General features: G+C 51.7%; 48 protein-coding genes and 2 pseudogenes. 40 read left to right on the top strand and 10 right to left on the bottom strand.

Features of this window, described 5'->3' with window-relative positions:
• The 5 genes and pseudogenes from F457_RS14010 to F457_RS0110905 form a co-directional block, all read left to right on the top strand.
• A pseudogene (locus F457_RS14010) lies at positions 1-207 on the top strand (hypothetical protein); the annotation flags it as partial.
• Between the two features lie 41 nt (positions 208-248).
• Entirely contained in the window at positions 249-488 is a 240-nt protein-coding gene (locus F457_RS12980; RefSeq protein ID WP_018981182.1) for a hypothetical protein, read from the top strand.
• An 84-nt stretch (positions 489-572) separates the two neighbouring features.
• Positions 573-875, top strand: coding sequence for a hypothetical protein (locus tag F457_RS0110915; RefSeq protein WP_018981181.1), 303 nt, complete (start codon positions 573-575; stop codon positions 873-875).
• A gap of 307 nt (positions 876-1,182) precedes the next feature.
• Positions 1,183-1,416, top strand: coding sequence for a hypothetical protein (locus F457_RS0110910; RefSeq protein WP_156809447.1), 234 nt, complete (start codon positions 1,183-1,185; stop codon positions 1,414-1,416).
• Positions 1,416-1,625: a hypothetical protein gene (locus tag F457_RS0110905; protein ID WP_018981179.1), complete on the top strand. Its 210-nt coding sequence runs from the start codon at positions 1,416-1,418 to the stop codon at positions 1,623-1,625. Before F457_RS0110910 ends, F457_RS0110905 begins: the two co-directional genes overlap by 1 nt.
• Before the next feature lies 1 nt (position 1,626).
• Here the strand turns inward: F457_RS0110905 and F457_RS0110900 are convergent, their stop codons facing one another.
• The 3 genes from F457_RS0110900 to F457_RS0110890 are packed head-to-tail and all read right to left on the bottom strand — an operon-like array spanning position 1,627 to position 3,254.
• Entirely contained in the window at positions 1,627-2,307 is a 681-nt protein-coding gene (locus tag F457_RS0110900; RefSeq protein ID WP_018981178.1) for a hypothetical protein, read from the bottom strand.
• A gap of 45 nt (positions 2,308-2,352) precedes the next feature.
• Positions 2,353-2,994, bottom strand: coding sequence for a ParA family protein (locus F457_RS0110895; RefSeq protein ID WP_018981177.1), 642 nt, complete (start codon positions 2,992-2,994; stop codon positions 2,353-2,355).
• Between the two features lie 5 nt (positions 2,995-2,999).
• Positions 3,000-3,254 carry a helix-turn-helix domain-containing protein gene (locus F457_RS0110890; protein ID WP_211209051.1) on the bottom strand — a complete coding sequence of 85 codons (255 nt, stop codon included), beginning with the start codon at positions 3,252-3,254 and terminating at the stop codon, positions 3,000-3,002.
• Between the two features lie 819 nt (positions 3,255-4,073).
• Here F457_RS0110890 and F457_RS0110865 point away from each other — a divergent pair.
• On the top strand, positions 4,074-4,526 hold the full coding sequence (locus tag F457_RS0110865) for a hypothetical protein (RefSeq protein WP_040921098.1): 453 nt from the start codon (positions 4,074-4,076) through the stop codon (positions 4,524-4,526).
• Between the two features lie 364 nt (positions 4,527-4,890).
• Positions 4,891-5,448: a recombinase family protein gene (locus tag F457_RS0110855; RefSeq protein ID WP_018981169.1), complete on the top strand. Its 558-nt coding sequence runs from the start codon at positions 4,891-4,893 to the stop codon at positions 5,446-5,448.
• A gap of 17 nt (positions 5,449-5,465) precedes the next feature.
• On the opposite strand, the gene F457_RS0110850 is transcribed toward F457_RS0110855, so the two are convergent.
• The 4 genes from F457_RS0110850 to F457_RS0110830 all read right to left on the bottom strand — a co-directional run bounded on the left by F457_RS0110850 (position 5,466) and on the right by F457_RS0110830 (position 9,875).
• Positions 5,466-5,738 (bottom strand): phage major tail tube protein, encoded by a 273-nt coding sequence (locus tag F457_RS0110850; RefSeq protein ID WP_156809446.1) that lies wholly within the window; start codon positions 5,736-5,738, stop codon positions 5,466-5,468.
• Positions 5,739-5,973: 235 nt separating this feature from the next.
• Positions 5,974-7,182, bottom strand: a complete 1,209-nt coding sequence (repC, locus tag F457_RS0110845) for a plasmid replication protein RepC (RefSeq protein WP_018981167.1) — start codon at positions 7,180-7,182, stop codon at positions 5,974-5,976.
• Between the two features lie 479 nt (positions 7,183-7,661).
• Positions 7,662-8,009, bottom strand: coding sequence for a helix-turn-helix domain-containing protein (locus F457_RS0110835; RefSeq protein ID WP_169584132.1), 348 nt, complete (start codon positions 8,007-8,009; stop codon positions 7,662-7,664).
• A 348-nt stretch (positions 8,010-8,357) separates the two neighbouring features.
• Positions 8,358-9,875, bottom strand: a complete 1,518-nt coding sequence (locus F457_RS0110830) for a hypothetical protein (RefSeq protein WP_018981164.1) — start codon at positions 9,873-9,875, stop codon at positions 8,358-8,360.
• Between the two features lie 41 nt (positions 9,876-9,916).
• Between F457_RS0110830 and F457_RS0110825 the strand changes: the two genes are divergently transcribed.
• The 8 genes from F457_RS0110825 to F457_RS12970 all read left to right on the top strand — a co-directional run bounded on the left by F457_RS0110825 (position 9,917) and on the right by F457_RS12970 (position 18,238).
• On the top strand, positions 9,917-10,117 hold the full coding sequence (locus tag F457_RS0110825; RefSeq protein WP_018981163.1) for a hypothetical protein: 201 nt from the start codon (positions 9,917-9,919) through the stop codon (positions 10,115-10,117).
• The gene (locus F457_RS0110820; RefSeq protein WP_018981162.1) at positions 10,114-10,689 is read left to right on the top strand and encodes a hypothetical protein; all 576 of its coding nucleotides are present in this window, start codon (positions 10,114-10,116) and stop codon (positions 10,687-10,689) included. Before F457_RS0110825 ends, F457_RS0110820 begins: the two co-directional genes overlap by 4 nt.
• A 166-nt stretch (positions 10,690-10,855) precedes the next feature.
• Entirely contained in the window at positions 10,856-11,887 is a 1,032-nt protein-coding gene (locus F457_RS0110810; protein WP_018981160.1) for a DUF7146 domain-containing protein, read from the top strand.
• On the top strand, positions 11,877-13,682 hold the full coding sequence (locus F457_RS0110805; protein ID WP_018981159.1) for a hypothetical protein: 1,806 nt from the start codon (positions 11,877-11,879) through the stop codon (positions 13,680-13,682). The genes F457_RS0110810 and F457_RS0110805 overlap by 11 nt, the downstream gene beginning before the upstream one ends.
• Before the next feature lie 303 nt (positions 13,683-13,985).
• Positions 13,986-14,600, top strand: coding sequence for a hypothetical protein (locus F457_RS12975; RefSeq protein WP_018981157.1), 615 nt, complete (start codon positions 13,986-13,988; stop codon positions 14,598-14,600).
• 104 nt (positions 14,601-14,704) lie between these two features.
• The gene (locus F457_RS0110790; RefSeq protein ID WP_018981156.1) at positions 14,705-15,310 is read left to right on the top strand and encodes a hypothetical protein; all 606 of its coding nucleotides are present in this window, start codon (positions 14,705-14,707) and stop codon (positions 15,308-15,310) included.
• Positions 15,297-17,447, top strand: a complete 2,151-nt coding sequence (locus F457_RS0110785; RefSeq protein WP_018981155.1) for a terminase gpA endonuclease subunit — start codon at positions 15,297-15,299, stop codon at positions 17,445-17,447. The genes F457_RS0110790 and F457_RS0110785 overlap by 14 nt, the downstream gene beginning before the upstream one ends.
• On the top strand, positions 17,447-18,238 hold the full coding sequence (locus F457_RS12970) for a hypothetical protein (protein WP_018981154.1): 792 nt from the start codon (positions 17,447-17,449) through the stop codon (positions 18,236-18,238). The genes F457_RS0110785 and F457_RS12970 overlap by 1 nt, the downstream gene beginning before the upstream one ends.
• A 170-nt stretch (positions 18,239-18,408) precedes the next feature.
• Here F457_RS12970 and F457_RS12965 read toward each other — a convergent pair whose 3' ends face one another.
• On the bottom strand, positions 18,409-18,936 hold the full coding sequence (locus F457_RS12965) for a tetratricopeptide repeat protein (protein ID WP_018981153.1): 528 nt from the start codon (positions 18,934-18,936) through the stop codon (positions 18,409-18,411).
• A 252-nt stretch (positions 18,937-19,188) separates the two neighbouring features.
• On the opposite strand from F457_RS12965, the gene gpW reads away from it, so the two are divergent.
• The 17 genes from gpW (at position 19,189) to F457_RS0110680 (ending at position 33,819) form a co-directional block, all read left to right on the top strand.
• A complete protein-coding gene (gene gpW / locus F457_RS0110760; RefSeq protein WP_018981151.1) occupies positions 19,189-19,479 on the top strand; it encodes a gpW family head-tail joining protein in 291 nt (96 codons plus the stop codon).
• Between the two features lie 17 nt (positions 19,480-19,496).
• Entirely contained in the window at positions 19,497-21,194 is a 1,698-nt protein-coding gene (locus tag F457_RS0110755; RefSeq protein ID WP_018981150.1) for a phage portal protein, read from the top strand.
• Positions 21,187-22,044, top strand: a complete 858-nt coding sequence (locus tag F457_RS12960) for a S49 family peptidase (protein ID WP_018981149.1) — start codon at positions 21,187-21,189, stop codon at positions 22,042-22,044. The genes F457_RS0110755 and F457_RS12960 overlap by 8 nt, the downstream gene beginning before the upstream one ends.
• A gap of 90 nt (positions 22,045-22,134) precedes the next feature.
• Entirely contained in the window at positions 22,135-22,779 is a 645-nt protein-coding gene (locus F457_RS0110745; protein ID WP_018981148.1) for a hypothetical protein, read from the top strand.
• Positions 22,780-22,781: 2 nt separating this feature from the next.
• Positions 22,782-23,186 (top strand): head decoration protein, encoded by a 405-nt coding sequence (locus F457_RS0110740; protein WP_018981147.1) that lies wholly within the window; start codon positions 22,782-22,784, stop codon positions 23,184-23,186.
• Between the two features lie 14 nt (positions 23,187-23,200).
• Entirely contained in the window at positions 23,201-24,364 is a 1,164-nt protein-coding gene (locus F457_RS0110735) for a major capsid protein (protein ID WP_018981146.1), read from the top strand.
• Positions 24,364-24,708, top strand: coding sequence for a hypothetical protein (locus F457_RS0110730; protein WP_018981145.1), 345 nt, complete (start codon positions 24,364-24,366; stop codon positions 24,706-24,708). Before F457_RS0110735 ends, F457_RS0110730 begins: the two co-directional genes overlap by 1 nt.
• A complete protein-coding gene (locus tag F457_RS13415) occupies positions 24,705-25,067 on the top strand; it encodes a head-tail joining protein (RefSeq protein ID WP_018981144.1) in 363 nt (120 codons plus the stop codon). Before F457_RS0110730 ends, F457_RS13415 begins: the two co-directional genes overlap by 4 nt.
• Positions 25,064-25,570, top strand: a complete 507-nt coding sequence (locus F457_RS0110720) for a hypothetical protein (protein WP_018981143.1) — start codon at positions 25,064-25,066, stop codon at positions 25,568-25,570. The genes F457_RS13415 and F457_RS0110720 overlap by 4 nt, the downstream gene beginning before the upstream one ends.
• 30 nt (positions 25,571-25,600) lie before the next feature.
• A complete protein-coding gene (locus F457_RS0110715) occupies positions 25,601-25,822 on the top strand; it encodes a DUF2635 domain-containing protein (protein ID WP_018981142.1) in 222 nt (73 codons plus the stop codon).
• Positions 25,819-27,315 (top strand): phage tail sheath subtilisin-like domain-containing protein, encoded by a 1,497-nt coding sequence (locus F457_RS0110710; protein WP_018981141.1) that lies wholly within the window; start codon positions 25,819-25,821, stop codon positions 27,313-27,315. Before F457_RS0110715 ends, F457_RS0110710 begins: the two co-directional genes overlap by 4 nt.
• Positions 27,316-27,326: 11 nt before the next feature.
• A complete protein-coding gene (locus F457_RS0110705; protein ID WP_018981140.1) occupies positions 27,327-27,716 on the top strand; it encodes a phage tail tube protein in 390 nt (129 codons plus the stop codon).
• Positions 27,713-28,357 carry a phage tail assembly protein gene (locus tag F457_RS0110700; protein ID WP_018981139.1) on the top strand — a complete coding sequence of 215 codons (645 nt, stop codon included), beginning with the start codon at positions 27,713-27,715 and terminating at the stop codon, positions 28,355-28,357. Before F457_RS0110705 ends, F457_RS0110700 begins: the two co-directional genes overlap by 4 nt.
• Positions 28,358-28,556: 199 nt before the next feature.
• Positions 28,557-30,809, top strand: coding sequence for a phage tail tip lysozyme (locus F457_RS13410; RefSeq protein ID WP_018981138.1), 2,253 nt, complete (start codon positions 28,557-28,559; stop codon positions 30,807-30,809).
• A 47-nt stretch (positions 30,810-30,856) separates the two neighbouring features.
• Positions 30,857-32,164 carry a DNA circularization protein gene (locus F457_RS0110690; RefSeq protein WP_018981137.1) on the top strand — a complete coding sequence of 436 codons (1,308 nt, stop codon included), beginning with the start codon at positions 30,857-30,859 and terminating at the stop codon, positions 32,162-32,164.
• Positions 32,161-33,294: a phage baseplate assembly protein gene (locus F457_RS0110685; RefSeq protein WP_018981136.1), complete on the top strand. Its 1,134-nt coding sequence runs from the start codon at positions 32,161-32,163 to the stop codon at positions 33,292-33,294. Before F457_RS0110690 ends, F457_RS0110685 begins: the two co-directional genes overlap by 4 nt.
• Positions 33,295-33,819: a phage baseplate assembly protein domain-containing protein gene (locus F457_RS0110680; protein WP_018981135.1), complete on the top strand. Its 525-nt coding sequence runs from the start codon at positions 33,295-33,297 to the stop codon at positions 33,817-33,819. It abuts the gene before it with no gap.
• Positions 33,820-33,860: 41 nt separating this feature from the next.
• On the opposite strand, the gene F457_RS0110675 is transcribed toward F457_RS0110680, so the two are convergent.
• Both F457_RS0110675 and F457_RS13660 read right to left on the bottom strand, forming a co-directional pair.
• Positions 33,861-34,256: a type II toxin-antitoxin system HicB family antitoxin gene (locus F457_RS0110675; protein WP_018981134.1), complete on the bottom strand. Its 396-nt coding sequence runs from the start codon at positions 34,254-34,256 to the stop codon at positions 33,861-33,863.
• An 18-nt stretch (positions 34,257-34,274) separates the two neighbouring features.
• Positions 34,275-34,457 carry a type II toxin-antitoxin system HicA family toxin gene (locus F457_RS13660; RefSeq protein WP_083912769.1) on the bottom strand — a complete coding sequence of 61 codons (183 nt, stop codon included), beginning with the start codon at positions 34,455-34,457 and terminating at the stop codon, positions 34,275-34,277.
• 144 nt (positions 34,458-34,601) lie between these two features.
• Between F457_RS13660 and F457_RS0110670 the strand changes: the two genes are divergently transcribed.
• The 8 genes and pseudogenes from F457_RS0110670 to F457_RS0110635 form a co-directional block, all read left to right on the top strand.
• Complete coding sequence (locus tag F457_RS0110670) at positions 34,602-35,105, top strand: phage GP46 family protein (RefSeq protein WP_018981132.1); 504 nt, start codon at positions 34,602-34,604, stop codon at positions 35,103-35,105.
• A 42-nt stretch (positions 35,106-35,147) separates the two neighbouring features.
• Positions 35,148-36,266: a baseplate J/gp47 family protein gene (locus F457_RS0110665; protein WP_026294355.1), complete on the top strand. Its 1,119-nt coding sequence runs from the start codon at positions 35,148-35,150 to the stop codon at positions 36,264-36,266.
• Between the two features lie 2 nt (positions 36,267-36,268).
• Positions 36,269-36,880 carry a YmfQ family protein gene (locus tag F457_RS0110660; RefSeq protein WP_018981130.1) on the top strand — a complete coding sequence of 204 codons (612 nt, stop codon included), beginning with the start codon at positions 36,269-36,271 and terminating at the stop codon, positions 36,878-36,880.
• A gap of 3 nt (positions 36,881-36,883) precedes the next feature.
• Positions 36,884-38,122, top strand: a complete 1,239-nt coding sequence (locus F457_RS12945) for a hypothetical protein (protein WP_018981129.1) — start codon at positions 36,884-36,886, stop codon at positions 38,120-38,122.
• Positions 38,119-38,595, top strand: a complete 477-nt coding sequence (locus tag F457_RS0110650; RefSeq protein ID WP_018981128.1) for a hypothetical protein — start codon at positions 38,119-38,121, stop codon at positions 38,593-38,595. Before F457_RS12945 ends, F457_RS0110650 begins: the two co-directional genes overlap by 4 nt.
• 237 nt (positions 38,596-38,832) lie before the next feature.
• Positions 38,833-40,638, top strand: a complete 1,806-nt coding sequence (locus F457_RS0110645) for a hypothetical protein (RefSeq protein ID WP_018981127.1) — start codon at positions 38,833-38,835, stop codon at positions 40,636-40,638.
• Positions 40,639-40,702: 64 nt separating this feature from the next.
• Positions 40,703-40,984: a hypothetical protein gene (locus tag F457_RS0110640; protein ID WP_156809444.1), complete on the top strand. Its 282-nt coding sequence runs from the start codon at positions 40,703-40,705 to the stop codon at positions 40,982-40,984.
• 2 nt (positions 40,985-40,986) lie between these two features.
• Positions 40,987-41,198: pseudogene (locus F457_RS0110635) on the top strand (structural protein P5); the annotation flags it as partial.

Genomic DNA, 41,198 nt, shown 5'->3' with positions numbered 1-41,198 from the left:
GACGGCAATGATACCAGCGCTTACGCCGCCACGGTTGCCGCCCGCGTTGGTATCGGCGTACAGCAGCGCTTTAACGCCCTCACACCCGACCAGCTCACCGCCCTTATGCACGCCATTATCCGTGTCGAAAACGGCCAAGACCCTTATGGAACGCTCGTGGATCGTGTGGCTCATGAAGCCGTGCGACCGTCCCCCACGATGACCTAACCTCATCCCCACTAAACACCGCCCTCTGAGGCGGTTTTTTTATGTCTGGAGACTTTATGGACATCACCGCCTTTCTCGACCTCTTACCCAGCAATATCGGTCTGATCGTCGCGTGTGTGATCATCGTCTGCAAGCTCATCACCGTCACGGTACGCCCGCCTGCCAACGGATCACGCTGGGGGCTGCTCTATCGTGCCATCAGCACCGTCGCGCTCAATATCGGCTGGGCGACCAATCGCTTCCAAGCCGGACGCCCCACCGACACACGCCCCCGGCCATGACCACGCCAGAGCGTCATTGCCGCGATGGGCCAGCCATCATGCATCACTCAACGCACTCACAATAAACATTAAGGAATAATCACCATGACGACCGCTTCTGACGTCATCACCTCTCTAGAACATCTCATCACGGGCGCTCTGGGCTCCAGCGAAAGTGCGGCCACTAAAACCCGCATTCATGCCGTTGCCTCTGTCCTAGGTTCTCTTGGAGACGACCTTGCCCCGATGCTGGAAAGCAAGTTCAATATTACCGAGCTTTTTGATGCCATCCAGCGCGTCGAAAACGGCGCAACAGAGCTGGAAGAAGGCTCTCGCACTCTCTTAGCCGTGCTGGAGCACAAAAACAGCCCTGCACCACAGACAGGCGACGTAAACAGCGCCATCTGATGCAAATAAGGGAGGGCACCGGCTCTCCCTTACAATCCACAAAAAAAGAAATGGGAACTTCTTTAACATCTTCTCCACCCTAAAGGACGGAGATTTCCACTGAAGGAAGTTTGCGCTTCATCACCGTCCCAATGGAAGGCTCCACGCCCGGAGTGTTCCCCCGGTTTAGAGAAAAAATTCTAGACCAAAGGCGCTTGGTTATCGCGCCCCTTTAAGGTCGAATCCGATTACAATAGGAATGCTAAAAAATGTCAATACGCGCTTTCCTCCCTACCCTCAAGGACAGGGTTTCCAGCGAGGTCATACGATGATCCCTTACCTTATTGCAGGCGTTTGCGTTCTTATCACCGCCGCTCTTACCACATGGCTTATTTTTGCCTACCGAGCAGGCCGCAACAGCGCCCGTGTTTGCTCCGAACGCCAAGACGCAAGCGACGCCACACAATCAGCAGAAGCCGCGCAACGGATGCTGGAGGCTCGCACGAACGGCATACGCTCCGGCAATGAGCTTACAGACGAGCTGGATAAGGGAACGTTTTGATGAAACGTATCTTTTGTGCGATGGCTTTATGCACGTTAGTAAGCTGCGCCCCTGCCCGCTACAAATCGCTCTGCCCCCCGTTGGTGCATTACACAGCGCAGGAAGAGAAGCAGGCAGCGGACGAACTACGCGCTCATCCCGACCTGCACGAACTGCCCGCTATGATGCGCGATTATGGGAATGAGCGGAGGGAGATGCGATTAAACTAATTTAGTGCTCTTCTTTTTCCCGAGCAATTTGCTCTTCAATCTTTTCAAGCTTCTTGTAAAGACGCTCACGTTCTTTCGTTAAAGCTTTCAGGCGATCTTTCCCTTTCTTTGCTGATGAATAATTACGTTTTTTAGGACGTAAATGTTTTTGTTTAAAGGCAACAAGCGTGCGGCGGCTAACGTCTGGGGTAATGATGCCTTCTTCTTTGGCTAGCTCTAATTGCTTATCGGTATAGGTTGAAAGCTGGTACGCCGTGGAAAAAGAGGTTGGGCAAATCTCGCGAGGAATACGGCCGCTATCGATGTCTCTAGCAACGTTACGATACATACACGCTGTATGACGACTCATGCCGAACAATTCTTGTGTATATTTCAGAAGATGTTTCCACTCTTCTTGAGAGAATTCATCTTCCGTATTGCAGAAAGCGCGGCCAATCTGAAGAACGATATGAAGCTGCTTTTTTTGCTCACTTTTAAGAACATTTACAAGCGTGCTGATCGCTTGAACTTTTTCCTGATTGTCTAAGAGCTCCATCCCTTCAAATTTTTCTTTGAATGTCTCAAAAAACCTCTCATCAATAACCGTACTTTGTGCCAGGCTTGTTGATTGACGATCTGAAAGTGTGGCGGCCTGGCCAATCTTCTGAGACCGAGACAGGGAGGGAGAAGCAAATTTCGACATGGAGAACCTTCTTGTGAGAGACTTTGTTAAACCGGTTTAACAACGCTATTTTTTGTGAGATTTTAGCCACTTGCAGACAAAATCATAGACCTGCTGAAAGTCAGATGCTGACGAGCATTTTGGTTTATCAGAAGCGGTTAAGCCGTCTATGGTATGTTGATGGGCATCAGCAAGGCTACGGATTTCAATTGGGCATAATGTCCCTATCTTATTCATCTCCGCACGGGCTTCTTTAAAAAACTTTTCCCGTGGATTAGCATGGTTCATGACCAGCGCGTTAGGAATGTTCTGGCTATCAAGTTCAGCGACCCAGGGCCCTACTGAATCAATATCAGCGATTTTCATGGCGGATGGAACAAGCACAAGATCAGACTTTTGGCACAGCGAGGACACGCTCATGATTTCTGAATCCATGCCAGGCGGCACATCAAAAATGGCCACGTCATAATGAGCAGCATGTGCCAGAACATTTCGCCAGTCCGTTAGGGATGCTTCAGCACAATCAAACTGAGATGCAGACGCATTTTCTTGCCGCCGTGCGTGCCATTTCAACAAGGTTTGTTGAGGGTCAAAGTCCACCCCCAGCACATTCTTGCCAGCACGTTCAAACAAAACCAGAAGATTTTCCACCAGCGTTGTCTTTCCTGTTCCGCCCTTTGGAGAGCAGACGGTGATATGAAGTGTCATATGTCCTAGCCTTTACGTTGAGGGGGTGGGTTTTTCTGAAAAAAATAATGATATTCTCTTAGCCATTCAGCAACGTCGTCTGGTATTTTTGAGACCCCTTTCCGCCATTGTCTGACATTGCCTTCTGAACGATTAACATGGCGTGCAAGAGCACTATTACTCAGCCCTATTTCGGTAAGGATCGTTTCAAGCTCATGTGGCGTCATCGTGATGTTGTATTTCCTTGCTATAATCGTGAGGGGGTGGGGTTTGTTCTGCATGGCTAGCAAGCGCTTCAAGCCATGTTGCAACAGGGTCTGGGATCGTATTTTTCCCGCTGGCCCAACTACTTGGGCGTCTCGATGAAATATGCAGAATATAGGCGAGTTTTCTCTGGCTCCAGCAAAGAAGACTTAGGCACTCTTTAAAGCGTTCTGGAGTCATTGCCCCTCCCATCTTTGGAAGGCAAAAAAACCGCCCAGAAAGCTTAAAATAGCTACGACAGTATAAAGAATATAAAGATATTTTTTATGCTGATAAAGCCATACAAAACCGTTTAATAATACATCCATGATGGTGCTCCCTTGTCTTAAAAAGATGACTCATTGCTTGGGAAAGGAACAGTGCGAGCATAAGATGCTCTTTCATTAAGCCAGTGGCTTATCTCAGGGGGAATATCTTCAGAGCCATCCCCCCAAGATAAAACAATGTTTTGGTCGATATTAAGAATGCGCGCTAAGTGCCTCTGGCTCCAATGAAGGGTGCTCAAACATTCTAAAAAATAGTCTACAGTCATAGAAGGGCTAGCGGGGTTTTCCCCCGCTCTCCTTTAAGAAAGATGTTTGTGAAGCCACGCGATAAAAGCACCAAGTGTCGATAATATACTCATCAGTGCTGCGATGGTCTGAATAATCTCAAAAGCAATTCTTACTTTTTTCATAAGATTTCACGTCCTTTTCTGTGTCGAGCCGAAGTGCGTCGACATCTTCTTTATACGATAATTTCGTATATTAGGCAAGGGTAAATGTGCTAAAATGTTTTTATCTTGCGTATTTTTCTAAGATAAAAAGAATGTGGAACGGTTTAAGAAAGGAAAAAGCGTGAAAAAATCTCTTATGGGTCTTGCATGTGTTTTGCTAAGCGGTATCGGAAGCGCAGAAGCAACCAATATTGGCTCTTGGTCATGCACAGATAACGGCATGCCAATTTGTTCTTACACTCAAGGTGACACTCTATTCCAACTGATCCCCACAATCGAGGGAGAAGAGATTCAAGTCGGAGTAATCGCCATGGGTCAATGCCATAAAGACGCTACTCTGAACTTTTCTAACGGCTTGCAGCTTCACGCTGGTGACGTCACTGATTTTGGGCCCGCAAAATGTGATTATACATTTAACGTCAAAGACCACTCAATGGATGTGATGAGCAAAGCCTTTTTAACAAGCACAAAAATGACGTTTCACGCTGGAGCTAAAACGTTCATAGCCCCTATTTCAGAAAATGACGATCTCGTGCATGTGTTGCAATATTGGAAACGACAGAAAGAACAGTGAATGAATAAGAGTATGTTTTTATCGTCCGAAGTCCGTGAGGTCTTGCTTTATACGATCGCAGGGGGCGGGGTTGGTGCGCTTTTTTTCTTTCTGCTGATCCATTTTTCTCACTAAAAATAGACAGCGGCCATGAAGGAAATATGCTAACCTTATCAGTGGAAACCTGAGAAGGTTTCTTTTGTGGTGGAGGCCCCTACGATTGTAGGGGCCTCTTTTTTGTTCTGCGCGTTTTTAGGGTATCCCCTAACCGAACAGTTCTCACGGTCTGATTTTTCGCAATTTTCCGACCTGTTCTGGATTGTGCGGAAAAAGAAATCATGCTGTTCTGTTTTCCTCTAAAGGGTAAACAGAACAGGTGGTGGGCATGTTATTCGGTTATGCGCGGGTATCGACAGAAGAACAGAACATCGCCTTACAGGTTGAACGATTACGAGAGTTTGGGTGCGAAATTGTAAGAGAAGAGAAAATATCGGGCACGAGCAGACAAAAACGCGTTCAGCTTGATTTACTGCTGGAATTCATTCGAACCGATGATGCTCTGGTCGTTACAAGAATTGACCGTTTAGCCCGCAGTATTTCTGATCTTACTGACATCATCAAAATCCTAAACGATAAGGGGGCTTTTCTACGCGTAACAGAGCAGCCCCTTGATACCGCAACGCCTCAAGGGCGGCTGATGCTTAATATGCTGGGTATCATGGCTGAGTTTGAAAATGATCTCCGTAAAGAACGTCAGCTAGAAGGCATAGAAGCCGCTAAAAAGGCTGGAAAGTTTAAAGGTCGTAAAGCCAATAAAGAGCGTGAAGCCCGTGTTCTTGCACTCAAGATAGACGGGCTCTCTCTTGGACAGATTGCCAAAGAAGTTGGCATGTCACGCTCTGGGGTTAATTATATTCTCCAGAAGCAGGGGCGATTATTGTAAAGAAATAGCCTTTTCTTTTACATTCCTAAAGCATCTCTTTCTTCTTTTTTGTGATCTATTCCATTTTCAAAATGAATATTTTTAGCAACATCTATTTCTTTTATCATTTCACCGCAATATATTTCCTTAAGATATGATACGGATATTTCGACAATGAAGTTATAAATATCATTTAGAAAAATAGCTTCTATTTCTAAATAACTACTATATTTTCCTATACGTGATATTCTATCTCTTGAGATTATTATTCTTTCTCTTCCTATTACAGAGGCGTGTGGTATGTTTTCCATATTTACTTCTATAAAAAACATTTCTGTACGAAACGGTCTGGGGAACCTTGAAAGGTCGTTTAGAATGTCACTGCTAATTTTTCCGATATAAGAGTTGTCTTTAGACGAAAAAACACATAACGAGTGCATATTGTCTCCTGTTTTTAATAGTCTTCACAATTGAAGAACACGTAGGAAAGATACCTCCCCTAAAAACGAGTCTCTACTGCGTTATCTGACAACTCACATGCAGAGCTTAACCTTTGGAAAGCCCGTAAAGCGTGCGATCCATTGCGAGATCACCTTCAAGGTGTCGGTTGACCATAGCGCGTAAATAGCCGCCGGATGATTTGATTTTTCCGGTTGTTTGACGTGCTGCGATGATCGCAATGGCTACGGCATTTTCATACGACCCTAGAACATTGTTTCCCTGGTTCCAGGCATGGCGCGAAATCCCTAATTTATCCGATGCCATAAGAGCTGCTGCGATTATTTCTTGCTGGCTTGGTCGTGATGATGAGCAGAACTCTCGAAATTGTGGAGCGATATGGAGGAGGAAGTTGGGTGTCGCCTTAAATCCTCTGAGTGGGGATTGGGGATGAGGAGGCACATCAACGCTGCTACTTCTTATTTCAATGGGTTCGGCAGCTTTGCTGACGTCCTTTTCTACATTTATGTGAGTCTTTAGGTTTGTAGTAGTATAATGGGGTCTCTCAGGTGACCCCATGGGGTCACTTTCCACAACCATAAGAGACGATAGGCGATTTTCTAGGGCCTCCACGAGAGCGGATAGCTTTTCCACAAGAGCGTTCAGTAAGGCCTGATCGCTTCGTAAGCCACGCTCTTGGGTCAATGCATATGCTTGCGTGCCGTATTGAGCAGCCTCGTCGTCCCCTAAGCCCATGTCGCGACCTGCATCGATAAGCGCGTAGATACGGCGTGCTTGGGTCATGATGGCATGATGGAGGCGCTTGGTCTCGCGCTTGCGCTCAATAGCCGCTTGTGCCGCTTGTCTAAGCTCATCATAGCGCCGTGAGAGTGGTGATAGATCAAAACCATAGGCGTACACCGTTTGACCAGTTTTCGGATTACGCCGCCGGTAGCGTTTGCCGTTGGGGCTGTCTCTATAAATGATCCATCCCTCTTCAGCTAGGACACGGAGTAATGTTTTCACACGCGTGCGCCCAATGTCGAATTCTAGCTGAATGTCATCATTATGAGCGGTGCAAATGGGGATTCCCTCTTCGCTCCAATCCTTATGATCTGTCCAGCTAGACAGGTAGCAGAGGAGCTCCACTTGCTGGCGTGTCAGGCCAAGCTCATGACGACCGCGTCGTAAGCACGTCAGGATGTCCGACCGACTCACATCTTGCATCGGATACATCTCGACCCGAATTTGGGCCTCGAACATCGCTTTAGTAACGCGTCTTTGCGCCCGATTATATAAATCTATCTCAGGTTTCATGGGTCTTCTTGCACTAAAAATGGCGGGGAACCGCCACTCTTCAAACCTAGGCCTTAGGGTGCAAAAATCCTGTGGCAAGAAAGACTTGCATTTTTCATCAGGATGTCCGAGAAAGAAACCAACCACAGTTTTTTGTTTCTCGGACGGGTTTGGCGACCTTTCCTGATGATCCTAGAATTTTTGCACTAGCCTCGCTTGAAAAAGCGGGGTTTTTGCATATCTGGGGGATTGTTCTCTAACTCATAACTCTCCAGACTCGGTAATGCGTGACATAATCCTGCTAGTTGTAGGGGGGTACAGTCTCTTTTGGCAACAGGGAGAGCTTTCTCCATCTTGGAGATTGTCTTTCCCATCCTTTCCGCCCTCCCTTCGCCTTTATGAAGAAACGATTGTTTGGAACTTCTTATCTCATAAGAGATAGAAGATTATGTAATTAAATTACACTTATGTGGCAACACATAAGTTTCAAAAGTTTAATTTCATCCCTTCTTTTTATCAAGAGACTGCGAAAGAGCGTGCATGGCATCTAGCAAAACCTTCTGGTTTTGTGGTGTTGTTTTCCTCATAATCTCTAGTAATTCTTTTTCATATTTTGTCTGAGCTTTAATCTTTTCCTTGGGATCATCTCCCGTTAGCAAGTAAGAGGACGTCACTTCCAGCTCCTTTATCAATAAGCCGAAAGGTTTTTGCCGGGGGTATGCCCTTCCGGCTTCATATTGTGAAATAGAATTGCCCGACAATCCTATTCTCTTTCCTAATTCATCTTGGGTTAACCCCTTCGCTATTCTGGAAGTTCTCAATCTCTTTCCAAAAGAGAGATTGCTCATAGCGTTGTTTTTCCGGGCATCAGTTATGTCTTTCATGAGGTAATTAAAGGGAAAACTTTCAAACGTTTAAAATGTTTATTTTGCACATTTTTCGTTGCTTAGAAATTGTAATTAAATTACAGATCATTTTATGAAAAATGTTTCTCTTGTTGATATTTTTTCAAAGCGCGGATCAATGATGGAGATTGCACGACTGTGTGGTGTAACGCCTCAAGCGGTCGGGCGGTGGAAGCGAGTCCCGCGTTGGCATGTCAAAAAGATAGGGGATGCATTGAACATCCCCTACGAAGCTATTCGTCCTGACCTTTTTGGGACTTCCTCACCTCCCAAAAGGGGGAAGGAATGTCCCTAAGCCTTTGCCTTCCGCTTGCGCCGTGTTTCCAAGAACGCCAGCAAATCCTCAATAATCTCGCCTGTTTCGGGGTCATGGGCGCTCGTAATCCGTTCTGTGCGGATCGTGCGTTCATTGTTGGTTTTAATATTCGTTCCCGAAACCGAATCAAGCGTCATATTTTCCGGGCCGTAGGGGTAAGCGATGATGCACTCCATAGCCTTCAAGATCAGGGTAATTTCTTTCCCGGCACTTCCTTTCTGCGTGAAAGAAATGGCGAGTGGCGTATCTTTCAGTGCAATCCTTTTGTGTTTTGGGTCAGGGTTATTCGCTCGTGCGTATGGGTCATAATGTCGAAAATTATCGCCCAGAAGATACAGTCCAAGATTGTCTATTGTCTTCCCCGTTCCCAAATCGGTTGCCGTCAGAATGTCGGTATAGTCAACACTCTTCCATTCTTTCGTCTCCTCAATAAACGCTTCAATCATCATGATACAGAGCGTTTTTCCCTCCATAAAATACGTCAAATTTATGGGGTTAATGATGCTTTCTTTCGCGTTTTTACGGTCTCTTTTCCATGCAGACGTAATGCGAAGACGGCAGTGCTTTGTTTCTGGGTGAAACAATTTGCTTGTCACATTATCTGGAGTTTCGCTCGGTGGGGGAATGCGCAATCCGTCCTGAAAGTCCAAACTGATGTACGTATTTTGATGTGTGCCGTCAGTCGTCTCTTCGGGCGGGGCTTCCGCGAGCTTTTGCGTGTGCGTCTGGGGCTCTGGGCCTGTTGGGGCTGGCCCCTCTTGCCGGGGCAAGTCCGTATGGGCGACCAGAAAGGCCGTAATGTCGAACACAGGCGTGCCGTCTGGCAGGGTCGCGCGGGCGATGCGTCGGGGGCTAAAGCTTCTGTCTTCCCTTCTCAGCTCGCAATAAGCCTCAATCAAGAATGGGGTGATCGTGCGGCCGTCCTGAGCGTAGTTCAGCTCTTGGCACCGAATGGTGCGCTTGGTGGCCTGCCCTTCAGCATCAGTATAAAAAATCGTCAGACGACTACCATCCATAGGCGTTCGCGCGTCTTCTCTGTGGCGGGGCAGAAGTGGGCGTGTGTCGCCTTCTGGTGCGGGGCCTGTGCGTTCCCCTCCGTAGAGGCGCCATTGCGTCAGCGCATAATGCCCAAGGCCATAGACGCCGCATATGCCTGCCATGATGGCTGCTGCGGCGATCGCGCTGGGGATAACCGGTGCATCGTTATCATAGGACAGACACGCGGTCATGAAGGCTGTCCCAACAGCAAAAACAAGACACAAAAAAACAGATGGTATCAGGCTTGGTTTCTTGTGTGGAAGAAACGGTGTGCGCTCTTTCTCTTGATCATCCCCCGCGCTGGACGACCGGCCAAGCAGCTTCACGGCGCCCATACCAAGGGCAACTCCTATGCCAGAAATGATGACCGTATGGATGAACGAATGATGGAAAACTTTCCCGAAAATATAGACGGAAAAAGCGACATAACCCAGCCACGTCACAAAAGAGCGCATGTCTTCTCCTCACCCTCAAAGTTTTCTCAGGAACTTATGACATGAGCCAGATAAAGCGCCAATTACGCTCTCAGAAGAAGCCTGTGATCTTCGCTCATCCTCAACAGCATAAAAACCGGTGCCTTTTGGCCCATCAATGCCGCATGTCCGCAAGTGGCTGCACCTTTGTGCGCGGTGGGGTGATGAAAATGCCGGGGTATGACGACGGCCCGCGTCGCTCACGGAAAGGAGCATCATCATGACAGATTTTTCGTTCCAGAGGGAAACTCTGCCTGACCTCACGCCCTGGCAGGGGATGCTGTCTCGTAAAGAAGTCCTTGAGTTTTCCCGCGCTCTGTATCCTGGAGATGTCGGGCCTGAAGATGTTCTTGAGGCTGCCTGCCTTATTGACGCGTGGCAACGGGGGAACGTGGCTTTTAGCATTGAAAAGGCCCGTGATGAAAACGTGCCAGAAGGGGAAGAAACGCCGGGTTATTGTAGCTTAAGCGACCTGCGTGTCTTGGTGTCGATCAAAGACGACGCCCCTCTACCTGAGTGCCCAGGAGGGCATGAGGGGAAGCAGGAACTTCTGGACAATTCTGTTGCAGAAAAAGACGGTGAGATTGCGATCCTCAAGGGAACGGTTTCTGACCTTAAGTGGCGGCTTTACGTAAAACATGACAAGGCACTTTCGCTTGAAGGGCAGCTCCATCAAGAAAAAACCGCGTTGGCCGAGGCTCAACAGGCCCTCAAAAAACGGACAATCCTCGCGGTCTGTTTCGCTGGGGTAGCGGCCATAGAAGCGGCGTCTTGCCTCGTTTGGGCGTACCTATGAGTGAGCCTTCACAAAACGACATCTTAGAATGCGTATGTAAAGCAGAGCCGCGATGGAATGACGTCGAATGTCATCAGTATGACCGTATTCTTGTCCTTTTTTCGGTCATCAGCAGTCTTATTCTTTTCGCGCTTATGATGTGTCTTCTTCTGGCTGGAGGGGATTCATGCCCAGCACTCTAAGCGCATCAGAAGTCGCGTCTGGCCTTGGCGCGCGGGCTTTTGAGCTTGTGCGCGAAATTCTGCCCGCTGGGAAGAAAAATGGGTCTGAATGGTGCTGTGGTTCCGTCGCGGGGGAGCCGGGGAAGAGCCTCTCTATCCATCTAACAGGTGCTAAAGCTGGGGTTTGGGCGGATTTTGCTGCAGGCGAAAGCGGAGATGCGCTTGATCTTGTGGCCGCCGTTCTTTTTTCAGGCGATCGTAAGCAAGCCTATCGTTGGGGGCTGTCCTGGCTGGGGCACGGTCGCTCTGCACCAACAGGACAGCATCAGGCCCCGCCGCCCGCTCAACCGAGTGAGGACGAAAAACGCCTTTTGGCCAAGCGTATAGAGCAGGCGCGTGTTCGGTTTCGGTCTGCCCTTCCTTTGCAGAGCCATGATCCTGTTCTGTCTTATTTGGCCGGTCGGAAGATTGTCCTACCTGCTGGGATTATGCCGGCTTCATTGCGCTTTCATCCAGAGCTTTATTGCCATGAAAAAGGGCGTGGCCTGCCTGCTATGGTGGCCGCTTTTACCACAAAAGAGGGGCGGGTGGCTGCTATCCATCAGACATGGCTTGAGCAGACCACTCAAGGATGGGTGAAGGCCTCTCTGGATCGGCCAAAGAAGATGCTGGGCCCCATGGCTGGCCATATGATCCCGCTTTGGAAAGGTAATAGTGGGAAGAGACTGGCAGAATGCCGTCCAGAGGAAGAAGTTATCATTGGGGAAGGCATTGAGACCTGTCTTTCCATCGTCTGCTCATGCCCTCAATGGCGCGTTATCTGCGCGGGGTCGCTTGGGAATATGGCAAAGATCGCCCTTCCTGACAGTGTAAAGCGCGTTCTGCTCTTGCGTGACAATGACAATAACTATGCCTCCATCGCGGCGTTTAAGCGGGCGGAAAAAGCGTGGCTGGAACGGGGGGTTCGTGTGCGCATTGCCTGTGCGCCGCAAGGAAAAGACTTCAACGATACATTGAGAGGGGCCGATGGGGCGTGAGGCAATCCGGCAAAGCTTGGCCAATGCTCAGGAAGTCCAAGGACAGCACACATCAGAAGCGGGGCCGTGCCCCGTTGTGCCGCTTGGTCACTTGGACGGGAAATTCTACATTCTCGATGCGGTTGGTCAGCTCCGCGCTTTGTCAGCCCGGCAAATGGGCACCCGTGATGAGCTTATGGCGTTGTTCCTTGACGAAGGGATGTGGCTCACTGCTGCTTTCCCCTGCAAGCGACAGCAGAAGACAACGGAAGCGGATGGTTCCGAAAGCACGCGCTGGGAGGTTGTCGATTTCGTCAAGAACAAGGCGTCTGCTTGGCTGATGGCAGAGTGCCGCGCCGCTGGACTGTTTGGCGATCATATTCTGATCCGAAAGCCGGGGGTTTGGCCAAGCCAAGAAGGGGCCCCGGTCGTTCATTGTGGTGATCGTGTCTTAGGGTTAGCAAAGCGCCCCAAACCCGCAGGAACACGCCACGGCAACCAGATTTGGGCAGCCGCACCGCCCGCGCCACGGCCGGGTGACCCATGCAGCGCAGCAGTGGGGGAAGAGTTAGAGGCCAAAATTGGCCGCTTATGGAACTTCAGACGTGCTGGCGGGCAGGTCGTGCTGGTCGGACTTTTGGGCTGCGCCTATTTTGGCGCATCCATCCCGTGGCGGCCAGCCGGGTTTATCATCGGGGCGGCTGGCTCTGGAAAGTCCAGCATTATGGCGGTGTTAAGCGCGGCCTGCCCAATGCATTTCTACACAAACGACACGACAAAAGCCGGCCTTGAGCAGTCGCTGGATGGCCGCGCTATGCCCACCTATGTCGATGAAGCCGCCGATCGGGAAGATCAACGTGGGGCCCGTGCCCTGCTTGATCTGGTGTTATCGGCAGCTGGTGGCGAGGGGACAAAGGGAAGTCGTGGCGGGAAGGAAGGGAAAGCGCGTCAGATTGAGGTGGCGGGCAGTATCCTGATGGCATCCATCAGCCCACCGGACATGCAGGCGCAACATCTCGGCCGCTTTACGATCGTCGACCTTGATAAGGCCCATGAGGGCGTCGATTATCACAATGAGCATAAAGAATTGCAGGATTGGGCGCGTCAACATGGCGCGGGATTATGGGCGCGTGCCCTTTCTGGATGGAAGGAATGGCGAGGCGCCTTTGCTGCATTCCGTGACGCTCTGAAGGTATGTGGATGTGCGCCACGAGAAATGGATCAGCTCGGGGCTCTCCTCGCAGGATGGTGGGTCTTAACGCATGAGGGTGTCCCTGAAGCTTTGGAAGCCGATAGAGGGATCGAGCTTATCTCGGATTATATCCGTGATTCTGATGATGTGCTGACCCAAGATAGTTCGTCGCGCATGATGAACCATCTCTTCTCACAGCTTGTTCAAGTTCAGCGTTCAACAGATCGCCGTTCTCTCGCTGAACTCGTGAGAACAGTCCTGAAAAAACCGGTTTATAATGAGGAGAACATTGATGGCCTCACACGTGTTATTGCATCAGAGGTACTGGCGAACTATGGTATCCGTGTCATTCAAGCCGACGACCTATCAAAAGATAGGCGGGGCCGTTCCGCGCCTCGAGCAGCAGATGGATTGGGCCTATGGTTTTGGCCTGGCTCTAGCCCGTTACGGTCTCTCTTTCGTGATACGCCATATAGCGGGCAGAAGTTTGAGTATGAGTTGCGGCGGCTTGAAAGTGCACGGCCGTTCAAGGGTCAAATCCGCATTGGGGCCGTAAAAGCGCGGGGATGTATCTGGGTTTCTGGTGAAGAACTCGGATTTGGTGATGAGGCCGATGATGGCTAATCACCGTAAAAAGGGGCGTGGGATGGTGAGTGTGTCTCACCCCCGGGACAAACGTGAGACAGAAATTGAGACAGAAAAAAACGCAGTCCCTCTAGGGGCGTGCGCCGTTTTGCGTATCTGTCTCATCTGTCTCGGCCTTTTTGCCGTCTATAGCGCCCATAGAGCTCCTTTACATTACTATTTTAGTGAGACAAGTGAGACAGTAAGTATAATAGGGCTACAAGCGTTGAAAAACTGCGCTTTTCTTTGTCCCATTTTCTGTCTCACCTTTGTCTCACCCCTGAGACAAGAGAGAACCGCATAATGGCACGTCGTAAGCACAGCGCTGCCCGCAACCGGCTGGCAAGCAATTTACACGCTCCCCAGACGCCAACGCCTGAACGTTGCGCCAAGCCTGATTACGAGGCACGTGATGGAGGCAGGAAACGCCGCGTCGATAATCTTCGTACGCTTCGTAAAGCTAAGCGGATTGATAGCGAAGCGGAAAGCATCGCTGAACGGTGGCATAGGGACTACCTTTTCGCCGGCTTTGGAGTGCGTGACGTGCCCACCAATGCGGCGCCGTCTCCCGATGGCCCGGGCGATGCTCATACGCATGGCCTAGAACGCGCCCTTGTTGCAGAGCGATTGTCCTATGTGCATGACATTCTTGGCGATGACGCACATGAGCAGCTGATACTTCTGTTGGTGGAAGGCATATCTTTTAGCGCTATGGCTCAGGAGCTCTTATCAGAACGGTCGGGGGAAGCGGCGCGTAAAGAGGTGGCCATTAGCTGCGCGACGCTCCTCAAAATCCTTCCAACCGCATACCGAACAGCCTGCCACCTTCAAAGAATAAGACGCGATACGGATCGAAAGCGAGCAAGGAAGGAAAAACCGTCACGTATCCGCTCAGCAGAGTTCACGGGTCCTTCCTAGGGAGGGCCCGCACGAGGATAATTCGAACCCCGGTCTGTCAGAGTCTTTGATAATCAAAAAGTGACTTTCTGTTTTTGTTGTTTTTATCTGGGAAGTAATGAAAAGTGTCTGGGAAAATTCTTATAAACAAAAGGCAACTGGCCAAAGAACTAAATGTTTCTCTTCCCACGCTAACTTCTTGGATTGAGAAATATGAAGACTTTCCCATTGTCTCTCGTGGCCGCAACGGTTCTTCTTACAAGTTTGATGCTGAAGAAGTTTTCCCATTCCTTGACCAGAAGAAGGAAGAAGAACTTGAGAAGAATGCTGGGCGTGATGAAGCGCTTGCAAGCCTTCAGTTAAGCTTCTCAAACCTATTCCCCGATGACGACGCTCTTCCCATTCAAAGCCGTGAAGACATCAAGAAGCAGCTCGACATAGCGAAGCTACACCAGCTCAAACGCAAAGAAGCGCAAGAGTGCGGCCTTCTTGTTCCTGCCAATGAGATGCGCGATGCTCTTATGTCCACCTTCGCGCGGCTAGGCTCAGAGAGCCGGAACTTCATTAAGCGCTTCGGAACAGAAAACGGCATCCCAGCAGCGATCATACAGCACAAGATTGCGATGTATGAAGACCTTCAAAAAGCGACGGTCAACGACATCCTAGGGCTCCTCACCCCACCAGAGGAACAAGAACACGCAACACAGGAGGACACGCATGGCCTCCTCTAATATCCCTCCAGCAGAACTCTCAGAGTTCCCGTTTGTTCAAGCCCGCGCCATTGTCCGTGAAGCACTGAGCTTCTACCTCCCTGCTGAACGTGTTTCTGTGGCAGAGCACGCGGCCATGCACCGTTACCTCAACAATCGTGGCGGTGGCTTTGTTGGGCGCTGGAGCCATGAGGAAGCCCCCTATCTTGTCGGGCCTATGGAAGCCCTAACAGGCCCGCAACTCACCACGGCCATTGTCGGGCCAGCCCGGTCAGGGAAAACGACCGTCGGACAGAATTGGCTCCTTCAAGCCGTGGAGACAGACCCCGCAGACTTTCTCGTTTACGCCCAAACAGACGAGGTACTTAGGAATTATGTAAAGTCCGAAATTGATACCATGATTAACCTCCACAAAGGCATGGCATCTCGTCTTGGCTTAAAACCAAAAGACCGAGCACTCGATTTTAAGCGATTTGCAGGAATGTGGGTGCAGTTTCTATCCGCTACCTACAATAACCTCCTCAATAAAAATGCCGCTCGCATCATCATCACAGAGCTCGACGCGTGCGACCCTAGCGGTGAAGACACCTATGCCCTTGCTGACATCCGCCGCCAAACCTTTGGCCGTGACAGCATGGTGCTGTGTGAATCCCACCCTGACGCCGCCACCGGCCTCTCTCCCAAAAATTGGGACGCGGGAATCATGAAGCTCTACCGCGACAGCGACCGCCGCACTTGGTGGTGGCCCTGCCCAGAGTGCAATGCGTTCTCCAGCCCGACCCCCGGCACATCGCGTGAAATGGCGCTGCATTACGACGTCGATGCCCCGCTCGACGAGATTGAGCAACAAGCGCGCCTTTTATGCCCCTCTTGCGGCTGTCTGATTGAAGACAAGTGGCGGCGCACGATGAACAAAGACGCGTTCTGGGCCTGCGCTGGCACAACGGTCGCTGAGGACGGAACACGAACGGGAACCCCCATCAGCTCTGATATTGCAGGCTTCTGGATCACGGGCCTAATGAGTCCCTTTATGATCGGCGGTATCGGCACTCTTGCGCGCGAAATTGTGCGCACTAAGCGCGATTTTGACGCCTCTGGAGATGATGCCGAACACCGCGCTGTTATCGTGAAGCGGTTGGGTGTTCCCTACACACCACCACGCACCGTGCGCTCGGTCGATGCGGAGGCGCTCGCGCTTCGTGAAGACCCCACCTTATCGCTTAATCGCGTTCCTAAAGGCGTGCGCTTCCTGACCGCTTCTGTGGACGTACAAGCCAACCGCTTCGAACTGCTCATACGCGGCTGGGGAATTGATGGAGAAAGCTGGATTATCACCTACCGACAGATCAAAGCGGAACCAGCCACCAATGCAGCGGACTGGGACAACCTGATTGCTCAGGTTATGGAAACCCCCATCCCGCTCGCTGATGGATCAGGCCGTGGCATGGTTCCCCTGGCTCTAGGCTATGACTCAGGTGGGGAAGAGGGCGTCACAGCGCAAGCCTACGCGGCATGGCGCCGCGCACGAACACGGCGGCTTGCTAAACGCGCCGGCATGATTGAAGGCCGCGTGGCCTATAGCGTCCTTCCCCTAAAGGGCATGAGCACGGTGAACGCCCCGCTTCTGGCCGTCCGCTATCCCGACAGCCAGCGGGCCAGCACCATGAGCGCCCGGGCTGATGATGTGCCGCTTGGGCAATTCAATCCCAACCAATTCAAAGACCGACTCTCTTCTGATCTTCTCATCACAGAAGCAGGTCCGCGCTCTGTTCATTTCCCCTCAGGTCTTGGCCAGCTGCATGAATTTTATGATCAGCTTTCAGCAGAAGAGCGCTCATCTTCAGGGCGCTGGCACAAAAAGCGCGGCGGCCGCCGCAATGAGGCATGGGACCTCATGGTGATGGCCGATGTCATGGCGCATCTCTTTGGCCTCCAACGCTATCATTGGGACGCACCCCCTGTCTGGGCCCGCGAGTGGGACGACAACCCCATGATCACGCCGTTATCGCTCTCACAAGAAGAAAGCAACGCAGCCTTACCAGCACAAACGCCCTCGCAGACCAGACCTAAAACCCCCAACAGCCACGCTGCACGGTTAGAGCGGATCAGACAACAAGCAGCCCGTCTCGGTTCTTTCTCCCGCAAAGGAACACTTTAATGGCCAGCAATAACCGCCTCATCACCATCTCAATGGATAACAAAAAGCTCCGTAAAGACCTTGAGAAGCTACGCGGTCGCGGCCATCAACGCGGCATGACAAACGTTGTGAATAGCCTCGCCTTTGATAGCCGTCGGGCTGTTGTAGACGGTATGAAACGCGTTTTTCATAACCCCACGAACTGGACCCTAGGCATGTTCAGGGTCATCAAAGCCCCACCAGGGCGAACAGAGGCAGCTTTGGCAACGAAAGACCTTGTCGCCGGTCAAAATGTTGGAGCCGCCGCTGCACGCTATCTGTCACCTGATGTTTTTGGTGGCGAACGTGGAATGAAGCCGTCAGAGCACGCTTTAAGCAAGGTCTCTGGAGGGCAATATTGGGTTCCTGGGAATGATGCACCGTTAAATGCAAGCGGAAACATTAAATCCAGCGAGATCAAAGCCATCCTGTCTCATCTCAGTCTCTATGAAGACCCCTCTAAGAACATTTCAGAAGAGACAATGCGCGCCTTGCGCAAAGGGAAGAAAAATAAGAACGCCAATGGTCAACGCGGTAAGTATTTTATAGGAAAATCAAAAAAAAGCGGACGTCCTATAGGCGTTTATAAATATTCAGGCACGCCCGGAAAAGTGCTTCAAATCATCCGTTTTGTCGCAAAGCCGCCGCATTACCGAAAAATCCTACCCGCGCAGCAAATCGTTGATGATGTGGTAGAGCGTAATGCTCCAAGCTATGTTGAGCGCGAAATTTATCATCATCTACGACGTGCCCTTAAAGATAAGAAACGATGACGGAACGCCATAATATCGCTGATGAATTGGTGCATTCTCTCAAACAGGGTGTCGCTATTGTGCAAAAAATATGAGTGCTGGGCGTCATTGGACGCCGCCCTGAAAAAGCTGCCCGGACGCTGCTTCTTGTGCTTGACCGTGAGCCGAAAGCTGTAGGGTAGATAATGTATTTAATATAAACTTTTTAATACATATTTTGCTTTAGCATTTCCTTGGTCCGCTGATTTCTGAAGCCATTCAGCTGCTTTCTTAAAATCTTTCGTAACTCCTCCTAGCCCCTCATAATAGGCAACGCCTAAGTTATACTGAGCTTGGTCATTTCCTCCGTTCGCTGACTTCTGAAACCATTCAACTGCTTTCTCATAATCTTTCGTCACTCCTTTGCCTTTATTATAACAAAAACCTAGGCTATATTGAGCTTTAGAATTTCCTTGGTCCGCTGATTTCTGAAACCATTCAACTGCTTTCTTATAATTTTGCGCAACTCCTCGGCCATCATAATAAGCAACTCCTAAGGCAAGCTGAGCTTTGGCATTTCCTTGGTTCGCTGATTTCTGAAGAGACTCAACGGCTTTCTTATAATGTTGCGTAACTCCTAAGTTTAACTGCTCGTTAGAATCTTCATTTTTAGAAGCCGCATATGCGCCTAATGACAAAAAACTAGAAATAAAAATTAACCCAAAGATACTTTTTTTCACGCTAACCTCTATAGAAGAATTCTATTTAATATCCGTATCAATCTAGCAATACAGACTTTAACATCTTCTCCGGCCTAAAGGACAGGGTTTCCAGCGAGGCAATACGATAAAAAAGAACATGATTAAAAAACATCTTGCTTATTGGGCCCGCTAAGCCCTATAAAAACATTATTCTTTTCGAAAATCGTTTAGGCGGCTCCATCGGGGCCGCTTTTTTTATGCGCTTTTCTCCCCAAAAAATCTGAGGGCAGTATGGCTATTCCCCTTACCCCGTCACGCCCGCTCTTCAATCCCCGCAGTTCAATTCTCGCGGGAATGGATGAAGAAGAGCTTAGACAGCAGCTCAAAGCGCTCCAAAGGGCTTACCTGTCGCTCCAATCAGGGCAGAAAATCGTCTCAGTCTCCTACACCCAAGGGGACGGCTCACGCTCTGTCAGCTATCGCCCTGCTGATGCCCCACAGCTTCTCCAAACAATTAAGCTGATCCAATCGCAGCTCGGCATACCAGGAACGCGGCGCTCTGCTTTGCGTCCCGTTTTTTAAGACACTGATGAGGATTTATGGCCATCCTATCTCCCCGCCGCGCAGCCCTGCAACGCGGCAGGAGAGCTGCGCCTAAAGCCCCCGCACGCCCTCGCCCTATGGGTCTGCATAATCCGTCCAATATGCCCTATGATGGGGCGGATTATTACGGTCAGCATAACCAGCAATGGATGCCCGGCCTGCGCAGTGGGGATTCAACCATTGGCGCATCCCAGCGTGACACGCTGGTGGCACGCATGCGCGATCTGGTGCGCAACGATGGGTGGGCCTCTGGTGCCGTCACACGCATTCTTGACAGCGTGGTGGGCGTCTCACTTCGCCCTGTCTCAAAGCCTGACCATCGCTGGCTTCGCCATGTTTCAGGAAACTCACGATTTGACGCTTCATGGGCGGCTGAATTCAGCAGCTTTATCGACGCCCATTGGCGCAATTGGGCAGACGACCCCTCCCATTACAACGACACGGAACGGCAGCTCACCTTCAGCCAACAAATGCACTTAGCCATGCGCCATCTTCTCATTGATGGCGATGCTTTGGCCGTTTTGCCGTGGCTGGAAGAGCGTGTCTGCTTAGGTGGTGCGCGCTACGCCACAAGCGTGCAAATTGTTGATACGGATCGCCTCTCAAACCCCGATAATCAGTATGACCTCAGCACCATTCGCAACGGTGTTGAAGTTGACCCAATAACGGGCGAACCGATTGCCTACCATATCCGTGAAGCCCACCCGGATGATTATTTTGCAGTCGCTCAATCCACCCGTTGGGCACGCTACCCCAAAGAGACCGCCTTTGGCCGTCCCATCACGGTTCATCATTTTGAACGCCATCAGGCCGGGCAGCATCGCGGCGGGGCGGGCATCTTTGCTCCCGTCATCACACGCATGAAGATGCTGGCACGCTACGATACCGCAGAGCTTGATGCCGCCATCGTCAATGCTGTGTTTGCCGCCTTTATTGAAACGCCCTACGACCCACAATCAACAGCAGAGGCACTGGGCGCCACAAGCGCGTCGGAAGCCTTAGGAAACCCCGCCGGTTGGGCTGGGTGGGATGAGCGCGTGGCCTATCATGATGGGCGCAATCTCTCGCTCCAAGGCTCACGCATCCCCATGCTCTCGCCGGGGGAGAAGATCACATCTGTGACCGCCGCACGGCCTGCAAGCGGCTTTGCTGACTTTGAAAAAACAGTTCTCAGAAACGTAGCATCAGCGGCGGGCCTAAGCCCCATGCAGGTCAGCAATGATTGGTCAGATGTAAACTACTCTTCAGCCCGCGCCGCCTTGCTTGAAGCCTACAAAACAACAGACCGCCGCCGCCTTGATTTCTGCGCCGGTTTTGCAGTTCCCATTCGTTTGGCCTGGTTGGAAGAAGCGATGGAAAGCGACCGTCCGCCGATGCCCACCGGCGGCGCCATCCCACACTTCTTGGAAGCACGTCATGCTTATGGGCGGGTAAAATGGCTTGGCCCTGGCCGTGGCTGGATTGACCCCACAAAAGAACGTGAAGGAGCCCTTATTGGCGTTCAGTCGGGCTTGTCAACGCTGGAAGATGAGGCCGCGATGAATGAAGGACGCAACTGGGAAGACATTCTCGATCAAAGAAAAATTGAACAAGAAGCCTTTCAAAAAGCAGGCCTCCGACAACCGGGCGATAGTCGGCCAGATGAAGCCGTCTCACATGATGACAGTGAAAATTCAGGAGATAGCAATGAGTAACCCTAGCCTGAGGCTCTCAACCATCCTGAATAAGCCGCTCGCTCTTGACCATAGCCGCGCGTCTGAATTGCGCTCAGAACTTGTTTCGCATGGGCCGCACGCCACGATAGTCGCGCAGTCTCCTCAGGCGATGAGTGGTTTTGAGGATTCTGAAAGCAACTTTCATTACTGGGGCGTCCCTCTCCGCATAGAAAGGAATGTGGGGATCATCCCCATTACAGGGCTCCTCTTATCCGGCCCCGGTGGATTTCTTTACCCCTATTGCTCGTTCTATGAGGACATCAGGGCACGGCTTGACGACGCCCTGGATGATAGCCGGATTAAAGCGATTGCCTTATGGATTGATAGCCCCGGTGGCGATGTCAGCCAATGCTTAGAATTGTCGGACACGATCGCCCAAGCGCGCCGTCGAAAGCCCATTGTCGCCATCGTCTATAATTCAGCAAACTCTGCCGCTTACGCCCTGGCCTGTGCGACCGATATCATCACCGTTCCTGAAACGGGCATGGTGGGGTCGATTGGCGTGATTATGATCCATGCCGACTGCTCAGAGATGCTGCAAAATAAGGGCGTCAAAACCACCGTTTTCCGCTTTGGACGCCATAAAGCGGAACTGCAAGAAGTAGAGCCACTGACCCCTGAGATTATCAATCGCGAACAAGCGATTGTGAATGCGCTTGGTGAAAAGTTTGTCGCTCTCGTTGCACGCAATCGCTCGCTTGATGAAGGCACGATACGCGCAATGGAAGGGGAAGCGTATTTAGGAGAGCGTGGCGTTGCCCTTGGCCTTGCCGACGCCACCATGCCCCCACATCAGGCGTTAGACGACCTCATTGAGCAGTTTTCCTAACCGCTCAAACCCGTTTGTTAAACCGGTTTAACACCCTGCCAAATAGGCCGCCATCACCGCGATGAGCGGCTTTTTTTATGGAGCTAAAAAATGGCACAACGTCCCGCCTCTCGCCGTAATACTCGTAGCCCTTATGCTCATTTAAACGGAGCCCGTATGGGCGATGATAATCAAGACACGCTTCCACCGAAAGCGGACGAGAACACCCCAGACGACCTCCCCCCAGAAGAAACCACTGGAGAGGATGACGACACCCAACACGCACGTCACCATCGTGGCGAAACTCCCGACCCTGATGACGACACCGCACAATCTGACGACGATCTTGACGCGGAAGATGAGCGTGATGATGAAGACGACAGAAAAGCAGAAGAGGGCGACGATGACGACGACAGAACCGTTCGGGAAGACGCAAAAGCCCGCGCCTCATCCCGTGCGCACGCCATTTTAAGGCGCCCTGAAGCCGCCCATAATTTAGCCCTTGCCTGTCACATTGCCTTCAACACCACCATGACGCGCATGCAGGCCGTAGCCGCCCTCCGTGCGGCATCGTGTGGTTCAAGACGGTCACGTCGTGCCAGCACACGCCACACATCTCAGAACACAACAGCCAGCCTGCGCAGCCGCATGGCCTCTCATGCTGTGCGCCCCCTCAAGGCCGATGCTGGTCAGCCCAAAAGCTCTCTTCAATCGCGCGTTGCGGCTTTTAACAAACGCCTGAACACAGGAGCGTAATCATGCCCTTGCCTCAAAGCTATCAATTCCGCCCTGGTGCACGAACCGTCACCTTCGTCCCCGATCAGCTCATTGCCGGCAACCTCAAGCTCGTCACGCGTGACGTTTCCTTTGACAAGTCAGAAAACCCCCTTATCCGAGGCACTCTTGTCGGCCGTGTTGATGCCACAGGCCTTTTTGTTCCATCCCTCCCAAGCGCAACAGATGGAAGCCAGAACCCCCTTGGCATTGTTGTGGACGTCGTGGACACAACAGCCGGGCAGGCCTGGGGGGCTATTTATGAGATGGGCGAATTTAATAGCCGCTACCTCACTTATGATTCCTCATGGGCCTATGACGCGCTGGTAACAGCATGCCGTAAAAATCAGCTCTTTATCAAAGAATCCCTCTCAAATGATATTTTATAAAAGGAATAATCTCCATGGCCTATAATCCTAGTGCAGAGCTCGGTTCAGAAGCCTCTTTGCAGGCTATGATCAGCGTCTATGGCCTCACCGAGCTCATTGATACGGTTGAGAACCTCAAAAAGTCCTCTGGCTTTCTGCTTGACCTCGCTTTCACCAACATCGTGACCTCTCAATTCCCTGAAGTGGCCATTGATGTGGACGTTGGTAAACGCCGCATGTCCCCTTTTGTGAGTCCGCTGGTGGAAGGGAAAACTGTTGAATCACGCCGCACAGCAACCAACTTATACACCCCGCCAACCCTAAAAGACTTACGTAATCCTGACTTTCTCAAACCTATTCGCCGTCAAATTGGGGAGCGCATCGGGGGCGATACCTCTATTCGTGCGCGGCTTGAAGAAAATCTCATTTTTGAGCTCTCTGATCAAAAAGACATGATCAACCGCCGCACGGAGTGGATGGCCGCCCAAGCCCTCAGCACCGGCAAGATCGGCATGAATGTGGAGGGGGAAGGGGAATCTGTCATTGATTTCAACCGTGATCCTTCTCTGACCATCGCGCTAACAGGGAATGCCCAATGGGGACAGCCCAACGTCTCACCAGCCGATAGCGTGACGAACTGGGCCATCTACGTCATGCAAAAATCTGGGGCGATGCCTCGAAATATCGTTTTCACACCGTCTGCATGGCAAAAGTTTATTTCTGATCCGAAAGTGGTCAACGCCATTTTCCAAAACGCTCTTATTGACCCTAAAAATGACCCGATCGTCACAGGGGCACGCCTTCCCAATCAAGGCGGCGTCTCTATGGGCCGTTGGGGGCAGTTTAATCTTTGGCTCTATGCCGACTGGTATGTTGACTATCAGCGCGACGCAGCAGGACGGATTGTGCGTGACGCGCAAGGGAACGCTCAAGAATTTGAACGCCCCATGCTCCCAGATGGCTCCGTTATCCTCACCGGCCCCGACCTTCAGGGCACGCGGGCTTACGGCCTTATTCAAGACCCTTACTTCAATTACGAGCCTTTACCGTATGCTCCAAAGCTTTGGTACAACGAAAATCCCGGCCAGATTAATCTGCTGATGCAGTCAGCCCCGCTGCCTATCCCCTCACGGGTCAACGCCGCGTTCTGTGCGACCGTATGTGCCCCCGGCAATGGCGTCTCAGGAGGCAATAGCTAATGGCGGACGAGACGAAGCCCTCTAAGTCAGAAGAGGCAACGCAACCTCGCACTGACCAAGATACCCTCCAAACACCCTCAAGGACGCCCCCTGTGCCCAATCCGGATACTCTCCAAACCGTTCGTGCTGTTGCTTTACGCCCGATCTACGATGAGCCGGGGCAGCCCCCTATTCCACCTGGCACCAGCATGACCATCTGTCCCATCACGGCGCGCGAATGGGTGGAAGTGGGCATTATTCGCCTCGCAGATGGTGAAGTTTTACCGGCTGAAGAGCGCGTCACAAAAGGGGCTTTCCCCATCTTTGCCAAATCAGCGCCCCCGCCCCCAACCTCGCAAGGATGAGCGGGCCGCTTGATTGGGACGGCCTCGTTCTTGGCCCTGTGATGGAGACGTTCGGTGAGCCCCTCACACTCTTTCCCGCTTCAGGAGGGCCAAAAGTGCCTTTTGTGGGAATCTATGATGAGGGCTTTAAAAAGGTCGAAGACCTCCCAACAGAGATGGGGATGGCGCCCGCTCACATCAGCTCATCCCTCCCCGTCATCGGGTGCCGCTCCTCCAGCTTTCCAACCCTCCCTCGGCAAGGCGACCATGTTCTTGTCAGGGGAGAACGGCTTGTGATTGAGGAAGTCCAACCAGACTCTCACGGCGCTCTTCACCTGACCTTAAATGCAGGCAATGCCTCACCGGAAATTTTCACATGAGACCTTCCCCTCTCCACGATGACGGCCGGCTTTTCCGCGTGCAGCTTCGTGACCTCTGTGTTGATCTTTTAAAGCACGCATCAACCGTTGCGGAACGCCGTGTTTTCAAGGGCAACCCATGGCCTGTAAGTGCGGATAAACTCCCCGCCTTATGGGTCTCTGCTCCCTCTGATGTTGGCAGCTCTTTAGGGGCAGGCCCCCCGTCTTTCTCTCGCACAACCACCATCCAGATCATTGGGATTGTGCGGGGTGATAACCCTGCTGACGCTTTGGAACAGATCGACCATTTCAATGAAACGATTGAAACCCTCCTCATGACCGACACGCAGCTTATGAGCAACGTTGAGGAAGTGGAGGGACTTCACACACATGTCGAACTCAATAGTGAAACCAAAAATCATCTCGCTCAGTTCACGCTCGCCCTGGAGCTCAAATATTCCGAAACCTACTCGCTGCCAGGAAAACCTTTGTCTGCTCTGTCTGGCACTTTCCCCGCCCTCTAACCGCTTGCACCATCCTTTTAGGATTCCCCCATGTTTATCAAACCAGCTCAAAGCCGGGTGGTGCGCCATCCCGGCACGTTACGCGTTCTTTCTCCCTCTGGCGAGACCGTGACGCCCTCCCCTTTTTGGCACCGCCTTCTCGCTGTTGGGGACGTCGTAGAATGTGCCCCGCCCTCGTCAGACCCCCAACCTTCTCAAAAGGTTTCTCCACCTTTGACTGAGCGCCGCACAGAAGAGGGGAAAGCCCCATGAGTTCCGCTATTTCAATCCCCGGCTACGACACGTCCAATCGTGTTCCGGGGTTTTATTTTGCCCTCGATAACTCCAAAGCCAATACAGCTGCCGGTGTGCGTCGCGTTTTACTCATTGGCCAAAAACTCAAAAACGCTCCCGGTGCGGCTAATGTTGCGGTCAAAGATACGGGACTTTCTAATGCCATCGCCTCATATGGCGACGGCTCCCACGTCGCCTTGATGTTGGCCGCCTACCGTCAGACTGACCCATCAGGAGAGGTCTGGCTCTTACCGCTGGATGACGATGCAGGCGCAAGCCACGCCAGCGCAACGCTCACGCTTAACGGCCAAGCCACCGAAGCGGGAACACTCCCCCTTTATGTCAACGATACGCTCATCAGCGTTCCCGTTGCCAATGGAGACACAGCGCAGGCTGTCGCGCAGTCTATTGTGGCGCGTCTCAATCAAACCGCAGGCTTGCCTGTGACGATTAGCGCCCCTGCCAAGGGAAACGATGGCACGATCTCCCTCGTCTTCACGGCCAAGAATGCCGGTCTTACCGACAATCAGCACAGCCTAGCCGTTGCGCTTTTAGGGTCATCAGGCGGCCAATCTGTTCCCAATGGCCTAACCGTCACCACAACTTCCTTCACCAACGGCGCACAAAACCCTCAGCTTCCATCTGTGTTCGCAACACAAGGAAGCCGCGTCTATGATCTTCTCATTCACCCCTATAGTGATGAGGCATCCCTCACAGCGTTTCGTGATTGGACCAACAACCTCAGCGGTCGGTGGTCTCCCATGCAGCAGCTCTATGGCCAAGCCATCACAGCGGCTCGCCTGACATATGGCCAAGCAACGGCTTTGGTGAGCAAGAACGACCCGCACCAGTCCATCATGCCGACGTCAGATAGCCCATCCCATCCTGCTAAATGGGCGGCATGGTTGGGCGGCTCTATTGCTCTGTCTATGCGTGATAACCCCGCTCTGCCCGTTGCGGGGATTACACTCCCAGCTCTCCCTCCCAGTGGCGTGGGTGAGTTCGACCGTGATCAACGTAATTCATTGCTCCATGACGGACTGAGCACGTTCCGCGTTAGCGATGATGGCAGCGTCGTCATTGAACGGATCATCACAACCTATACTGAGAACGCCAACGGCCTGCCTGACAATTCCTATTTGGATATTGAGCGTCTTTTAACCGCTCAAGTCTGCCTCCAAGACATGGGCGCCTTTGTTTACGAACAATGCGGGAACGCCATCTTATTGCAAAATGGGGCACGCATCCCAGCAGGCGTCCGGGCCGTCACGCCTGACATTGTCGCCAACACCATTAAGGCACGCTACCGGACGCAATGTGACAATCTCTGGTGTCAAAACCCTGCACAATTCAATGCCGGTCTTTCTGTTGAATCCGCAGGGGAAGGGGTTCTCAAAACGCTTATGCCCTACATTTTTGCCGATCAGCTCTGGACGATTGCTGGCAATGCACAATTCCTCGCCTCATCCTAAGGAGAAACCCTATGGCTGCCATTCGCAGAGGCCCCCTTGCTGGTTGGGCCAGCTTTACCATCAACGGCGAGGTCTGGAATGTCGTCGGAGACCTCGAATACCGCCCAAGCGGCATGACCAACGAAACCCTCAAGGGCCAGAGTGCCGTTGAGGGTTTTGGACAAATGCCCGTGGAAGGTGAAATAAGCGCTAATATCCGAGACCGCGACGATAAACGCATTGCCGATCTCCAGGGTGCTTCTGGTTTCACCATCATTGCAGAGCTTGCTAACGGAAAAGTCGTGACAGGAAGCGACATGTGGCAAGTCGAAAACCTCACCGTTTCGACACAAGAAAGCACCTTTAAACTGACATTTCACGGCACCAGCGTGATTGAAGAAACCGTCGGAGGCACCCCGTGACACTCTCAGATAATGATATGCTTGAAAGCCTGTCTCAAGATCAGGAAGCAGAACCAAACACAGAAAACGAAACGCTCACATTGCCCCTTTCAAAGCCCATAAGCGTTGGGGAAAAAACAGTCACAGAGATCAAACTCCGCGAACCTACGCTCTATGAAACCATCATAGCATCGCAAAAGATTGTAAGCTTCCCCGACATCGTAGGCGTTGAGGTCATGGAATCTGAAATAGAACTTGTTCGTCAGGTCGCTGGTCTCTCTGATGCCTTTTTTTCTCAAATTCCTGCCGACATTATTAAAAAGGCACGTGATTTTGTTGTGGGTTTTGAAGAACGAGCACGCGAAAACTTTACCCAGCAAGAGCATGATCTCCCTTGCGAAAAAACATTAACATTTTCTCCGCCCATTCATGGCGGCGGAAAAGAATGGGATGTCATGACATTGCACGCCCCGATGATTGGCCAGATTAAATCAGCACGCATGATCCTAAAAAAAATCTCATTGGAGAAACTCCATAGATCCAATGAGATGCTCATTACATCCGTAAGCGGATGGCCAAAAGTCGCTGTTTTACGACTTCCTATTTCTAGATTTGTCGAAGCGTCTGGGTATCTCAACGGTTTTTTTCCCGTTTTCCAGTGAATTGGCGTGACATCCCCGCAGAGCTTTCGCTCTCCTTCCCCGGCTGGACGCGTGGAGACCTAGAAAGCTTGACGGGCGACGAGATGATCTTCTGGGTCAAACAGTCAAACCGACTTGCCAAAATACGCCAAATATCCGCAGAAAATAGCGGATAAATGGCATTGTTAAACCGGTTTAACAACCCAGAAGATGGGGTAAGATGATGGCTAAAAACTCCTCCATCAAAATGTCCATCGGGGCAGAAGATCGTTTTTCTAAAACGATGGATAAGCTGGAAAATCGTGTTGCACGGCTTAACGCACCCGTTAAGCGTTTCCAGACCAATGCAGCTCGGTTGGATAATTTTGGGCCACGTCAACTCCGCAAGGGTTTTTTAGGGCTTGCCGCATCCACCGGCGGTGCTGCTAAAAGTCTCGCCTCTATCATTCCTATTTTAGGGACGCTGACGGGGGCGGCCTCCTTAGCGGGGGTCTATCGGCTATCATCAGCCTGGGCGGGAATGGGGCGCCAGCTTGGCATCACCTCGCAGCTTATTGGCGTCTCTCCTGGGCGCCTTCAGGCTATGGGGAATGCCGCTAAGTTGGCAGGGGGCTCTGCTGAAGGCATGCAATCAACCCTTCAGCAGCTCGCCAATACAAGCTTTAATGCCAGAACTGGGCTAGACCCCGCCGCTCTAGCTCAGTTCCAGATGTTCCATATCTCTGCCAAAGAGCTGGAACATGACGCCCCCGATCAACTCTTTGGGCGCGTTTCCTCCCAACTACGCAAGCTTAAAACGCCCCTCGAACGGGCACGAGCCGCTCAGTCCTTGTTTGGCTCTGGAGCAAGCGGCGTTATCCCTGTTCTGCTCCAATCAGGGCAGGCATGGCAAAAGAACATCAACCTCGCACGCCGTTACGGCGTCATGAATGAAGGCGGGGTGGAGGCTGCCAACCGTCTCGCAAGCAGTCAGGATCGCCTAGAGCTTTCTGTCCAAGGTTTTGGCAATACATTAGCCCAAACCGTAGAACCCGTTCTGTCGCCTATTATCACACAGATGGCAGACTGGATTGCCGCTAACCGCCAATGGATCGCCACCAAAATCACAGGATATGTCAAAGACCTCGTCGATTGGTTCAAAGATGGCGGATGGGATCGCATCACGAAATGGGCCGGTGATTTTGTCACGAAATCCAATGACCTTGCCCAATCCCTTGGGGGTTGGAAAAATGCGGCAACGATAGCGGCCGGCGCACTAGCGGGGCTATTTTCCGCCCCTGTTCTTGCGAGCCTGATGGCAGGCTCTGGTGTTCTTGTTGGAATATTAGGAGCCCTTGAAGGGATCGCTGCAATCGGTGTGATGAACTACAAGCCGAATGCATCAGACAAGCGGTATGAGGAAGAGAAAAGAAAGGACGATGACAAAACAGCTCTAAAAAAACATTATCTAAAAAGAACCGGAGCTTGGACGAACTGGAATTTCGATGAAGGGAAAGAACGCTCTATCATTCAACAAGAGAAGGCCACACAGAACGCGCAATCTCCATCAACGAATGAAGACCGCCTTTCTCATAACGCCATCATAGGCGCAGGGGAAAACTTTTATTCTCCTTCAGCGGATGAAGGAAAGCCCCTCACTAACCGTCCCTATGACGCACAAGAAAGCTACGATAGCCACATCTACGCGTCCCTACATCGCAAGGTAGATGGAACAAACAAAAATGCTTTAGCCATCCAGCGCTCTTTGCATCAACATGGTTTCGCCAATACGGCCATTGCCGGAATTTTGGCGAACTTCTCTCAAGAGAGCAATCTTGACCCCTCTGCTCATAATCGAAGCCATGCCGGCATTGCTCAGTGGGACAAGGGGCGTCAAGCAGAGTTTCAAAAGCGCTATGGCCACCCTATGACCTCAGGCTCTGTTGATGAGCAGGTGGATTTCTTCACACGCGATCTCGCGAAATATCCAAAAATACAAAAGGATATTATGGGCGCTAAGAGCCCAGAAGAGGCAGGCTTTGCTATGGGGCGGCGTTATGAAATTCCGGGCGTGACCGATGCAACCTTGCGCCCTGATGTGAACGCACGCGCCCATGTGGCAGGGGAATGGGCACAAGCACTTAAAAGCGTGACAAGCTCTCTCTCGCATCCCGCTGCTCCAGCAATGAACGCTATACCTCCAAAGCCATCGGCACCAGCACTGGTCATGGAGCCACCTCAGCCTAAAGGGCCGCCACTGTCAGTAGCTCGGCCGCCTGATCATCAGGCAGACCTCACAAAGGATGAGGGCCACAACGCTCAAACACGTTCAGGCAATATGGGGGCAGACCCAAGCAGCAAGGTTGTGATTGACATCAATCACCTCAACCCACCACCGGGCACGCGCATAAAACTCAGTGAAAACAGCCCCAACATTTCACTAGGCTCTCTTCGCACACACCGTTCGATGTCGCCTGATGCCCCCTCTTTATGAGGGGGATTCTGAGATGGTTTTTAGGGATTATTTAGGAGAAAAAAATTATGTCTTTTTCCCTCTCGCCATTATCAGCCATTGCCGGTGAATTCCTACAATGCACCTTTCGCGGTGTGCCCTTTGCGGTCTACGGCTCAAGTGGAACAACAGGGCGGCGCGTTGCCACCCATGACTATCCGACTCATAACGGCGTTTGGTCGGAAGATTTAGGGCGGCAAGGCAGGCGCTGGAAAATACGCGGCCTTCTTGTTGGGCCTCTGTGCTATTCCCAGCGTGACCTTTTGACGATGGCCGTGGAGCATAAAGGCCCTGGCCTGCTTATCCATCCAAGCCTTGGTATCCTCAGGGCTGTCTGCACCTCTTATGAGTTCGCAGAACGTGACGGATATACCAATGTCATTGACCTTAATCTAAGCTTTGTTGAGCAGAAAGAGCTCCTCTCAAACCTCATCACGGCCGGTCTTCATGCCGCCCTAGGGGTGGCCTCTATGGCAACGGGGGCTATTTCAGCCGCCGGCTATATCAATATTTCTTCCCGTCTCTTTGCTCACGGCGCTGTTGTGGCCCAAAGCGCGCGCGCTGTTATGAGTGACTGGGCAGGGACCGTCGTCACACAAGCCAATAGCCCAACGTCAACCACTCAACCTGTCGCTCAAATAATGGGCAATAATGGCCGCTATAGCGGGTCATCAGGCACATTGTCGGTTGATGACGCTCTTAGCACGCTTTCTCAATGGCGGGATTCACTCAAATCGTCCGCTCGCGCACTGGCAACGGCATCTCCAACGCCTGAAAGTCTCACTGAACGCGTACAGAATATTCTGTCTCTTGTGCCACAAAATAGCTCAGACCCTTCCGCTCAGTTGGCATTGCTCAAGCCTTTATGCGCGCTTCCACAAGAGGCGCTTAACCCGATAGAGATAAAAGCCCAAACCATCACCCATGCCTCATCTTTGGCCGCTCTTTGGACACGCTTTTATCTTGCGTGCGCGGCTTTAGGCCCGCTGGCCGTCGCATTATCAGACTGGCAGCCAGCCACCGCTACAGAAGCACGCGCTATAATCACGACCATGGCCGCGCTCTATGACGATTTTCAGATGGCAGCAGGCAATAATAACCTTGATGAGCTTTACCAATCCATCAGCGACCTTGCTGCCAAAAGCCTGCAAGATTTGTCACAAAAATCAACAGCACTTCCCGATCTCGTGCCCATCACCCGCAATAGGCCACTTCCTTCGCTCACTCTTGCCCAGCAGCTCTATGGGGATGGCAGTCGCTCGGGTGAGCTTATGTCACGGTCAGAGGCTATTCACCCCGCCTTCATGCCAAGTCATTTTGAGGCAGAATCATCATGAGCAAGACGGACCCCAACGCGCTAAAAGTCACCATCGACAACCACGAGCTTACCGGTTGGCAAAACTATAGCTACCATGCCGGGATTGACCTGATCCCATGGCAACTATCGTTAAGCGCTACCCTTCACCAGCTCGATAATCATGATCTTTCATTCACAGTAGGGGCAAGCGCCACTGTTATGATGGGTGAGACACTGATGCTCACCGGGTATCTTGTCTCGACCAGTGAATCCATCAACGCGAACGGCCATACGATTTCTCTGATTATTGGCTCCAAGACACAAGACCTCACCGATTGTTCGGCGTCCCTCGTGACCTCTGACCTCACGCTTGGCGGTAACGAAAATAATGGCCGAACCCTGTCGAGCATGGTGACGCAGCTTTGCGCGCCTTTTGGTGTTTCCGTAACCGTCGATCCTCAGATTGATAATCCCGTTATTCCGCTTTTTGCCATCAATCTGACTGAAACACCTTACGCGATCATTGACCGCCTCTGTCGGCAAGTGGGGCTTCTCTTTACAGATACCGCAGAGGGAAACATCCATCTCACAACCGTGCAGAAGGCAGCGGAGAAAACGCCAAGCTTTCGGTATGGTGATACTATTGAAGAGTATGAAGAGCAGCATTCAACGACGAACCGTTACAGCATCATCAAAGCTGTTTTACAAACGTCAAATTTGCTCAGTTCTGAGCCCAATAGTGCAGATTATGTCTCGCAGGTTAAGGCATCGGAAAGCGGGAAGCAGGCAACTGACCCCGGCATGACGCGATACCGCCCCCTTCTCATTCCTGTTGACCTTGGCGACGCGAATTTTGATGTCGCTGGGAAGCGTGTTCTGTGGGAAGTCGCGCGTCGTTCAGGCCGGTCGCAGCCTATTACTATTACCGTGTCAGGCCATCGTGACGAACATGGAGCGCTCTATACGCCCAACACACGTGTGACACTGACAAAACCAGACGATAGTCGCGTCGATCTTGTGATTGCCAATGTCACCTATGAAGGGTCAGCCAACGGGCGGCGTACGCAGCTTACCTTGCTGACCTCTGCCAGCCTCACCCCGCAGCCTATTGTCAATAAGGTTAATCAAAAGGCAGGGGCTGCTGCCCAAAATGATTCTGCGAGGCATTAAATGTCATCTTTCGCCCGACTTGCTGGACGGCTCGCCTTTTTATTCTCGCTCGGCCGTCAAACGGCCGATACGGTGATGAAGAAAGGCGGCCAAACGCTCCAGCTTCTCCTCACCTCACGCGAACTACGCGATAACATCCCTCTTCTACAGCATTATGGCTTCGTCTCGCGGCCACGCGCGGGCTGTGATGCCTTGGTTATTTTTTTAGGTGGCGACCGTTCACGCCCCGTCGCTATCGCCACCAACGACCAACGTAATTACCCCACTTCTCTTAATCCGGGCGAAGTCTGCATCACCCACCCCCCAACGGGGTCCATCATGCGCTTTATGGATGACGGAAGCATTTCCATCATCCCTCAAAACGGCATCGTAAACCTCACGGGCTCGCTCAATGTAAGCGAGAACATAACAGCCACTGGGACAATCACTGGGCAGACAGACGTCATAGCTCATGGGATTTCTAGCGCTCACCATACCCATACGGGTGTGCAATCTGGTGGCAGCTCAACGGGGGCGCCTCAGTAAAGCCTTGAACGCGCTAAACATTAGGGAAAAGAACGCTTTCTTTAGAAAGTCATGGCCATGTGGGCGATGTATCCTGACCGTGTTTCCCCTGCTGCTTTAGCCTGTGCGTCCAGGCGTGCCAAAATGCGGCGAGGGATGGTGATGTTGATACGTTCGGCTTTCTCCTCAAAAAGAGCTGGATCAACAGAGGCGAACCCCCATACCCATTCTGGCCCTTCATAGTCCTTTAATTGTTTGAGGCTTTCGAGGGTTGATGGGCGTGGGATAGAGCGGCCTTCTTTGATCTCTTCCTCGATCCACAAGGTCATAGCTTCAGTCGCATTCGTGATGGCCTCATCAAAGCTATCGCCTGCTGAAAAGCACCCCGGAAGGTCTGGAACGATCACGCTATACGCTGTGTCTTGATCGCCAAGTTCGATAACGATTGGGTAACGCATGGTGTCTCCTTTGCCGGGCTAGGAAAGCCCGGCTTGTTTTCTGATGGCTGCGACTAAACCTTTTGATAAATCCTTTTTAGGGTGGGGAACAGTGACTGAGTGGCCATGATCTAGATGCTTGAAAATATGGTGTGATCCTCGACAGCTGACTTCCTTCCATCCCGCTTTTGTTAATTCGCGGATTAGTTTAGCGCTGTTCATAGGGATTTTATACACACTATACTTACTATACTCAACAGAAAAATACATATCGTGTGTATTTTAGTTTCATGCACGGTGGGGCGCTTTTGAAAGGTTCAAAAACGATAAAAAACCGTCATAAACTCTTTTTTGTGGAGGCACAGAATGGCCGATATTGCACTCCATTATCACAACGCTACACAAGCGGGTGATCTGCTCTTTTCTGATGGCGATATTTCTTTAGAAAACCCGTTAAGAGAAGCCCTTCTCATTTCTCTTTTTTCTGATCGTCTGGCACCTGATCAGCTTTCAGCACAAGATAAGGCTATTGGTCTTCATATCCCCGGTAATGCGCTTCATGCCACTGAAAACCCACGCAAGGGATGGTGGGGCGATATGTTTGGTGAGGGCCTTATTGGCTCACGATTGTGGCAATTACAGCGTGTCATTGTGGCGCAAAGCAATACCGTTCTCTTAGAAGTCGAGGCCATCATTTATGAAGCGCTTGAATGGCTCATAACCGATAATGTGGTCGTAAAAATCGACGTCAACGCGACATGGTCTCACAACAGCGCTCAAACAATTCACTTTTCTATTGCCGCTTATCAGCCCACCGGGCCGTCTCCTGAGAATTTTCAATTTTCTCTCGCATGGCAAGACATGGCCTAAGCGCGTTTCTTTACGTTCCCGTCTGCAATTCTGAGTTTCGCTATGCCATTCAATCGTCCGACTTTAACCGAGCACCGCAATAGTATTTTGCAAAATATGCAGTCTGCTAACCTGCCTGGTGCAACCAACATCACGCGTTTCTCAGTACTCGGGGTCTTTGCCAAAGTGTGGGCAGGAATGGCTCATCTTCATGACGCCTATCTTGATTGGATTGCGAAACAGGGTGTGCCTTGGACGGCAACAGGTGAAAATCTTGAAGGCTGGGGAAACCTCAAGGGCGTCACGCGTAAAGCCGCCTCGCCAGCATCAGGAGCTGTGACGTTTCAAGCCGTTGCTAATACGGCCCTCCCCATAGGTTCTGAGATTTCTTTGGGCAATGTAGGCACGGCCATCACGACAGAAGCTGCAACAGCGGATGGAACGGGTCAGATAACACTGCCTGTCCGCTTTTCCACTCCAGGGGCGAACGGCAATGTTCCACTTGGAACGGTCGCAACTCTGACCAACCCCATTATTGGCGTGCAATCATCTGGGCTTGTGTCCACAGCCTTTACAGGCGGGGCAGACCTCGAGGATGAAGAAGCCTTTAGGGCGCGCATTCTCACGGCCTACCAAACGGCTGGGAAGAATGGACGCGCTCAAGATTATGTCGATTGGGCATTAGCCATTCCCGGCGTGACGCGCGCCTGGGTCAACCCCGATGGGTTCGGGATTGGCAGTGTGGTGGTTTATGTGATGCTCGATAATGCCAATGCTGCTCAAGGTGGCTTCCCCATTGGCAAAGATGGCAGCGCAACAGCTGAAAAGCGCTACCATACGGCAAGTGGAGACCAGCTGACTGTTGCAAATGCCATCAATGACCTTCGCCCTGTCACGGCTCTGGTTATTGTGTGCGCTCCAATTGCACAGCCCATTGATTTCATTATTTCCGGCCTAGGAGATGATAATACCGCCACCACACAGGCGGCTATTTCGAACGCACTTAACGATGCTTTCCGACGTGCAAGCGGCCCCGGTGCCACGGTCTATCCCTCAACGTGGAATGGCGCCTTAGATGCACTCAACCTTCCTCAATATAGCGTGCAGTCTCCCAGTGGCCCTGTCATTGCTGAAACCGTGGGAAGAATGCCCATACTTGGGAAGATTAGTTTTAGGAATTAGCCATGCCTTCTCACCGCTATAGCGCAGAAGACTTTCGTGATGCGCTCCTTAAGCTTCTGCCTTCTGGCTTACTGTGGAACCGATCAAAAGAGAACGGTTTAGGAAAGCTCTTCCATGTTCTAGGCCAAGTCTATCAGGACGGCACACATAGAGCCCTATCCTTGCTGAGTGATCTGTTCCCAGGGACCACATATCATTTCATCCAAGAATGGGAAAAGACGTTTGATCTTCCCGATAGCTGCATGGGGGATGATGGAACCCCTGAGCAAAGGCGAAACGCTATCATTGCAAAGCTCACCGATGAAGGCGGTTCGTCGGTTCGTTACTATATCACCCTCGCTCAAAATCTAGGCGTGCCTATTACGATTGAAGAGTTCGCCCCTGCACGAGCGGGTATCATGCGGGCGGGTCAACGCTGTTACGGCCGTCATTGGGCGTTTGCGTGGCGTGTGCAAATCCCACGCCTTGTAGTGTCGCGCTTTCGTTCTGGCCGCAACACCGCAGGCAACCGGCTGAGAACGTGGCAGCGCGGCTACATTGAATGTGTCATCCGCAAGCATTCCCCTGCCCATACAGCGCTTTTCTTTCGCTATTTCACAACAGAAGAAAGATGAAACATGGCTTATCAAATTGATGACATTACAGCCGTTCAAACACCTGATCCCCTTCCAACAGACGCCGTTAGTCAGCCAGGTTATTTCACAGACGGGGATCCAAGCGATAAAGGATTAGGCGCAACATTTGTCCCTGCCTGGTGGCTTAATATGGTGCAAGGGGAGCTTCTCTCTATTTGCGAAAAAGCTGGCATCAGTCCAGATAAAACCAATAATGCACAAGTTGTTGCTGCCATTCTCACATTGGTTCAGCAACAGAGTTCACATTTTCTTTCTACCCTTGAAGCATCCATCAATGCTGAAACCCAACGGGCAGAAGCAGCCGAAGCAGGCTTGCAACCTAAGGGGCCGTATCTTGTTGGCTCTAAAAATGCCTCTGAAGATGTGCCTGCTCTGGGGATCTGTATCGGGATCAACGGCACCATTCCCGTTATCAAAGACAGCACTGGCAAGCTCTGGTTCCTCGCCAGCACCGACGCTCTTGATGCTGAAACAAGCCGCGCTCAAGCCGCTGAGAGCCAGCTCCAGAATGCCCTTAATGCCGAAACCCAACGGGCGGAAGCCGTCGAAGCAGGGCTGCAACCCAAGGGGCCGTATGTGCTGGGTTCTGGCAATGTGCCTACCGATGTCAGCGTCTCGGGGCTTTGCATCGGGGTCAACGGTACTGTGCCCGTTGCCAAAGACAGCACTGGCAAGCTCTGGTTCCTTGCCAGCACCGACGCTCTTTCTGCCGAAACAAACCGTGCTCAAGCGGCTGAGGCGGCCTTACAGCCGAAAGGCAATTATGTGGTGGGCGATGGCAATGTGCCTTCCGACACGCCGGTGCAAGAAATGTGTATCGGGATCAATGGCACCGTGCCCGTCATTCGTGACGCCAAAGAGAAGCTTTGGTTTATGGCAACCACAGACGCACTCACCAGTGCCAGCAACAACCTCATCAATACAACACTCGCAACGGGTGGCGGGAAATGCGCGATACAGCGCCTAACAACCACGATCTCAGATGGGCAGTGGGTGGGCTTGCCTTGGTCGTTTGCTGACGATGACGTCACGTTCATTATCCAACCCATTGTCTCCAGCGGCTACATTAATTGGGTCGCGCTCAATTATGACGACCCTAACCGACCGCATAAAAACAGAAGCGGGTTCTCTGCCAAAATCTGGTCAACCAATGGCGGCGTAACCACCATCTCCCCTTACACTCTGACATTCGACGTTATCGCGATTGGAAAAACATCATGACAGATCCAAGCCTCTCTACAACGGCCGCCAACGCAACCATAGCAGAGCAGATCAAGGCGTTTACAACGCCAGAACCGCCGGCTGAAAGCTCCCCAAACGCACGCTATTTTGTGCGCGTCGATCCACAAACGGGGATTGTTCAAAACTTCTATATCATTGCGGATGGAAGCCCTGTGGAAGACCCTGATTTCCACGCCATTACGCTGGAGGAGTATAAGACCTTCTCAGCGAAAAAAGGCGCGAAATGGGACAATGGCACGCTTTCAGACTATACGCCTCCGCCCCCACCGCTCAGACCGCAAGCACAGAATGCTCTGCAAGCCGTGCAACAAAAGGCGAATATGGCGGCGGTGATGGGCGAGGTCTTTGGCCCGAACATGCGCGCTTATGTGCAGGCATTGCGGGCTATTGCCGATGGCTCCGATACCACCAGCACGCAGCTTCCTACTGCTCCAGATGATGTCACGACGTAACGTCGTATCACCGCTCTCTCCCTTCCTCATCGCCACCCTCTGAGGTGGTTTTTTTATAGTTAGACCATTCATGACATTTCTCGTTAAAGCCGCCGCACGATCATCCTCTCCAAGACCCCCGCCATAGCCAGGCGGCCCTTGGGGCTGACACTCCCTCTGTCAAAAACACCACAGCCAGTCCAACGCATTCCGCGTTGTGCTGGCTTTTTTTATGATCCAAAAGGTTCACTTTTTAACATGCAACGATCTGACACATACACGGCACAACCTGCCGCTACCCCCAACACAGACGGCTCTATCCCTTCTCCAGCTGGGTGCCCTCCTCTGCTCAATGATTTCCAGATAAGCGACATTGCAGCGCTCACAACTTCTGGAACAGAACTGTTCCGTACATTTTCTGAAGCCTCGCGCCTGACAGAAACCGGGCAAGTCCGCGCCTTTGACGCAAGCTTTGCGCACCAAATCGGCGGCTATCCGCAGACAGCTCTTGTCACAGACCCCAATGACCCCAGGCGGCTTTTTATCTCGACACAAGAGAATAACAGCGCTGACCCGACAACAGACACGAGCGGTGCCTGGTTTGCGCTGACAGATGCCGTAACGGCTCTGGAAGCAGCTCTGAAAGATGAGACAAGCCGGGCTGAGAAAGTGGAAGCAGGGCTTCAGCCAAAAGGCGACTATGCGACGAATTCTAGCTTAAATGCTGAAACAAGCCGGGCAGAAGCTGTCGAAGCCACGTTGCAGCCTGCTGGCGATTACGCCACAAACGCAGGCCTAAAGAGCGAGAGTGAGCGTGCAAAAACCGCTGAAGCTGGGCTACAACCCGCCGGTGATTATGCCACCAATACCGCCCTTAATGCAGAAACGAACCGCGCCCAGACCGTAGAGGCAACATTACAGCCCAAAGGGGATTATGCGACGACTAGCTCCCTTACGGCTGAGGCGGAACGGGCAAAAAGCGCTGAAGCGAGCCTTCAGCCAAAGGGCGACTATGCGTCAAATAACGACCTAACCTCAGAAGTCGAGCGCGCTAAAACGGTTGAAGCAACTCTCCAGCCCAGAGGAGATTACGCAACCCACAAGGATCTCTCAGACGGAATTTCCTCCGAAGAAGAACGCGCAAAGGCCGCTGAAGCGCAAGCTATCTCTGGTACCTACGGTCTAACAAAGGGCGATATTCATGGTGTCGCCATGCACACACAAGGCGATAACAACAATGTCTTGTATTATGACGGCGAGAATGGCTGGCGTGCTCTAGCCCTACAATCTTACCTCAATGCTGAGACAGAGCGTGCTCAGACCGCTGAAGCTCAGGCTATCTCTGGTACCTACGGTCTAACAAAGGGCGATATTCATGGTGTCGCCATGCACACACAAGGCGATAACAACAATGTCTTGTATTATGACGGGGAGAATGGCTGGCGTGCTCTAGCCCTACAATCTGACCTCAATGCTGAGACAGAGCGTGCTAAGACCGCTGAAGCGACTTATCTGCCACTTACGGGCGGAACATTAGAGGGTGATGTAACGATAAAACGCACACACCACTGGAATAACAACCGCGGTGGTGGCCAAATAACGCTTGCGATGGATGACGGACCAGAGAAATTCTATCAACAGCTCTACCGTAATAATGGCGAGATGACACAAGGTATTCTCGGTATCACAGACGAAACGGGTGACCACCATTGGAAGCTGCAGACCGATGGGACCATTGTCACGCCATCGGGAAATAACCTTCTGGAAACCAGCAACACAGAAGGACGACGTATGCGTCAGTCCTTCCGCGTTTCTGTGAGTAATGCTGGACGTATTTCTTGGCCGAAACCTTACGCTAAGGATGATCTTGTCGTTGCCCATTTTACACCAACAGAAAATGGCGATGGACAACTTCATATTGCCAATATCCTCAACAATACTCAGCCTGATCGTACGGGCTGTTATGTGGCTATCGAAACTATCATTAAGAATACGAATGATAAACTCGTACCAGCCTTCAGCCCCGTCACATTAGATGTCACTGTCGAAGGATACAGCTCATAACCCCCGATCACGCAGCCTCTCCTTTATGGAGGGGCTGTTTTTTTTATGCCCCAAGGAGGCTCTCATGCCTGATGCAGACTGCGCCCGTCGTGGCGAAGTCAATGAACTCCGCGACCGTGTGGTCACGCTGGAAACCAAGCAGAAATACGCCCAAGAAAGCATTCAATCGCTCTCTGATAAAGTCAGCGCTGTGGCGTCCCAGATGAATGATGGTTTCGCTAAAATCTCCCAACAAATGAGCGAGATGAACAACCGCAAAACCATGCTTCTCACCGTCGCCGGCGGTGCTGGTGGTGGGATCGCCGTGGGGTTGTTTGATCTCTGTAAAAAACTCTTCGGAGGCTAACCATGCGCCCTCTTCCACGCGGTATCCGCAACAATAACCCCGGCAACCTCAACTATGTCGGGCAATCCGGCGCTCATCGAGAGCCGGAGCCTCACGGGCGCTTTGCTGTGTTCCCCACCGCTCAAGACGGTTTGCGGGCTTTGCGTGACCAGCTTTTGCGCTATGTTGAGCGGGATCGGGTCAACACGATTGCTGGTATCATCGCCAAATGGGC

The organism is Saccharibacter floricola DSM 15669 (genome assembly GCF_000378165.1).
In the GTDB taxonomy this organism is placed as follows: domain Bacteria; phylum Pseudomonadota; class Alphaproteobacteria; order Acetobacterales; family Acetobacteraceae; genus Saccharibacter; species Saccharibacter floricola.
The sequence above is the reverse complement of the archived record's forward strand: the minus strand, read 5'-3'. Positions and strand labels throughout refer to the sequence as shown.

Excerpts from the sequence above, each read along its gene's own strand:
- F457_RS13410 (WP_018981138.1), top strand. The coding sequence starts at position 28,557 with ATGATGGCTAAAAACTCCTCCATCAAAATGTCCATCGGGGCAGAAGAT.
- F457_RS12980 (WP_018981182.1), top strand. The coding sequence starts at position 249 with ATGTCTGGAGACTTTATGGACATCACCGCCTTTCTCGACCTCTTACCC.
- F457_RS0110805 (WP_018981159.1), top strand. The coding sequence starts at position 11,877 with ATGGGGCGTGAGGCAATCCGGCAAAGCTTGGCCAATGCTCAGGAAGTC.
- F457_RS0110710 (WP_018981141.1), top strand. The coding sequence starts at position 25,819 with ATGAGTTCCGCTATTTCAATCCCCGGCTACGACACGTCCAATCGTGTT.
- F457_RS0110715 (WP_018981142.1), top strand. The coding sequence starts at position 25,601 with ATGTTTATCAAACCAGCTCAAAGCCGGGTGGTGCGCCATCCCGGCACG.
- F457_RS0110900 (WP_018981178.1), bottom strand. The coding sequence starts at position 2,307 with ATGTCGAAATTTGCTTCTCCCTCCCTGTCTCGGTCTCAGAAGATTGGC.
- F457_RS0110660 (WP_018981130.1), top strand. The coding sequence starts at position 36,269 with ATGCCTTCTCACCGCTATAGCGCAGAAGACTTTCGTGATGCGCTCCTT.
- F457_RS0110825 (WP_018981163.1), top strand. The coding sequence starts at position 9,917 with ATGAGCCAGATAAAGCGCCAATTACGCTCTCAGAAGAAGCCTGTGATC.
- F457_RS0110720 (WP_018981143.1), top strand. The coding sequence starts at position 25,064 with ATGAGACCTTCCCCTCTCCACGATGACGGCCGGCTTTTCCGCGTGCAG.
- F457_RS0110650 (WP_018981128.1), top strand. The coding sequence starts at position 38,119 with ATGACAGATCCAAGCCTCTCTACAACGGCCGCCAACGCAACCATAGCA.
- F457_RS0110665 (WP_026294355.1), top strand. The coding sequence starts at position 35,148 with ATGCCATTCAATCGTCCGACTTTAACCGAGCACCGCAATAGTATTTTG.
- F457_RS12945 (WP_018981129.1), top strand. The coding sequence starts at position 36,884 with ATGGCTTATCAAATTGATGACATTACAGCCGTTCAAACACCTGATCCC.
- F457_RS0110915 (WP_018981181.1), top strand. The coding sequence starts at position 573 with ATGACGACCGCTTCTGACGTCATCACCTCTCTAGAACATCTCATCACG.
- F457_RS0110745 (WP_018981148.1), top strand. The coding sequence starts at position 22,135 with ATGGCACAACGTCCCGCCTCTCGCCGTAATACTCGTAGCCCTTATGCT.
- F457_RS0110810 (WP_018981160.1), top strand. The coding sequence starts at position 10,856 with ATGCCCAGCACTCTAAGCGCATCAGAAGTCGCGTCTGGCCTTGGCGCG.
- F457_RS12975 (WP_018981157.1), top strand. The coding sequence starts at position 13,986 with ATGGCACGTCGTAAGCACAGCGCTGCCCGCAACCGGCTGGCAAGCAAT.
- F457_RS12960 (WP_018981149.1), top strand. The coding sequence starts at position 21,187 with ATGAGTAACCCTAGCCTGAGGCTCTCAACCATCCTGAATAAGCCGCTC.
- F457_RS0110855 (WP_018981169.1), top strand. The coding sequence starts at position 4,891 with ATGTTATTCGGTTATGCGCGGGTATCGACAGAAGAACAGAACATCGCC.
- F457_RS0110730 (WP_018981145.1), top strand. The coding sequence starts at position 24,364 with ATGGCGGACGAGACGAAGCCCTCTAAGTCAGAAGAGGCAACGCAACCT.
- F457_RS13660 (WP_083912769.1), bottom strand. The coding sequence starts at position 34,457 with ATGAACAGCGCTAAACTAATCCGCGAATTAACAAAAGCGGGATGGAAG.
- F457_RS0110680 (WP_018981135.1), top strand. The coding sequence starts at position 33,295 with ATGTCATCTTTCGCCCGACTTGCTGGACGGCTCGCCTTTTTATTCTCG.
- F457_RS0110755 (WP_018981150.1), top strand. The coding sequence starts at position 19,497 with ATGGCCATCCTATCTCCCCGCCGCGCAGCCCTGCAACGCGGCAGGAGA.
- F457_RS0110895 (WP_018981177.1), bottom strand. The coding sequence starts at position 2,994 with ATGACACTTCATATCACCGTCTGCTCTCCAAAGGGCGGAACAGGAAAG.
- F457_RS0110705 (WP_018981140.1), top strand. The coding sequence starts at position 27,327 with ATGGCTGCCATTCGCAGAGGCCCCCTTGCTGGTTGGGCCAGCTTTACC.
- F457_RS0110640 (WP_156809444.1), top strand. The coding sequence starts at position 40,703 with ATGCCTGATGCAGACTGCGCCCGTCGTGGCGAAGTCAATGAACTCCGC.
- F457_RS0110890 (WP_211209051.1), bottom strand. The coding sequence starts at position 3,254 with ATGCAGAACAAACCCCACCCCCTCACGATTATAGCAAGGAAATACAAC.
- F457_RS0110905 (WP_018981179.1), top strand. The coding sequence starts at position 1,416 with ATGAAACGTATCTTTTGTGCGATGGCTTTATGCACGTTAGTAAGCTGC.
- F457_RS0110670 (WP_018981132.1), top strand. The coding sequence starts at position 34,602 with ATGGCCGATATTGCACTCCATTATCACAACGCTACACAAGCGGGTGAT.
- gpW (WP_018981151.1), top strand. The coding sequence starts at position 19,189 with ATGGCTATTCCCCTTACCCCGTCACGCCCGCTCTTCAATCCCCGCAGT.
- F457_RS0110785 (WP_018981155.1), top strand. The coding sequence starts at position 15,297 with ATGGCCTCCTCTAATATCCCTCCAGCAGAACTCTCAGAGTTCCCGTTT.
- F457_RS0110835 (WP_169584132.1), bottom strand. The coding sequence starts at position 8,009 with ATGAGCAATCTCTCTTTTGGAAAGAGATTGAGAACTTCCAGAATAGCG.
- F457_RS0110690 (WP_018981137.1), top strand. The coding sequence starts at position 30,857 with ATGTCTTTTTCCCTCTCGCCATTATCAGCCATTGCCGGTGAATTCCTA.
- F457_RS0110675 (WP_018981134.1), bottom strand. The coding sequence starts at position 34,256 with ATGCGTTACCCAATCGTTATCGAACTTGGCGATCAAGACACAGCGTAT.
- F457_RS0110685 (WP_018981136.1), top strand. The coding sequence starts at position 32,161 with ATGAGCAAGACGGACCCCAACGCGCTAAAAGTCACCATCGACAACCAC.
- F457_RS0110735 (WP_018981146.1), top strand. The coding sequence starts at position 23,201 with ATGGCCTATAATCCTAGTGCAGAGCTCGGTTCAGAAGCCTCTTTGCAG.
- F457_RS0110910 (WP_156809447.1), top strand. The coding sequence starts at position 1,183 with ATGATCCCTTACCTTATTGCAGGCGTTTGCGTTCTTATCACCGCCGCT.
- F457_RS0110850 (WP_156809446.1), bottom strand. The coding sequence starts at position 5,738 with ATGGAAAACATACCACACGCCTCTGTAATAGGAAGAGAAAGAATAATA.
- F457_RS0110820 (WP_018981162.1), top strand. The coding sequence starts at position 10,114 with ATGACAGATTTTTCGTTCCAGAGGGAAACTCTGCCTGACCTCACGCCC.
- F457_RS0110740 (WP_018981147.1), top strand. The coding sequence starts at position 22,782 with ATGCCCTTGCCTCAAAGCTATCAATTCCGCCCTGGTGCACGAACCGTC.
- F457_RS12970 (WP_018981154.1), top strand. The coding sequence starts at position 17,447 with ATGGCCAGCAATAACCGCCTCATCACCATCTCAATGGATAACAAAAAG.
- F457_RS0110645 (WP_018981127.1), top strand. The coding sequence starts at position 38,833 with ATGCAACGATCTGACACATACACGGCACAACCTGCCGCTACCCCCAAC.
- repC (WP_018981167.1), bottom strand. The coding sequence starts at position 7,182 with ATGAAACCTGAGATAGATTTATATAATCGGGCGCAAAGACGCGTTACT.
- F457_RS0110830 (WP_018981164.1), bottom strand. The coding sequence starts at position 9,875 with ATGCGCTCTTTTGTGACGTGGCTGGGTTATGTCGCTTTTTCCGTCTAT.
- F457_RS13415 (WP_018981144.1), top strand. The coding sequence starts at position 24,705 with ATGAGCGGGCCGCTTGATTGGGACGGCCTCGTTCTTGGCCCTGTGATG.